Source organism: Micromonospora qiuiae, from assembly GCF_016863555.1.
Lineage (GTDB): Bacteria > Actinomycetota > Actinomycetes > Mycobacteriales > Micromonosporaceae > Micromonospora > Micromonospora qiuiae.
In genome coordinates this window covers 56,677-114,347 of the sequence record NZ_BOPC01000007.1, presented here as the reverse complement: position 1 = coordinate 114,347, position 57,671 = coordinate 56,677, and the positions used below count along the sequence as shown (strand labels likewise).

General features: G+C 72.9%; 48 protein-coding genes and 2 pseudogenes (2 of these 50 only partly in view). 35 read left to right on the top strand and 15 right to left on the bottom strand.

Features of this window, described 5'->3' with window-relative positions; genetic code table 11:
* The 7 genes from Vqi01_RS02565 to Vqi01_RS02535 all read right to left on the bottom strand — a co-directional run.
* A protein-coding gene (locus Vqi01_RS02565; RefSeq protein WP_204032592.1) for a glycosyltransferase family 2 protein crosses the window boundary here: on the bottom strand, positions 1 to 959 show its 5' portion. It extends 169 nt beyond the left edge of the window; the window shows 959 of its 1,128 coding nt (coding positions 1-959); it begins with the start codon at positions 957 to 959; its stop codon lies off the left edge, out of view.
* Positions 956 to 1,831, bottom strand: a complete 876-nt coding sequence (locus Vqi01_RS02560) for a carotenoid biosynthesis protein (protein WP_204032591.1) — start codon at positions 1,829 to 1,831, stop codon at positions 956 to 958. Before Vqi01_RS02560 ends, Vqi01_RS02565 begins: the two co-directional genes overlap by 4 nt.
* On the bottom strand, positions 1,828 to 2,400 hold the full coding sequence (locus Vqi01_RS02555; protein WP_204032589.1) for a GNAT family N-acetyltransferase: 573 nt from the start codon (positions 2,398 to 2,400) through the stop codon (positions 1,828 to 1,830). Before Vqi01_RS02555 ends, Vqi01_RS02560 begins: the two co-directional genes overlap by 4 nt.
* On the bottom strand, positions 2,397 to 3,137 hold the full coding sequence (locus Vqi01_RS02550; RefSeq protein WP_204032587.1) for a monooxygenase: 741 nt from the start codon (positions 3,135 to 3,137) through the stop codon (positions 2,397 to 2,399). Before Vqi01_RS02550 ends, Vqi01_RS02555 begins: the two co-directional genes overlap by 4 nt.
* On the bottom strand, positions 3,134 to 3,622 hold the full coding sequence (locus tag Vqi01_RS02545; protein WP_204032585.1) for a YbaK/EbsC family protein: 489 nt from the start codon (positions 3,620 to 3,622) through the stop codon (positions 3,134 to 3,136). The genes Vqi01_RS02550 and Vqi01_RS02545 overlap by 4 nt, the downstream gene beginning before the upstream one ends.
* A 110-nt stretch (positions 3,623 to 3,732) precedes the next feature.
* Positions 3,733 to 3,951, bottom strand: coding sequence for a DUF397 domain-containing protein (locus tag Vqi01_RS02540; protein WP_204032583.1), 219 nt, complete (start codon positions 3,949 to 3,951; stop codon positions 3,733 to 3,735).
* Complete coding sequence (locus Vqi01_RS02535; protein WP_204032582.1) at positions 3,944 to 4,828, bottom strand: helix-turn-helix domain-containing protein; 885 nt, start codon at positions 4,826 to 4,828, stop codon at positions 3,944 to 3,946. The genes Vqi01_RS02540 and Vqi01_RS02535 overlap by 8 nt, the downstream gene beginning before the upstream one ends.
* A 244-nt stretch (positions 4,829 to 5,072) precedes the next feature.
* Here Vqi01_RS02535 and Vqi01_RS02530 point away from each other — a divergent pair, with 244 nt between their 5' ends.
* The 13 genes from Vqi01_RS02530 to Vqi01_RS02470 all read left to right on the top strand — a co-directional run bounded on the left by Vqi01_RS02530 (position 5,073) and on the right by Vqi01_RS02470 (position 20,487).
* Positions 5,073 to 5,393 (top strand): hypothetical protein, encoded by a 321-nt coding sequence (locus Vqi01_RS02530; protein WP_239098127.1) that lies wholly within the window; start codon positions 5,073 to 5,075, stop codon positions 5,391 to 5,393.
* A complete protein-coding gene (locus Vqi01_RS02525; protein ID WP_372444294.1) occupies positions 5,390 to 5,653 on the top strand; it encodes a hypothetical protein in 264 nt (87 codons plus the stop codon). The genes Vqi01_RS02530 and Vqi01_RS02525 overlap by 4 nt, the downstream gene beginning before the upstream one ends.
* Before the next feature lie 760 nt (positions 5,654 to 6,413).
* Positions 6,414 to 6,863: an SAV_6107 family HEPN domain-containing protein gene (locus Vqi01_RS02520; protein ID WP_204032580.1), complete on the top strand. Its 450-nt coding sequence runs from the start codon at positions 6,414 to 6,416 to the stop codon at positions 6,861 to 6,863.
* A gap of 133 nt (positions 6,864 to 6,996) precedes the next feature.
* Positions 6,997 to 7,776: a DnaE2-dependent mutagenesis accessory factor ImuA' gene (gene imuA' / locus Vqi01_RS02515; protein WP_204032578.1), complete on the top strand. Its 780-nt coding sequence runs from the start codon at positions 6,997 to 6,999 to the stop codon at positions 7,774 to 7,776.
* 236 nt (positions 7,777 to 8,012) lie between these two features.
* Complete coding sequence (locus tag Vqi01_RS02510; RefSeq protein WP_204032576.1) at positions 8,013 to 9,656, top strand: DNA polymerase Y family protein; 1,644 nt, start codon at positions 8,013 to 8,015, stop codon at positions 9,654 to 9,656.
* A 345-nt stretch (positions 9,657 to 10,001) separates the two neighbouring features.
* Complete coding sequence (locus Vqi01_RS02505) at positions 10,002 to 13,274, top strand: error-prone DNA polymerase (RefSeq protein ID WP_307824999.1); 3,273 nt, start codon at positions 10,002 to 10,004, stop codon at positions 13,272 to 13,274.
* Positions 13,275 to 13,376: 102 nt separating this feature from the next.
* On the top strand, positions 13,377 to 14,723 hold the full coding sequence (locus Vqi01_RS02500) for an extracellular solute-binding protein (RefSeq protein WP_204032572.1): 1,347 nt from the start codon (positions 13,377 to 13,379) through the stop codon (positions 14,721 to 14,723).
* A gap of 10 nt (positions 14,724 to 14,733) precedes the next feature.
* Complete coding sequence (locus tag Vqi01_RS02495) at positions 14,734 to 15,684, top strand: carbohydrate ABC transporter permease (RefSeq protein WP_204032570.1); 951 nt, start codon at positions 14,734 to 14,736, stop codon at positions 15,682 to 15,684.
* Positions 15,681 to 16,589, top strand: coding sequence for a carbohydrate ABC transporter permease (locus tag Vqi01_RS02490; protein WP_204032569.1), 909 nt, complete (start codon positions 15,681 to 15,683; stop codon positions 16,587 to 16,589). The genes Vqi01_RS02495 and Vqi01_RS02490 overlap by 4 nt, the downstream gene beginning before the upstream one ends.
* Positions 16,586 to 17,404 carry a methyltransferase domain-containing protein gene (locus Vqi01_RS02485; RefSeq protein ID WP_204032567.1) on the top strand — a complete coding sequence of 273 codons (819 nt, stop codon included), beginning with the start codon at positions 16,586 to 16,588 and terminating at the stop codon, positions 17,402 to 17,404. The genes Vqi01_RS02490 and Vqi01_RS02485 overlap by 4 nt, the downstream gene beginning before the upstream one ends.
* A complete protein-coding gene (locus Vqi01_RS02480; protein ID WP_204032565.1) occupies positions 17,401 to 18,675 on the top strand; it encodes an alkaline phosphatase family protein in 1,275 nt (424 codons plus the stop codon). The genes Vqi01_RS02485 and Vqi01_RS02480 overlap by 4 nt, the downstream gene beginning before the upstream one ends.
* 38 nt (positions 18,676 to 18,713) lie before the next feature.
* Positions 18,714 to 19,973: a DNA polymerase IV gene (locus Vqi01_RS02475; RefSeq protein ID WP_204032563.1), complete on the top strand. Its 1,260-nt coding sequence runs from the start codon at positions 18,714 to 18,716 to the stop codon at positions 19,971 to 19,973.
* 115 nt (positions 19,974 to 20,088) lie between these two features.
* A complete protein-coding gene (locus Vqi01_RS02470) occupies positions 20,089 to 20,487 on the top strand; it encodes an SCO2097 family morphological protein (protein WP_204032562.1) in 399 nt (132 codons plus the stop codon).
* Between the two features lie 69 nt (positions 20,488 to 20,556).
* On the opposite strand, the gene Vqi01_RS02465 is transcribed toward Vqi01_RS02470, so the two are convergent.
* Genes Vqi01_RS02465 through Vqi01_RS02455 form a run of 3 tightly spaced genes read right to left on the bottom strand, consistent with a single transcriptional unit; the run spans position 20,557 to position 25,400 of the window.
* Entirely contained in the window at positions 20,557 to 23,031 is a 2,475-nt protein-coding gene (locus tag Vqi01_RS02465) for a transglutaminase TgpA family protein (RefSeq protein WP_204032560.1), read from the bottom strand.
* Between the two features lie 16 nt (positions 23,032 to 23,047).
* Complete coding sequence (locus Vqi01_RS02460) at positions 23,048 to 24,346, bottom strand: DUF58 domain-containing protein (protein ID WP_204032558.1); 1,299 nt, start codon at positions 24,344 to 24,346, stop codon at positions 23,048 to 23,050.
* 1 nt (position 24,347) lies between these two features.
* Positions 24,348 to 25,400, bottom strand: a complete 1,053-nt coding sequence (locus tag Vqi01_RS02455) for an AAA family ATPase (RefSeq protein ID WP_204032556.1) — start codon at positions 25,398 to 25,400, stop codon at positions 24,348 to 24,350.
* Between the two features lie 329 nt (positions 25,401 to 25,729).
* On the opposite strand from Vqi01_RS02455, the gene mbhE reads away from it, so the two are divergent.
* From mbhE to leuS, 7 genes and pseudogenes are all read left to right on the top strand, one after another.
* On the top strand, positions 25,730 to 28,462 hold the full coding sequence (gene mbhE / locus Vqi01_RS02450) for a hydrogen gas-evolving membrane-bound hydrogenase subunit E (protein WP_204032555.1): 2,733 nt from the start codon (positions 25,730 to 25,732) through the stop codon (positions 28,460 to 28,462).
* Positions 28,459 to 28,734 (top strand): annotated as a pseudogene (locus Vqi01_RS30510) (sodium:proton antiporter); the annotation flags it as partial. The gene mbhE and the pseudogene Vqi01_RS30510, both read left to right, overlap by 4 nt.
* 152 nt (positions 28,735 to 28,886) lie before the next feature.
* Complete coding sequence (locus Vqi01_RS02440; RefSeq protein WP_204032551.1) at positions 28,887 to 30,350, top strand: proton-conducting transporter transmembrane domain-containing protein; 1,464 nt, start codon at positions 28,887 to 28,889, stop codon at positions 30,348 to 30,350.
* 76 nt (positions 30,351 to 30,426) lie between these two features.
* On the top strand, positions 30,427 to 30,858 hold the full coding sequence (locus tag Vqi01_RS02435; RefSeq protein ID WP_204032549.1) for a Na+/H+ antiporter subunit E: 432 nt from the start codon (positions 30,427 to 30,429) through the stop codon (positions 30,856 to 30,858).
* Positions 30,855 to 31,112: an MrpF/PhaF family protein gene (locus Vqi01_RS02430; RefSeq protein ID WP_204032548.1), complete on the top strand. Its 258-nt coding sequence runs from the start codon at positions 30,855 to 30,857 to the stop codon at positions 31,110 to 31,112. Before Vqi01_RS02435 ends, Vqi01_RS02430 begins: the two co-directional genes overlap by 4 nt.
* On the top strand, positions 31,109 to 31,450 hold the full coding sequence (gene mnhG / locus Vqi01_RS02425; RefSeq protein WP_204032546.1) for a monovalent cation/H(+) antiporter subunit G: 342 nt from the start codon (positions 31,109 to 31,111) through the stop codon (positions 31,448 to 31,450). Before Vqi01_RS02430 ends, mnhG begins: the two co-directional genes overlap by 4 nt.
* A gap of 293 nt (positions 31,451 to 31,743) precedes the next feature.
* On the top strand, positions 31,744 to 34,578 hold the full coding sequence (gene leuS / locus Vqi01_RS02420) for a leucine--tRNA ligase (RefSeq protein WP_204032544.1): 2,835 nt from the start codon (positions 31,744 to 31,746) through the stop codon (positions 34,576 to 34,578).
* Between the two features lie 58 nt (positions 34,579 to 34,636).
* Here the strand turns inward: leuS and Vqi01_RS02415 are convergent, their stop codons facing one another.
* Both Vqi01_RS02415 and Vqi01_RS02410 read right to left on the bottom strand, forming a co-directional pair.
* On the bottom strand, positions 34,637 to 35,599 hold the full coding sequence (locus tag Vqi01_RS02415) for an ABC transporter permease subunit (protein WP_204032542.1): 963 nt from the start codon (positions 35,597 to 35,599) through the stop codon (positions 34,637 to 34,639).
* Positions 35,596 to 36,507, bottom strand: a complete 912-nt coding sequence (locus tag Vqi01_RS02410; RefSeq protein ID WP_204032540.1) for an ABC transporter ATP-binding protein — start codon at positions 36,505 to 36,507, stop codon at positions 35,596 to 35,598. Before Vqi01_RS02410 ends, Vqi01_RS02415 begins: the two co-directional genes overlap by 4 nt.
* Positions 36,508 to 36,638: 131 nt before the next feature.
* Between Vqi01_RS02410 and Vqi01_RS02405 the strand changes: the two genes are divergently transcribed.
* Together Vqi01_RS02405 and Vqi01_RS02400 are read left to right on the top strand one after the other, a co-directional pair.
* On the top strand, positions 36,639 to 37,964 hold the full coding sequence (locus Vqi01_RS02405) for a sensor histidine kinase (protein WP_204032538.1): 1,326 nt from the start codon (positions 36,639 to 36,641) through the stop codon (positions 37,962 to 37,964).
* Positions 37,961 to 38,617, top strand: coding sequence for a response regulator (locus Vqi01_RS02400; RefSeq protein WP_204032537.1), 657 nt, complete (start codon positions 37,961 to 37,963; stop codon positions 38,615 to 38,617). The genes Vqi01_RS02405 and Vqi01_RS02400 overlap by 4 nt, the downstream gene beginning before the upstream one ends.
* A gap of 96 nt (positions 38,618 to 38,713) precedes the next feature.
* Here the strand turns inward: Vqi01_RS02400 and Vqi01_RS02395 are convergent, their stop codons facing one another.
* From Vqi01_RS02395 to Vqi01_RS02385, 3 genes are read right to left on the bottom strand one after another with little or no spacing between them, the layout of a single operon-like run.
* The gene (locus tag Vqi01_RS02395; RefSeq protein WP_204032535.1) at positions 38,714 to 39,505 is read right to left on the bottom strand and encodes a TVP38/TMEM64 family protein; all 792 of its coding nucleotides are present in this window, start codon (positions 39,503 to 39,505) and stop codon (positions 38,714 to 38,716) included.
* On the bottom strand, positions 39,502 to 40,224 hold the full coding sequence (locus tag Vqi01_RS02390; protein ID WP_204032534.1) for a type 1 glutamine amidotransferase: 723 nt from the start codon (positions 40,222 to 40,224) through the stop codon (positions 39,502 to 39,504). The genes Vqi01_RS02395 and Vqi01_RS02390 overlap by 4 nt, the downstream gene beginning before the upstream one ends.
* The gene (locus tag Vqi01_RS02385; RefSeq protein ID WP_204032618.1) at positions 40,214 to 41,464 is read right to left on the bottom strand and encodes a MurT ligase domain-containing protein; all 1,251 of its coding nucleotides are present in this window, start codon (positions 41,462 to 41,464) and stop codon (positions 40,214 to 40,216) included. Before Vqi01_RS02385 ends, Vqi01_RS02390 begins: the two co-directional genes overlap by 11 nt.
* A gap of 355 nt (positions 41,465 to 41,819) precedes the next feature.
* Here Vqi01_RS02385 and mraZ point away from each other — a divergent pair, with 355 nt between their 5' ends.
* The 13 genes and pseudogenes from mraZ to Vqi01_RS02320 all read left to right on the top strand — a co-directional run.
* Positions 41,820 to 42,251 (top strand): division/cell wall cluster transcriptional repressor MraZ, encoded by a 432-nt coding sequence (gene mraZ, locus Vqi01_RS02380; protein ID WP_111246328.1) that lies wholly within the window; start codon positions 41,820 to 41,822, stop codon positions 42,249 to 42,251.
* Between the two features lie 207 nt (positions 42,252 to 42,458).
* Positions 42,459 to 43,565: a 16S rRNA (cytosine(1402)-N(4))-methyltransferase RsmH gene (gene rsmH / locus Vqi01_RS02375; RefSeq protein ID WP_204032532.1), complete on the top strand. Its 1,107-nt coding sequence runs from the start codon at positions 42,459 to 42,461 to the stop codon at positions 43,563 to 43,565.
* Positions 43,562 to 44,170, top strand: coding sequence for a cell division protein FtsL (gene ftsL / locus Vqi01_RS02370; protein WP_204032531.1), 609 nt, complete (start codon positions 43,562 to 43,564; stop codon positions 44,168 to 44,170). The genes rsmH and ftsL overlap by 4 nt, the downstream gene beginning before the upstream one ends.
* Positions 44,171 to 44,174: 4 nt before the next feature.
* On the top strand, positions 44,175 to 46,385 hold the full coding sequence (locus tag Vqi01_RS02365; RefSeq protein ID WP_204032529.1) for a peptidoglycan D,D-transpeptidase FtsI family protein: 2,211 nt from the start codon (positions 44,175 to 44,177) through the stop codon (positions 46,383 to 46,385).
* 102 nt (positions 46,386 to 46,487) lie between these two features.
* Positions 46,488 to 48,026: pseudogene (locus Vqi01_RS02360) on the top strand (UDP-N-acetylmuramoyl-L-alanyl-D-glutamate--2,6-diaminopimelate ligase); the annotation flags it as partial.
* Between the two features lie 119 nt (positions 48,027 to 48,145).
* Complete coding sequence (locus tag Vqi01_RS02355) at positions 48,146 to 49,570, top strand: UDP-N-acetylmuramoyl-tripeptide--D-alanyl-D-alanine ligase (RefSeq protein ID WP_204032525.1); 1,425 nt, start codon at positions 48,146 to 48,148, stop codon at positions 49,568 to 49,570.
* Positions 49,567 to 50,700 (top strand): phospho-N-acetylmuramoyl-pentapeptide-transferase, encoded by a 1,134-nt coding sequence (mraY, locus tag Vqi01_RS02350; protein ID WP_189043500.1) that lies wholly within the window; start codon positions 49,567 to 49,569, stop codon positions 50,698 to 50,700. Before Vqi01_RS02355 ends, mraY begins: the two co-directional genes overlap by 4 nt.
* A gap of 397 nt (positions 50,701 to 51,097) precedes the next feature.
* Complete coding sequence (locus Vqi01_RS02345; RefSeq protein WP_204032616.1) at positions 51,098 to 52,525, top strand: FtsW/RodA/SpoVE family cell cycle protein; 1,428 nt, start codon at positions 51,098 to 51,100, stop codon at positions 52,523 to 52,525.
* Entirely contained in the window at positions 52,525 to 53,631 is a 1,107-nt protein-coding gene (gene murG / locus Vqi01_RS02340) for an undecaprenyldiphospho-muramoylpentapeptide beta-N-acetylglucosaminyltransferase (RefSeq protein ID WP_204032523.1), read from the top strand. Before Vqi01_RS02345 ends, murG begins: the two co-directional genes overlap by 1 nt.
* A complete protein-coding gene (gene murC, locus Vqi01_RS02335; RefSeq protein WP_204032521.1) occupies positions 53,628 to 55,163 on the top strand; it encodes a UDP-N-acetylmuramate--L-alanine ligase in 1,536 nt (511 codons plus the stop codon). Before murG ends, murC begins: the two co-directional genes overlap by 4 nt.
* A complete protein-coding gene (locus tag Vqi01_RS02330; protein ID WP_204032520.1) occupies positions 55,160 to 55,975 on the top strand; it encodes a cell division protein FtsQ/DivIB in 816 nt (271 codons plus the stop codon). The genes murC and Vqi01_RS02330 overlap by 4 nt, the downstream gene beginning before the upstream one ends.
* A gap of 252 nt (positions 55,976 to 56,227) precedes the next feature.
* A complete protein-coding gene (ftsZ, locus tag Vqi01_RS02325; protein WP_119575606.1) occupies positions 56,228 to 57,343 on the top strand; it encodes a cell division protein FtsZ in 1,116 nt (371 codons plus the stop codon).
* A gap of 9 nt (positions 57,344 to 57,352) precedes the next feature.
* On the top strand, positions 57,353 to 57,671 hold the beginning of the coding sequence (locus Vqi01_RS02320; RefSeq protein WP_204032518.1) for a YggS family pyridoxal phosphate-dependent enzyme. It continues 428 nt past the right edge of the window; the window shows 319 of its 747 coding nt (coding positions 1-319); its start codon is at positions 57,353 to 57,355; the stop codon falls past the right edge of the window.

The window sequence follows — 57,671 nt, the reverse complement described above, 5'->3', positions numbered from 1 at the left end:
AGGTACGCCAGGAAGGCGACCCCGGCCACCGTCGGCGCGCCGGCCAGCAGCGCGGTCACGGCGACCAGCGGTGGCGCGGTGTAGAGCAGGAGCAGCAGGGCCACCACCAGCGCGGCGTTGCCAGGGTGCCCGAACGAGGCCCAGAGCGACTTGGTGTAGCCGTCGCGCAGCCGTGGCCAGTTCTCGTACATCCGGCAGGAGGCCAGCCGGGAACCATCCGCGAGGGCGATTCGGCCGCCGGCGCGCTTCACCGCCCGGGCCAGCTCGATGTCCTCCAGCACCCGGTCGGCGACCGCCGCGTGCCCGCCGGCCCGCAGGTAGCCGGCCCGGTCCACGACCAGGAACTGCCCGCCGGCCGCGGCCAGCGACGGCCGCGGTGAGCGTTCCATCGCGCGCAGCGGCAGGAAGGTCAACCACAACCACTGCAGCAGTGGCTGGACCAGCCGGTCCGCTGCCGTCCGCACCACGATCCGTGGGTACGGCGACAGCAGCGTCGCCCCGGCGACGCGCAGCTCGGTGACCGCCGCGGCGACGGCGTACGGGGCGAGCACCACGTCGGCGTCCACGAACACCAGCGCGGTGGCCGACTTCTCGGCGCGGGCGGCCAGCTGCCAGCAGGCGTGCGGCTTGCCCAGCCAGCCCGGCGGCGGGGCGACCCCGGTGAGCAGGGTGACCCGGGGATCACCGGCGGTCACCGCGCGGACCACCTCGGCGGTGCCGTCGGTCGAACCGTCGTCGAGCACCACGATCCGCAGTCCGGGCACGCCGCGCTGGGCGAGCAGGGCCCGCAGACACGGGGTGACCCGGGCGGCCTCGTCGCGCAGCGGCAGCAGCACCGCCACCGGTTCGGCGACCTCCCTCGGCTGACCGGTCGGCCGGCGCAGCCACCGGCCGGCGTTGACCACGGTGTGCCCGGCCAGCACGGCGACGCCGAACAACAGAACGAGCGCTGCGGTCATGCCGCGACATCGACCCGGGACCGGGGCGACCCGTCCCGGCCCGGGGTCCGGCGGGCTCGCCGCAGCGTGACCGCCAGCGGCACGGCGACCAGCGCCATGCCGGCCGCGCCCCAGAGCGCCGAGGCGGGCAGGTCGAGGAAGACCGCGTGGGCCAGCACGCTGGAGCCGTACGTCCACAGGTAGAGCGCGTACATCGGATGGTCGCGGGCGTCGGTGGCGCCCACGGCGCGCCCGGCGAGCGGGCGCAGCGCGGCCATCACCAGTACCGCGAACAGCAGCCAGCCGAGGTAGTTGCTGACCGGAACGCCGGGCAGGCCGGGCAGTGCCGGGACGGGATCCCGCCACACCCAGTGGCCCTCGGCCACCATCTGCGGGTCGAGGAAGAGGTCCCAGGTGGCGAGCCCGAGGGTGGCCAGCCCGATCCGTGCCGGCCACCGCCACCCCCGGCGGACCGGCGCCGGCCGGGTCGCCGTGCCGACGGTGGCCGGGTCGGTGCTGGTGAGTCGGATCGCCACCAGCCAGGCTGGCCAGGCCATCCAGGTCCAGGCCAGCGGGATGATCAACGGCACCCCGGCCAGCTTCGGGCCGAGCTGCCCGGAGTAGTCGTAGCTGCCGAACGGGAAGCCGGTGGCCACGCCGAGCGCCTCGATGGCGAACCCGCCACCGGTGGCCACGGCGACCAGAGCCACCGCCGTACGCGCACCCCGAGTCAGCAGCGCGTGACCGACCGAGAGCAGGTAACCGAGCACGACGGTGGCCACGGTCAGCCGGGCCCGGATCGTCCCGCCGGTCAGCGGATAGCAGATCTGGGCCAGCACCAGCAGGGCCAGCAGCGCCCAGGCGTAGCCGCGAACCGGTGGGCGTCCGTTCATGACCGGGTGGGCCGGGGCATCGACTCCGGCGCGGGCAGGGGCAGGTCCCGGCCGAGCACTCCGAACGGACGTTCGTCGCCCGGAAAGCGGAAGTCGCGCAGGAGGTCGACGAAGCCGAAGCGGCGGTACAACCGCCAGGCGCGTGAACTGGCCTCGTCGGCCTCCGGGGTGGAGAGCAGCGTGGTCGTCCCCTCGGCCATGGTGAGCAGGGCGCGCAGCTGCCCGGCGCCCAGGCCGTGGCCCTGCGCAGGCGGCCGTACGTGCAACTCGACCACCTCGAAGCAGTTGGTCAGCCAGCGCTGCCGGGTGGCCGGGTCGAGCGCCCGCCAGACCTGGTCGTGCCACCACTGACCGGGCCCGCCGACGTAGCCGTAGCCGAAGCCGGCCAGGTGGCCCTCGCTGGTCAGGCTGGCGACGGCGCGGAAACCGGGCCGGCGTACGTGGGTGGCGATGTAGCCGCGGCGGGCCTCCAGCAGGTCGACGCGGTAACCCATCGCCTCACCGTAGACAGCGACCACGTCGTTCAGCCGCCGGAGGAGATCGTCCGGTGTCCACCGCACCAACCTCATGCCTGTCCACCCTTCGCCGGGTCGGTGTCGTCGACCCACCCCAGTACCGTTCGGTCACCGATCACGTCACGCACCTCGAATCGCGCGAAGAGTTCCTCCGCGTACCACCGCTCGGTGGCGGTGCGGGTGATCGCGGCCCGGTGCTCCGGGTGACGGTACGCGAACGCCACCAGATCTGCCGGTGCACGCCACACGCTCACCGTGCCCTGCCAGCCCAGGGGCGCCTCGCCGACGCCGAACCGGGCCAGCAGGCCGGGCGCGGTGTGCAGGGCGGCGGCGACCGGCGGGACCGCCCGCCAGAAGGTGAGTGCCCGCGCCGGCCGCAGCCGGGCCCGCGTCAGGGCCAGCACCGGCCCGGTGACCGGACCTCCGGCGGGCTCGCCGAACGGTCGCCGCCCGGACCACTCGCCTCGGCTGCTCAGTGGCCGCAGGTCGAGCCGTACGTCCGCCCGGGCGATGCCGGACCAGGCCCGGCCCACCGGCGAGCCGGCGAACCGGGCGACTGCGGCGGGGGAATCCCACACCGTCAGTGCCGCCCAGCGGGTCGCGTCGGCGTCGCCCGGCCCGAAGCCGGTTCCGGTTCCGGTGCCGAGCAGCTTGCCGAAGCGTACGCCGGGCAGGGCGCGCAACCGGCGTGGATCGCGTGCCATCCGGACCAGCACCCGGGGCAGCGCGGCCCGGGGCACCCGCCACACGTGCAGGGTGACCAGATCCGGGACGCTCTCCGGCTCGTTCACGCCACGTCGGTCGGGGTTCCGCCGGTGATCCGTAGCAGTTCGGTGTACGTGGTGGGGAAGACCGCCTGCGGTACGCCACCGGCGGCCCAGATCTCGTCGTACTTCTCCAGGGCGGTGTCCACCAGCGTGCGCAGGGGCTGCGGGTGGCCCACCGGGGCGACCCCGCCGATCACCTGCCCGGTGTGCTCCTTGACGAACTGCGGGGTGGCCCGGCGCAGCCGGGTGATGCCGAGCCGGGTGGCCAGGGCGACGGTGTCCACCCGGTGTGCGCCGGAGGTGAGCACCAGCAACGGCGCCCCGTCGGCGTCGAAGATCAGCGAGTTGGCGATGGCGCCCACGTCGACGCCGAGCGCCTCGGCGGCGGCCGCGGCGGTGTGCACCGCGTCGGGCAACAGGCGGACGGTGGCGGGGGCGCCGGAGCCGTCCCGGGCGTGCGTGCTCTCGAGCGCGTCCTGCACCGCCCGTACGTTCGGGTGTGACTGCATCCCGCCATTCTTCCCGGTACGCGGGCGGCCGGCGCACCCGGCCACGTCGCGTCGGACGATTGCGGTCGCCGGGTGGGGGCACTCGCGGTCACCACGCCCGGCACCGTCGCTCAGGCGTTGAACGTGCCGCCCTTGATGCCCTGGACGAAGCCGGTCCACTGGTCGGCGGTGAAGGACAGGACCGGCCCCCGCCGATCCTTGCTGTCGCGGACAGCAATGGCGTTCGGCAGGTTGTCAGCCACCTCAACGCAGCTACCCGACGAGCCAGAGCGTGTGCTCTTGCGCCACACGGCGCGAGAAACCTCCACGCCACACCTCTTCCTACGCATCCAGTTCTTGGGCGATCCTACTCAGGGCATCGCGCGTAGCCGAAGGTGAAAGAGCCACGGCGCATAACTGCTCGAACGCCGTAGCGTATGCCGCAACCTCGGCGGGACGCTCCAGGTAGAGCGCTCCGGTCAAGGTGTCGACGTAGACCATGCGCTCCTCGGCTGCGTCTGGGTAGGGTTCGGGCATCGGCGGGAAGTCGAGAAGGGTAAAGCTGCCGTCGAAGCCGGTACCTGCGCCGAACGGCAAGAGTTGGATCTGCACGTGGTTGTTTGTGGAGTATCCGATGAGCCGATCGATCTGCTCGCGTAGCACCTTGGGTCCACCGACCATGCGCCTGGCCGCTCCCTCGTCGATGACCACACGCAGCATCGGCGGATCGTCACCTGTGAGGATGGCCTGTCGCTCCATCCGTAGAGCGACCTGTCGCTCCACCTCCTCGGCTCGCATCGGCACCGGAGCGCCCTGGAACGCGGCTCGTGCGTACTCCTCGGTCTGCAACAAGCCGTGCACCATCTGGCACTCGTAGGTGCGGACGACGGACGCTTCGGACTCCATCCCGACGTACGCGGCGAACCAGTCGGGCAGGACGTCGCTGTATCGCTGCCACCATCCGCGCTGCTTCGCTTGCCGGGCTACCGCGATCACGGCTTCGGCCTGCTCACCCTCCACTCCGTAAAGGGTGAGGAGTGCCCGCACGTCGTTCGGGTGGGGCCGGACCTCGGCTGTCTCGATGCGGCTGAGCCAGCTCGCGTCATGGTCAACGCGCCGGGCGGCTTCGACTGAGGTAAAGCCGGCCCGATCCCGCAGTTGCCGCAGGGTGAGCGCAAGGCGCCGACGCCTGGCGGTAGGGCTTTGACGTTGAGCCATGCCCGTCATCTTGCCATGCGAAGGCGCTGATCTCTTTCGGCATACAGGCGAGTTTCACTTACGCGATCCGCATATTGCGGATTCTGTTTGTGCGTGAGACGGTGTTGCTGGGTGTGGTGGTCGGATGACCGTGCGTGGCCCGGCTGCCGCTCCCCTCACGCGAGGAGAGGCAGATGATCCGGCGAGTCACCTACGACCACTACTTGGCCGTCGTTGCGCTGACGCTTCGGCGTAGGCACCGGCCGGTGTGGTCGTGGATCAGGTGGCGGATGGTCTGTCGCTGCGGGAACGAGTTACCGTGCCGGGTTCGGCATCGGGTGCCGATCAACCGGGGTCATTGGCCGGGGGAGTCCGCGTGACGGCGCACGGGCCGGTGCTGCCGATCTGGGTCTGCGCGGGGTGTGGATCGCCCTGGCCCTGCCGCACTCGCCGCCGAGAGTTGCTGATCGAGTACGAGGATGCTCCGGTCTCGTTGTCGATCTACATGGCGTCGTGTCTGGTGTCCGCGACGCAGGACATGGGCTGGGAGCCTGCCGGTGTTCTCCATCGTCGCTTCCTCGGGTGGCTGCCGTGATCAGCCTCCGGGCTGGTGACCTGCTTCTCGTGGGTCGGCAGGCTAGCGTGCAGTTCTCCAAGCCGATCCTGTTCCGCGTGATCCGGGTGCTGGACCGGCCCACGTACGACGGATGGATCTGGTTGGAGGGCTACCAGATCGACAAGAAGGGCGACGCGGTGGACCGGCGGTCCATCTTCGTGATGAAGGCCGGACTGCACGTCGCCCCGGCGTGTCGCGGAAACCGGGGCGACCATGCGCGACCGGCAAGAGGGCGATGACGACGGGAGGCGGGTCCAGGCACGTCAGGCGGCCGGACGACGAGACCACGTCGGCAACGGGCACTGGCTTACAAGACGCCGCAACTCGCGACCCCGCGCACAGGGCGCCGCAACTCGCGGTCTCAATCGGCCCGGAGACCCCAACATGCCGCAACCCGTGCCGCCAAAGGATGGGATGCACCGAGATGCCGCAACCCGCGCCCGCGCCGGGCACCCGAACACCCCGAGATGCCGCAACCCGCGCCCGTCCACATCACCAGGCGCAGTGGCCACCGCGCTTGGACCCGCCTCGCCGCCACCACCTGTTGCCGGTCTCTGCCCGAACGGTCGCGGGGATCGTCGGAGTTCGTCGGATGTACGGCGCGCCACGCGTTGCATTTTCGCCGGCGGAAGGGTGTACTGTCAGCAGTAGTTAGAACGGGTGTTCGATTGCCTCGAACGTTCGTTCCAACCCCTCGGGAGCGGGTGTTTCGCGGCACCGGCTTCCGACAGGTGCGGCACCCCGGGCCGCACCGGGCCCCGGGCAGTCGCGAGTCCGGGCCCGTCAGGCAGGACCGTCGTCCGCCGCCCACGACCCCCGGGCGGCGGACGACGGACCCGCCGGTACGCCGGCCGGGTGTGGTGTGGGGAAGCTCCACGCCCGGCCGGCCACCCCACCTGGTGCGTCTTCCTCCGCACCGCCCACCACGGGTGCCTCGCGTCGTCGGAGTCGCTTTCCGTCGCGCGATGCGCCCGCACCGGCCCATCTGGAGGGAGACCCATGCCGACCACTCCGGCCCAGGCGCTGGCGGTGCCCGCCCACGTGCTGCCGCACCGCACCCCCGCCCAGCTGCTCGCAGTGGCCCGGCAGGGTCTCGCCGAGGCCGCCCTGACCCGCCCCGACGGCCTCCGGTACGCCGCCGCCCACCTCGCGGCGCTGCGCGCCGCCGCCGGGGTGCTCGCCGCCCGCGCCCGTCCCGCGCCCACCCGACGCAACCGGGCCACCAGCGTCTGGGTCCTGCTCGCCGGCGTCGCCCCCGAGCTCGACGAATGGGCCAGCTACTTCGCCCTCGCGGCCGGCAAGCGGGCCGCCGCAGAGGCCGGCATACCCCGGGTGGTCACCGCCCGGGAAGCCGACGACCTGCTCCGCGCCGCCGAGGAGTTCGTGGCGGTGGTGGAGTCCGCACTCGGCCTGGCGCACCAGCCGGCGATCGACGGTCTCGTCGCCTGAGTCGCGGCGTCCGGCCACCACCGGCGGGACCCAGGGTGGCCGGACGTCGTCCGGCACGACATGTCTTTCTGATCCACGAACAGCACCATCCACCGGCGAACGTCCGGTGGCGACACGACGGGGGGTAGGTCCGATGGCGGGCCGCATGGTGGTCGGTTCCGCCGCGTTGGCCGAGTTGGTACGCCCGGCCAGCGCGCCCGACCCGGCGGGCGGGCATCGGGTGTTGCCCGTGCGGCCCGAGTTGACCGGGCTGCTGCCCGGCCGAGGGCTGCGGCGCGGCAGCACCATCGCGGTCGGCACTGGCTCGGCCGGCACCGGCTCGGTCGGCACTGGCTCGGTCGGCGTCGGGCAGTCCCGGCACAGCGGCGCCACGTCGTTGCTGATCGCTCTGCTCGCCGAGGCGTCCCGGGCCGGTTCCTGGTGTGCCGTGGTGGGGATGCCGACCTTCGGGGCGGGCGCGGCGGCCGAGGCCGGCATCGCCCTGGACCGGCTCGCCCTGGTGCCGCAGCCGGGGCCCGACTGGCCCACCGTCGTCGCCGCGCTCATCGACGGGGTCGACGTGGTGGTCACCACCGTTCCGGACACCGTCTCCGCCTCGGTGGCCAGCCGGCTGGCCGCGCGAGCCCGGCAGCGCGGCTGCGTGCTCGTGCCGTACGGCCGGTGGGACGGCGCGGACGTGATGCTCCGGGTGGTTCGCGGGGTGTGGGACGGACTCGGCACGGGCCGGGGCCGACTGCGCCGCCGGGAGGTGACCATCTCGGCCCGCGGCCGGGGCGCCGCCGCCCGCCCCAAGGAGGTCAGGATCTGGCTCCCCGGCGACGACCTGACCCGGGTCATCCCCCCAGCCGGCCGCCCCCGCAGCACGCCTTCTGGCGAGCGCGCGGCGATCATGCACTTGTGGTCGTCGAGATGAGTATTTCGCGGCTTATGCGGCGACCAAAAGTGCAAGATCGCGGTCTCTCCGAGCACGCGGCGCCCAGATCGCTCCCAGCAGACAATCTTGGACACTTTCTGCCCCCAGAGGGGCCTTCCGAGTCCAAGATCCATCGCAGTGGGGTGACTTTCGGGATAAATCGGAGCGAGGTGGTTCGGTCTGCCGGCCGGATCGGAGGGGATGGGCGAGGGGACGGGGCGGGTGTGGGGGCGGGGATGGGCGAGGGGACGGGCGTGAGTGAGGCTGTGCGGACGCTGGTGTTGTGGTGTCCGGACTGGCCGGTGCTGGCTGCCGAAATCGTCGACGGGGTGGCCGCCACCGGCCCGGTCGCGGTGCTGCACGCCAATCGGGTGGTTGCCTGCTCCGAGCGAGCTCGGGCCGAGGGAGTGCGCCGGGGGCTGCGCCGGCGGGAGGCGCAGGGGCGCTGCCCAGGGCTCACGGTCGTCGACCACGACCCCGGGCGGGACGCGCGGGCCTTCGAGCCGGTGGTGGCGGCGGTCGAGGAGATCGCGGTCGGGGTCGAGGTGATTCGCCCCGGGGCCTGCGCGTTGGCCGCTCGGGGGCCGAGCCGCTACCTCGGCGGCGAGGCGGCGGCGGCCGAGCGGATCGTCGAGCACGTCGCGCAGAGCTGTGCGGTGGAGAGTCAGGTCGGCATCGCCGACGGAACGTTCGCCGCTGGGCTGGCCGCTCGCCAGGGGCGAATCGTGCCGCCCGGCGGGACGCCCGAGTTCCTCGCCGCCCAGCCCGTCGAGGCGCTCGGCCGGCCCGCCCTGGTCGATCTGCTGCGCCGGCTCGGAGTGCGTACGCTCGGTGACTTCACCGCGCTGCCCGCCGGCGACGTGCTGGCCCGGTTCGGGTTCGACGGGGCGCTGGCCCACCGGCTGGCGGGCGGTCGGGCCGACCGACCGCTCGCGGTCCGGCGACCCCCCGCCGACCTGACGGTCACCGCCGATCTCGACGAGCCGATCGACCGCGTGGACGTCGCGGCGTTCGCGGCCCGGACGCTGGCCGCGCGGCTGCACGAACGCCTTGCCGGGCACGGGCTGGCCTGCACCCGGCTCGGCATCGAGGCGGTCACCGCGCACGGCCAGGAGCTGCACCGGGTCTGGCGACACGACGGCCTACTCAGCCCGGCGGCGATCGCCGACCGGGTCCGCTGGCAGTTGGACGGCTGGCTCTCCGGCGGCGCCCGCTCCAGCGGCGGGCCGGAGCGCCCCACCGCCGGGATCATCCGGCTGCGGCTGGTCCCGGACGGGGTGCTCGCCCAGGCCGGGCTGCAACCCGGGCTGTGGGGCGAGACCGGCGTGGAACGCGAGCGGGCGAGCCGGGCGCTGATCCGGGTGCAGGGCCTGCTCGGCCCCGAGGCGGTGGTCACCGCCGTGCTCGGCGGCGGACGGTCACCGGCTGACCAGGTGCGGCTGGTGCCCTGGGGCGACGAGCGGCTGCCCGCCCGCCCCGGTGCCACGCCACTGCCGGAGGGCGGCGTGGGTCCTGTCTCGATGCCATCCTGGCCCGGGCGGCTGCCGCCGCCGGCACCGGCGGTGGTGCTGCCCATCCCGCTCGCGGCGAGCGTGCTGGACTCCACCGGCGCACCGGTCGTGGTGAGCGCCCGGTTGGCGGTGAGTGCCCCGCTGGCCCGGCTGACCATCGACGCGCCGGCGGAGGTTGCCGGCGGAGTCGGTGTGGGCGGGTCGGCCGAGATCGTCGGTTGGGCCGGCCCGTGGCCGGTCGACGAGCGGTGGTGGTCACCCGCCGAGGCGCGTCGTCGGGCCCGGTTCCAGGTCCGCTTGGCCGACGGCGCCGCGCTGCTGCTCGCCGTGGAGCGCGGTCGATGGCTGATCGAGGCGATCTATGACTGAGACGAATCCAGATCTTGGTACGTCTCGACCCCCGGGAGGGCCGGAACGCTGGCCAGATCACTCGCAGCAGGCGATCTTGGACGCTTTCTGCCCCCATAGGGGCCTTCCGGGTCCAAGATTCACCAGCTCGGGGGAGAAACCGTGAGTTTCCACAATCCGCAGCTGTCGTGGCCGGAGTTGGAGCGGGTGCTCTCCGGGCGGACGGGAAGCGGAAAGGGCAGCGGGGGCGGGACGGGCAGCGGGGGTGGGACGGGCAGCGGGGGCGGAAAGGGCAGCGGGGGCGGAAAGGGCAGCGGGGGTGGGACGGGGAGCGGGGGCGGGAAGGGGAAGGGGAGCGGGCGGCACCTGCATGTGGTAGATCCGCTCGCGGTCGACGCCGACGGAGGTGACTCGCCGGCCGGGAGCCGGAGCCGGGAGCACTACCGGCCGCCGGAGCTGACCCGCCCCGATGGCGCGGTGCCGTACGCCGAGCTGCACGCGCACACCAACTTCAGCTTCCTCGACGGCGCGAGCCACCCCGAGGAGCTGGTCGAGGAGGCGGTCCGGCTGGGGCTCACCGCGCTCGCCGTCACCGACCACGACGGCTTCTACGGCGTGGTCCGCTTCGCCGAGGCGGCCCGCGCGCTGAACCTGCCGACGATCTTCGGAGCAGAGTTGACCCTCGACCTGCCCGGCCCGCAGCCCGGGGTGCCCGACCCGCACGGCCGCCACCTGCTGGTGCTGGCGCACGGCCACGAGGGGTACGCCCGGCTGGCCACGACCATCGCCCGCGCCCAACTGCGCGGCGGGGAGAAGGGCCGCCCGGACTACGGCGAGCTGGAGGAGGTCGCCGCCGACCTGCGCGACCACGTGCTGGTGCTCACCGGCTGCCGCAAGGGGCACGTGCCGGGCGCGCTGCTCACCGAGGGGGTCGACGCGGCGGCCCGCGAACTGGACCGGCTCACCGCCCTGTTCGGCGCGGAAACGGTGGCGGTGGAGCTGACCGACCACGGGCACCCGGTCGACGGCGACCGCAACGACGCCCTGGCCGAGCTGGCCGCCGCCGCCGGGCTGCCCACGGTGGCCACGAACAACGTGCACTACGCCACCCCGGGGCGGCGTCGGCTGGCCACCGCCCTCGCGGCGGTCCGGGCCCGGCGCAGCCTGGACGAGATCGACGGGTGGCTGCCCGCCGCCGGCACCGCCCACCTGCGCAGCGGCGCCGAGATGGCGGCCCGGTTCGCCGCGTACCCGGGCGCGGTGGCCCGGGCCGCCGAGTTCGGCGCGGAACTCGCCTTCGACCTCCAGCTCGTCGCGCCGCAGCTGCCGGCGTACCCGGTGCCGCCGGGGCACACCGAGATGAGCTGGTTGCGTCACCTCACCGAGCAGGGCGCGCGGGAGCGCTACGGCCCCCGCGAGGCACACCCGCAGGCGTACGCGCAGCTCGACCACGAACTGAACATGATCGAGGAGCTGGGCTTCCCCGGCTACTTCCTGGTGGTCTACGACATCGTCGAGTTCTGCCGCCGGGAGAACATCTACTGCCAGGGTCGGGGCTCGGCGGCGAACTCGGCGGTCTGCTACGCGCTGCGCATCACCAATGTGGACGCGGTCCGGCACCGGCTGCTGTTCGAGCGGTTCCTGGCCCCCGAGCGCGACGGTCCGCCCGACATCGACGTGGACATCGAGTCCGGCCGCCGGGAGGAGGTCATCCAGCACGTCTACGCCCGGTACGGCCGGGAGCACACCGCCCAGGTGGCCAACGTGATCTCGTACCGGCCCCGCTCGGCGGTGCGGGACGTCGCCAAGGCGTTCGGTTTCTCGCCCGGCCAGCAGGACGCCTGGAGCAAGCAGATCGACCGGTGGGGTGACGTGGCCAGGGTGGACGTGCCGGACATCCCCGAGCAGGTGATCGAGTACGCCAACGCTCTCCAGACGTTCCCCCGGCACCTGGGCATCCACTCCGGCGGCATGGTGATCTGCGACCGGCCGGTGATCGAGGTCTGCCCGGTGGAGTGGGGCCGGATGCCCGGCCGCAGCGTGCTCCAGTGGGACAAGGACGACTGCGCCGCCGTCGGCCTGGTCAAGTTCGACCTGCTCGGCCTCGGCATGCTTTCGGCGCTGCACCACGGCTACGACCTGATCGGGATGAGCCTGGATCTCGGCGACATGACGCTGGACGACCCCGAGGTGTACGAAATGCTCTGTCGGGCCGACTCGGTGGGGGTGTTCCAGGTGGAGAGCCGGGCCCAGATGGCCACCCTGCCCCGGCTCAAGCCCCGCGAGTTCTACGACCTGGTGGTGGAGGTGGCGCTGATCCGACCCGGCCCGATCCAGGGCGGCTCGGTGCACCCGTACATCCGGCGCCGCAACGGCCAGGAGCCGGTGACGTACCCGCACCCGCTGATGCGCAACGCGCTGGAGAAGACCCTCGGCGTGCCGCTGTTCCAGGAGCAGCTCATGCAGCTCGCCATCGACCTGGCCGGTTTCGACGCGGCCGAGGCTGACCAGCTGCGCCGGGCGATGGGCGCCAAACGGTCGGTGGAGCGGATGGCGCGCATCGCCGACCGGCTCTACGCCGGCATGGCGCAGCGCGGCATCACCGGCGAGCTGGCCGACGACGTCTACCGCAAGCTCACCGCGTTCGCTAGCTACGGCTTCCCGGAGAGCCACGCGATGAGTTTCGCCTACCTGGTCTACGCCAGCTCCTGGCTCAAGCGTTACCACCCGGGCCCCTTCCTGGCCGCGCTGCTCAGCGCCCAGCCGATGGGCTTCTATTCGCCGCAGACCCTGGTCGACGACGCCCGCCGGCACGGCGTGGAGGTACGCCGCCCCGACGTCAACGCCAGCGGCGCGAAGGCGGTGCTGGAGTCCACCCCGGAGACCCGGTGGGGCAGCCAGCCGGGGGAGCCGCCGCACGCCTGGGGGCTGGGCGGGCCGGCCGTGCGGCTCGGGCTGTCCAGCGTGCGTACGCTCGGCGACGAGGTGGCCGAGCGGATCGAGGCCGAACGGGTGGCGCACGGGCCGTACCGCGACATGCCGGATCTGGCCCGGCGGACCGGGCTGACCGCCGCGCAGCTGGAGGCGTTGGCCACCGCGGACGCCTTCGCTTGTTTCGGGCTGACCCGGCGCCAGGCGCTCTGGGCGGCCGGTGCGGCAGCGCAGGACCGGCCGGGCCGGCTGTCTGGCACGGTGACCGGCGCGGACGCGCCCACCCTGCCCGGCATGGCGGCGGTGGACCGGCTGGTCGCCGACGTGTGGGCCACCGGGCTGTCCCCGGAGAACCATCCGGCCCGGTTCGTGCGCCCGCAGCTGGACGCCCTGGGTGCGGTGCCGATCGACCGGTTGGGTCGGGTCGAGCCGGGTCGGCGGATCCGGGTCGGCGGGATCGTCACCCACCGGCAGCGCCCGGGGACGGCGGGTGGGGTCACCTTCCTCAACCTGGAGGACGAGACCGGCATGCTCAACGTCACCTGTTCCCCGGGGCTGTGGCAGCGGTACCGGCGGGTGGCCCGCACCAGCGCGGGGCTGGTGGTGCGCGGGCGGTTGCAGCGGCACGAGGGGGTGATCAACCTGGTCGCCGACCGGCTGGAGGCGATCGAGCCGCCGGTCAGCCCCGCCTCCCGCGACTTCCGGTGATCGTCGATCCGTCCACCGGATCGGTTTGAACCTTCGACAAACCGGAGAAGTGGTGATCCGCGCCGGCAATGCCGTCGGTGCGGAGGCGGAGGGTGGGTCACGTTGCGAACACACAGGATCTCCGTGGTTGCCGGGGTGCTCGCCCTGGCGGTCAGCGGATGCGGGGGAGTCGGCGCCGGTGGCGACGGCGGTGGCGGGAACGCCACCGAGGGCACGTTGAGCACGATGGGCTTCGGTCGTTCCGACGAGATCGCCAGCACCCGGGTGGACGCGTTCCAGCGGGAGCACCCGAAGGTCGATCTGCGGATCACCGAGGGCGCCTTCGACGAGCAGCAGTTCCTCTCCGCAGTCGCCTCGGGCAACCCGCCGGATCTGGTCTACCTGGATCGCAATCTGGTCGGCACGTACGCCACCCGGGGCTCCATCCTGCCGCTCACCGACTGCGTGCAGCAGCAGGGCATCGACCTGGCGCAGTACCGTCCGGCCGCCCGGGAACAGGTCAGCCTGGACGGCGTCCTCTACGGCGTCCCGGAGTTCTCCACGGTCCGGGTGTTCTACCTCAACGAGGCGGTGCTCCGCCAGGCCGGTGTCCGTCCCGAGCAGGTCGATCTCGCCGACTGGGCCGCGCTGTCCACGGTCAGCGCCGAGCTGGCCCGGGTCTCCGACGGCCGGCTGTCCCGCATCGGCGTCGACCCGAAGATCCCGGAGTTCCTGCCCATGTGGGCCAAGGCCAACGGCGCCGACATGATCTCGGCCGACGGCCGGACCGCCCAGCTCGACCACCCGAAGGTCGTCGAGGCGCTGACCGCCACCGTGGCGCTGATCCGGGATCAGGGCGGCTGGGGCAAATTCAAGTCCTTCCGGGACACCTTCGACTTCTTCGGCGCCCAGAACCCGCTGGCCAAGAACCAGATCGGGGCGTGGCCGATGGAGGAGTGGTTCCTCAACCAGGTCGCGGCGAACAGCCCGGACGTCGAGTTGCTCGTCAAACCCTTCGTCGACCGGCAGGGAAATCCGGTCACGATGTCCTCCGGGCAGGCCTGGGTGATCCCCAAGGGCGCGAAGAACCCGGACGCGGCCTGCGCCTTCGTCACCCAGATGACGGCGATCGACACCTGGCTGGCGGCGGCGCAGGCCCGCGCCGACGCGCGTCGGGCGGAGGGCCAGCCCTTCACCGGCGTCTGGACCGGCAACATCGAGGCCGACCGGCGGATCTTCGACGAGCTCTACCAGCCGACCGGCAACCGGCGCTTCGACGAGGCGGTGGACACCATCCGCTCGATGCAGGACGCCGCGTTCGCGCTGCCCGCCTCTCCGGCCGGGGCCGAGTTCGACAAGGCCTGGACCGACGCGGTCAACCGGGTGCTCTCCGGGCAGACGGAACCGGCCGAGGCTCTGGCCCGGGCGCAGCGGGAGGCCACCGCCGCGCTGGACCAGGCGTCGAAGTAGGCGTCGCCCGATGTCGGCGACCGCCACCACCCCACCTGCGGGTCGGCGGCACCGCACCCCGCTGGCCCGGCGGGAGGCCCGCTGGGCGTACGTCTTCCTGGCTCCCTGGATCGTCGGCTTCCTGGCGTTCCAGGCCGGCCCGATGGTCGCCAGCGCCTGGCTCAGCCTCACCGAGTACGACGTGATCAACCCACCCCGGTACGCCGGTCTGGACAACTATCGGCAGCTGATGACCGACCCGGCGGTGGCTCGCAGCCTGGGCAACACCGTGTACTACACCGTGTTGCACGTGCCGTTGGCGATGGTGCTCTCCCTCGGCCTGGCGCTGCTGCTGCACCGGGTGGGCCGCTGGCAGGGCTTTTTCCGTACCGTCTTCTACCTGCCGGTGATGACCCCGGCGGTGGCGGTCGGCATCCTGTTCCTGCTGCTGCTCAACACCCAGGACGGCCTGATCAACCGGGGGCTGGCCGGGTTGGGGATCGAGGGGCTCAGCTGGACCACCGACCCGGCCTGGGTGATGCCGGGGATCATTTTGATGAGTCTGTGGAGCCTCGGCTCGACGGTGATCATCTATCTCGCCGCGCTGCAGAACGTGCCGCGCGACCTGTACGAGGCGGCGGCGATCGACGGAGCCGGCGCGTGGGCCCGGTTCCGGCACGTGACGCTGCCGATGATCTCCGGGGCGATCTTCTTCACCCTCGTCGTCAACACCATCGCTTCGCTGCAGATGTTCACCGAGGTCTACACCATGTACTTCGGGAACCGGCAGACCCAGGGCAGCTTCAGCAGCGAGGCGGCCACCTTCTACGTCATCCACCTGTTCCAGGAGGCGTTCCAGTTCCTGCACATGGGATTCGCCTCCGCGATGGCCTGGCTGCTCTTCGTGATCATCCTGTTGATCACGTTGGTCCAGGTCAGACTCGGCAACCGGTTCGTCCACTACGAGGGAGATGAGACGTGACCGCCGCGGCCGAGCGCGTCGCCGCGCCCGTACCGGCTGCCGACCCGGCCGTGCCGGCACGGCGAGTCGGAGAGGCACGCCTGTGGTGGCAGCGGATGATCTTCGGGGCCGTGCTGCTGGCCGCGGCGGTGGTCTTCACGCTGCCGTTCGTCTGGCTGATCAGCGCCTCGCTGCGCCCCCGCGAGCACGTCTTCGCCCCCGGGCTGGCACCGATGCCGTTCACGCCGGGCAACTACGCCGAGGCGTGGTCGGCCGTGCCGCTGCTGACCTGGCTAGGCAACAGCCTGGTGGTGGGGATCGCCGCCGCGGCGGCGGTGACCATCTCCAGCGCGTGGGTGGCGTTCGGGTTCGCCTACTTCCGGTTCCCCGGCCGGGACCTGCTCTTCGGGTTGGTGCTCGCGACCATGATGCTGCCGTTCGCGGTGACAATGATCCCGACCTATCTGATCTGGTCCGAACTGCGGTTGACCGACACCCAGGTGCCACTCTGGGCGGGCAACCTCTTCGGCTCGGCGTTCTACATCTTCCTGCTGCGCCAGTTCCTGCTGTCGCTGCCCCGGGAGTACTTCGAGGCGGCCCGGGTCGACGGCGCCAGCTATCCACAACTGTTCTGGAAACTGGCCTTCCCACTGATCCGCCCGGCGCTGCTGGTCGCGTTCGTCTTCGAGTTCAAGGCCAGCTGGACCGATCTGCTGAAGCCCCTCATCTACCTGCGCGACGAGCGGCTCTACACCCTGCCGCGTGGGCTGAAGGTGGTGCTGGACCGGTTCGGTTACGGCGGCGAGCAGCAGTGGGAGGTCATCCTGGCGGGCAGCGTGATCGCCACGGTGCCGATGCTGGTCCTCTTCTTCCTCGCTCAGCGGCACTTCGTCGAGGGCATCGCCACCACGGGCCGCAAGGGATGACCGAAACGGCGGGGCGGCGCCGCCGAGGGATCTCGGCCAGGGGCCTGCGCGTGACTACTCTCGATCGGGTGGAACACATCCTGAACCCGTCCGGGCCGCCGTTGACCCCCCGAACCGCCGTGGTCTGGTCGGTGCTCCGCGCCGAGCTGGACCGCCGGCCCGCCGGCGAGCTGACCGTGCTCGATGTGGGCGGCGGCACGGGCGGCTTCGCCGTGCCGTTGGCCCGCGCCGGGCACCGGGTCACCGTCGTCGACGCCAGTCCGGACGCGCTCGCCGCGCTCAGCCGCCGCGCCGCCGAGGCCGGGGTGGCCGGACGGGTACGCGCGCTCCAGGGCGACGGCGATGCGCTCGCCGGGCTGGTCGAGCCGGCCAGCGTCGACCTGGCGCTCTGCCACGCGGTACTGGAGGTCGTCGACGACCCGTCGCCGGTGGCGTCCGCGTTGGCCGGCGCCCTGCGTCCGGGCGGCGCGGCGAGCGTGCTGGTCGCCGGGCGGGCCGCGGCGGTGCTGGGCCGGGCGATGAACGGCCATCTCGACCTGGCTGCGGCGCTGGCCACCGACCCCGCGGGCAGCACCGGCCCGCGGGACACGCTGCGCCGGCGCTTCGACGCCGAGGGGGCCGCCGCGTTGCTCACCGCCGCCGGGCTCACGGTCGAGGAGATCCACGGCGTACGCGTCCTCGCCGGTCTGCTCCCGGCGGCCGTGGCGGACGGCCAGCCGGCGGCCCTGGTCGAGTTGGAGCGTACGCTCGCCGCCCGGCCACCCTGGCGTGACATCGCCGCCCAACTGCACCTGTTCGCCCGACGCCCGGCATGACCACCTCACCCGGCGCTCACTCCCTGCCCGGTGCCCACTCCCTGCCCGGTGCCCACTCCCTGCCCGGTGCTCGGCAGGTGTTAAAAGGGGGCCCCTCCTCTACACCAGGCGTTAATAAGGGGCCCTTCCTTACCCCGGTGCCGGTGGTGCAGGGTGGGGGTGGGCTGGCCGACGTGCTGCCGAGCGCTCTGGCCGTGCTCGGGGTTCCCGGCGCTGCCGACCTGCTCGGGCTTCAGGCCGAGTTGGCCGGGGTACGCCGGATCGCGGTGCTGCTCATCGACGGTCTCGGCTGGTATCAGATACCGGTCGCGGCGCCGTACGCGCCGGTCCTGGCCGGGCTGGCCGCCACGGTCGGCCGGCCGCTGCACTGCGGTTTCCCCTCCACCACCCCGACCAGCCTGGTGACCCTGGGCACCGGCGTGGCGCCCGGCGCGCACGGTGTGCTCGGCTTCACCCTGCGGGTGCCCGGCACCGACCGGGTGCTCACCCACATCGAGTGGGCCGGCGATCCGGAACCGCTGCGCTGGCAGCCGGTCACCACCCTGTTGGAGCGGGCCCGCGCCGCCGGGGTGGCGGTGACCGTGGTGAGCCGCCCGGAGTTCGGCGGCAGCGGGTTGACGCTGGCCGCGAACCGGGGCGGCGACTACCGGGGCGCGGCCGGCGTCGACGCGCTGGCCGCCACGATGCTGACCGCTCTGGCCGCCGGAGACGGGCCGACACTGGTCTCCGGCTACCACCCGGACGTCGACAGGTACGGCCACCTCAGCGGCGTCGACTCGGAGCCCTGGCGCAACGCGGTCGCCGAGGTGGACGCCCTGCTGGCCCGGCTGATGGACGGGTTGCCGCCGGACGCGGCGCTGCTGGTCACCGCCGACCACGGGCAGCTCGACGTCCCGCTGGAGGACCGGTTCGACCTGGACACCGACCCGCGGTTGCGCGTCGGGGTGGACGTGGTCGCCGGCGAGCCCCGGGTCCGCTACCTGCATGTGCGCCCCGGCGCCCGGGATGACGTGATCGCCGCCTGGTCGGCGGTGCTCGGCGACGCGGCGCGGGTCACCACCCGCGAGGAGATGGTGGCCGCCGGCTGGTTCGGCCCGGTGTCGGAGGAGCACCTGGCCCGGATCGGGGACGTGGTGGTGATCTGCAACGCCACGTACGCCGTGGTGGCCACCCGGTCCGAGCCGCCGATGGCGAGCCGGCTGGTCGCGTACCACGGGGCGGACACCGCAGCCGAGATGACCATCCCGCTGCTGGTGGTGGGGCGGCGCTGACCGCGCCGGTTGTCACCGCCGGGCGCTAGCCTGCGACCATGGGCCGCAGCCAGTCGTTGCCCCGGGGCGGTGATCCCCGCTTCGGGCCGGACGCCGACGACACCGGCTGCCCGATCCTGCACGTGGACATGGACGCCTTCTACGCCTCCGTGGAGGTGCGCCACCGGCCGGAGCTGCGGGGCAGGGCCGTCGTGGTCGGCGGGGTCGGCCCGCGCGGCGTGGTCAGCTCGGCCAGCTACCAGGCCCGGCGGTACGGCGTACGCAGTGCGATGCCGACCATGCGGGCCCGTGCCCTCTGCCCGCACGCGGTCTTCCTTCCGCCGGACTTCACCCGCTACCGGGCCGCCTCGCGGGCCGTCATGCAGATCTTCCGCGACGTCACGCCGCTGGTCGAGCCGCTCTCGTTGGACGAGGCGTTCCTCGACGTGGCCGGCGCTCGGCGACTGTTCGGCTCGCCTGCGGCGATCGCCCGCCGCATCCGCGAGCGGGTCGCGGCGGAGCAGGGGCTGACCTGCTCGGTGGGGGTCGCGCCGAACAAGTTCCTGGCCAAACTCGGGTCGACCCGGGCGAAGCCCGACGGTCTGCTCGTCGTACCGGCCGCACGGGTGCTCGACTTCCTTCACCCGCTGCCGGTCTCCGCCCTGTGGGGGGTGGGGGAACGCTCCGAGCAGGCGTTGCTGCGGCTCGGTCTGCGTACGGTCGGTGACCTCGCGGCGGCGCCGATCGGCATGCTGCGTACCGCGCTGGGCGAGGCGGCCGCGGCGCACCTGCACGAGCTGGCCGCCGGACGGGACCCGCGCCGGGTCAGCCCGGAACAGGTGGAGAAGTCGATCGGCGCGGAGGTCACCTTCGACGTCGACGTCGACGACCCGGACGAGATCCGGCGCGCATTGCTCGCGCTGGCCGAGAAGGTCGGTGCCCGGCTGCGCGCCGCCGGGCAGGTGGGGCGGACGGTCTCGGTCAAGGTGCGGCTCTCCGATTTCCGGACCGTCACCCGGTCACGCACCCTGGACGTGCCCACCGATGTCGCTCGTGAGATGTTCGACACGGCGTGGTCCCTCTTCACCGCCCTGCCTGCCGGTGAGCTGATCCGCCTGGTCGGCGTACGCGCCGAAGGGCTCACGGCGGCGCAGACGACGCCCCGTCAGCTCGCCCTCGGCGCGCCGGAGCGGGGTTGGCGGGAGGCGGAGGCTGCCGCCGACGCCGCGGCTGCCCGTTTCGGGCGGTCCGTCATAGGACCGGCTAGTCTGCTTACCGGGCACAATACGCGACAAAACGAAAATCCGACCCGGCCATAGGTCGTCCCGCTTTCCGACGCGCGAGGCCCCTCGTAGACTTGCGGGTAAGCAGCCGGTTGGCTGCCACGGTCTGTCGGTCCGACCGGGCCGACCAACGTGACCGGGGAGGAGTGCCGTGCCGCTCTCGGAGCACGAGCAGCGGCTGTTCGAGCAGATCGAGCGGTCGCTTGCCGAGGACCCCAAGTTCGCCTCGGCCGTGCGCGCCAGCGACCCGCGTTTCCACGCGCGGCGTCGCCTGCTCGTCGCTGCCGGCGTGATCATCGCTGGCCTGGCGTTGTTGGTCTATGGCGCGGTGATCAAGACTCCGCCGCTGGCAGTGGCGGGATTCGTTGTCATGCTGGCCTCGGCCGCCTTCGCGGTGCAGTCGCATCGCCGGGCGCAGTCACCCGACCTGCACGTCGTCGGGGGCACGGCGAGTCGTCGCCGGTCCCGAGGGCGCTCCGGTGGGCGGCGGCCGGGCCTCATCGACCGGCTGGAGGACCGGTGGCGGCAGCGCCCGGAGGGCCACCGCTGACGTGAACCGAGCCGGTGGTGGGGTGACCCCACCCGCCGGCCCGGTCGTCGTTCGCGGTTGCGGTCCGCCTCAGCGCCCCGCGCGGTTGGCGATCAGCCGGCGCGGGCTGAACCGCAGCAGCCGGTACCGCAGCCGCCCACCGGAGGTCACCAGCCGCGCCGAGGTGTCCGCGACGGCGGTCCGCCACCGGTGCAGCACCGACGGCGGCAGCACGGTTGCCATCAGCCGGGTGCGCCGATCGGCCTGATCGGCCAGCGCGTCGCGTACCGTGCGCAGGGCCGCCGGCAGGGGTTCCCCGGTCAACGGGTCCCGCGCGTAGCGGGCCCGCTCCTCCGCCCGACCGAGCAGGCGGACCGCCGTGCCGGCGGCGGAGTCGGCCCGCAACGGCTCGCCAGCCAGCCGCTCGGCGGTCGCCCGTGGTGTCTCCGTCCGCTCCACCCGGACCCGGTAGTCGACCAGCGTGTCGATCAGCTCGTCCCAGGCCGCGTGCGCATCCGCCCGCGCCCGGTCCGGATCGGCGCCGACCACCATGACCGGCTGATCCGTGCCGGCGGAGTCCGCAGCCGACGCGTCAACCGTGCGGACCGTGGGCGCCGGCCGGCTTCGCCGACGGCGCAGGGCGAGCCGGCGTAGCGCGGGAACGGCGAGCAGGGCGAGCGCCGCCAGTACGCCGAGGGCCGCGAACCAGGGCCAGACCGGCGCCGACCGGAGCGGCGTGCCGTCGCCGCCGATCGCGGCCGGATCGTCGCCCTCCTCGAACTGGTTCGGCCCGCGGTCCGGGCGGGCCGACGGGTCGGACTCGTCGGGCGTGTCCGCCGCGCCGGGCTGCGGTGTCGACTCCTCCGGGGCATCGGTGTTCGGTGCCCAGGCCGAGCGGGCCGCACCGGGCACGCCGTAGGTCGGGGTGGCGTCGAACGGCACCCAGCCGATCTGGTCGAAGTAGACCTCCGTCCAGGCGTGCAGGTTCCGGTTGGTCAGGGTGAAGGTGTCACCGATGCGCCGGTTGCCGTTGGTGAAGCCGAACGCGACCCGGGCCGGGATGCCCGCGTCCCGGACCATCCACGCCAGCGCGGCCGCGTACTGCTGGCAGAAGCCGGCCTTGTTCTCCAGGAAGTCGAGGATCTGCTCCCCGCTGGTGCCCTGCTCGGTGTTGAGCTGGTAGGTGAAGCCGTTGTCCTCGGAGAAGTAGTCGTAGATGGCCCGCACCTTGTCGTACTCGGTGCGCTTGCCCCGGATCAGCTCCGCCACCAGCTTGCGCACCTCGGGCACGTCGGGCGTGACGGTCTGCTGTGCCCGCAGCGGCAGGTCGGCCGGCAGCGGCTGCGCCGCGCGCAGCGCCTGCGGAGTGTACGTCGATCGCACATAGTCGAACGAGTACGTCCGGCCCCGGGAGTTCTCCCGGTTCGAGAAGACGATCTGGAGGTTCGGGTCGTAGTACCAGCCGCTGCCGAGCTCGGCGAAGCTGACCGGCTCGGCGTAGACCGGCAGCAGCCGCATGTCCAGGTCGCGGCTCACCTCCACGGTGGCCCGGTGCCGGGTCCGCTCGACACCGGGCAGCGTCCGCCTCGCCGGGTCGGGCAGGTCGCCGGTGACCCGCTGGCCGTTCGGGCCGCGCACTCGGAACCCGTCCGCGCGCAGGTCGTCGGCGACCCCGAAGCGTAGGTAGAACGGTTTCTCCTCGGTGGTGGTGACCTTCACCAGGTCGGTCACGTCGGACTGGTTGAGCCGTCCGCTGAGCGCGGCGAAGAGGTCGACCCGTCCGGGCGAGCCGCCCAGACCCGGGCCGCCGAAGCCGGCACCCGCACCGGAGTTCAGGGTGCTCATCAGGCCCGCGGTCATTCCGGGCACGGCCAGCGGCACCAGCATGGCCAGCGCGAGACCGACCACGGCCAACCGGCGTCCGGCGGCGGCCAGCGGCGACGCCTCCCAGACGTCGACGTCGCGGCCGTCGCCGGTGAACCGCCGGCCGAACCGGCGCACACGGTCCACGTTGTCGGTGACCAGCAGCCAGAGGAAGCCGGCGGCGCCGATCGCGAACGGCACCGGGGGGACGCTGTCCACGTAGACCGCCACCGGCACCGAGTAGATGGCCAGCATCGGCAGGCCGGCCAGGGCGGGCCGGCGGAGCCCGACGCTGAGCACGTCCACCAGCACCGCCACCCCGCCCACGCCGAGCACCGTGACGAACAGCAGCGGATCGGTGTCCGGGACCTTCACACTGTGCGAGCGCATGTCCTCGCCCGAGCTGGCGATCAGCTCGGCGAAGTGTCCGAAGGTGGCCGGGGTGGGCAGCACGGCCAGCAGTTCGTCACCGCTGGGGAACAGCCAGGTCAGGGCGAGCATGAGGCCACCGACCATGGCCAGGACCTGGACCCAGGTCGGGGTCCGGCCGAGCCGGGCCAGCGCCGCCGCGGCGGCCACCGCGGCCACCGCGATGATGGCCTGGACCAGCCATGTCCAGCGTTCGAAGATGGCCGACAGCGGCGCGGCGGCGAGCACCGTCGCGGCGGCGGCCACCAGGCCCAGGTTCCGATGGGCGATCATGAGGGGGACCTTCCGTTCATCGCACCGTGCTCGCCACCGTCTCGGCCATCGCCGCGCGGAGGGCGAAGCCCTGGGAGCCCCGCCCCGCCTGCGGCCAGAGCGCCGGCAGCCGGTCGTCGTGGCCGACGCCGATCACCCGCCAGCCGGACTGCAACAGGGCGAGCGCGGCGGTGTCGTGTGCCTGGTCGGCCTCGGCCCGGGCCTGCGCCGGCAGGTTGAGCCAGGCGGAGCTGTCCAGCAGGAAACACACGCAGGTGGCGCCGTTGGCCCGCAACCCGGCGAGCAGTTCCGCCTCGGCGGTGCTCAACGACCCGAACAGGCCGATGATCAGACCGCCGTCGGTCCGCTGCCGGACGTGTTGGATCAGCGCGGTGATCTCGACCCGCTGGTCCAGCCGGACCTCGGCGAGGTGATCGAGCAGCAGCCCGTCACCGGCGCCCTCGCCCGCGTCGACGTCCCCGGCGGAGCCGGTGACCAGGCGCAGCTTGTAGCCGGCCTGACGCAGGTGGACGGTGATGCTCGCGGCCGCCGACACCGCCCACTCGAAGCTGGCTGTCGGGCCGTCGCCCCGGTGGCCGTACGCCCGGGTGTCCAGCAGGACCGTGGCTCGGCTCTCCCAGGGCTGCTCCTCGCGCCGCACCATCAGCTCGCCGGTGCGCGCGGTGGACTTCCAGTGCACCCGGCGCAGGTCGTCGCCGCGTCGGTACTCACGGGTCGCCGCGTCGTCCTCGCCGTGCACCGCCACCGAGCGGGCCCGGCTCTCGCCGCTGCCGGTGTACGCGCCGGCCAGCCGTACCGACGGCAACGGCACCACCTGCGGGACCACCGTGAGCCGGTCGGTGCCGGGAAACGCGCGACGGAGTTCGCACAGCCCGAACGGGTCGGTCATCCGGACCACCAGCGGGCCGACCTCGTACCGGCCGCGCACGTCGGCCCGCACCGTGTACGCCACCGAGCTGGCCTGGTGCGCGCCGAGCCGCTCGAGCACCACCCGGGGCCGGCTGCCCAGCGCGTACGGGAGCCGGTCCTCCAGCAGCAGGGTGCCGGTGGGCAGCCGGGACATGTTCTGCAACCGCAGCACCACCCGGGCGCTGGCGCCGACCGGTACCCGGTGCGGTTCCAGCGACCGGTGGCAGGCCAGCTTGTACCGGCTACGGCCGACGTAGAGCGCGGCGAGCAGCGGCAGGACGGCCAGCAGCACGGCCACCCGCAGCAGGTCCTTCTCGCCGAGGATGCCGGCGGAGATGGCCGCCGCGAGCGCGGCGGCCAGAAAGGAGCGGCCGCGAGTGGTCAGTCCGCGCAGCCCGGCACGCACGTCACGGCCTCCGCGGTTCGAACGAGGCCCGGCCGTTGCCGCTCGACGAGCGGGTGTCGTACGGCGAGTGCTTGCGGTCGTGCGGCAGCGGCAACCGATGCACCAGGTCGGCGATGATCGCGTCGGTGGTACGCCGGGCGAGTTGGGCGTCGGCGGTGGGGATGAGCCGGTGCGCCAGCACCGGGACGGCGAGCACCTGGAGATCGTCGGGGAGCACGTAGTCGCGCCCGTCGAGGGCGGCCACCGCGCGCGCGGTGCGCAGCAGTTGCAGCGTGCATCGGGGGGACGCGCCCAGCCGCAGGTCCGGCGACTCGCGGGTGGCGGTGACCAGGTCGACGGCGTACTCCTTGACCGCGTCGGCGACGTGCACCTGCCGGACGTGACCGATCAGCCGGCGGACGGTCTCGGCGTCGGAGACCGGCTGCAGCGCCGGCAGCGGGTCCACCGCGCCGTGGCCGTCGAGCATGGCCAGTTCGGCGGTCGGGTCCGGGTACCCCATCGCGATCCGGGCGGTGAACCGGTCGCGCTGCGCCTCCGGCAGCGGGTACGTCCCCTCCATCTCGATCGGGTTCTGCGTCGCGATCACCATGAACGGGGTCTGTAGCTGGTAGGTCACCCCGTCGACGGTGACCTGCCGCTCCTCCATGCACTCCAGCAGCGCGGACTGGGTCTTCGGCGAGGCTCGGTTGATCTCGTCACCGACCACGAGGTTGGCGAAGACGGCACCCGGACGGAATTCGAAGTCGTGCGTCTCCTGGTTGTAGACACTGACCCCGGTGACGTCGCTGGGCAGCAGGTCGGGAGTGAACTGGATGCGACGTACCGAACAGTCGATCGACCGCGCGAGGGCTTTGGCCAGCTTGGTCTTGCCGACCCCCGGTACGTCCTCGATGAGCAGATGACCCTCGGCGAGCAGGACGGCCAAGGCCAGCCGCACGGTGGCGGTCTTGCCCTCGATGACCCGTTCGATGTTGGCCACGATTGCGTCACTGGCGGCGCGGAACTCGTCGTGCGGCAGCAGTCCGCCAACTTCGTCCCAGGTCTGTTGTGTCACGGGCCTCCTCCTCGTCGCCGTCACGGCAGCTCTGTTAAGAGCACCTGGACCCGCCGTTGGGTTCGCGACGTGCGAGCCTCGTCTGCCGCAGCAATCTCACTGGCCTCTCAGGCTAACCATGTTTGTCGCCTGCGCCGACCGGCGCAGGTCTTTGACCGGTTACGCAGTGATTTGTCATTCACGGAACGCATGTCGGCGACTGTGCCGGGTAATGCGGGTCGCCAGCCCCGGCAAGCGTGAGCCCGCTCCGGCAACAGGAGGAACATGACGGGAAACGAGCTGCCGATCAACCGTGCTGCCTGCCTGCTGGCGATCACTTTGATCCTCCCGTGATCCTCGCGGTCGTCCTCGCCTGGCAGGTCGCCCTCGCCGCCGGCACCCCGCTGCTGACCCGACGGTTCGGACGCGACGCCGGCTACCCGCTGGCCGCCGGCTATCTGGTCGGCGCCGGCCTGCTGCTCAGCCGGCTGCCGGTGATCCTCGACGACCGGGAGGTCGCCGTGGCCTGGCGGTGGCTGCCCGCAGTGGAGATCGACGCCGCGCTGCGGATGGACGCGCTCGGCCTGGTCTTCGCCCTGCTGGCCCTCGGCGTCGGTGCGCTCATCATGGCCTACTGCCCCCGGTATCTCAGCTCCGACCCGAGCAGGCACGAGCGGATGTACGCCACGATGACCCTCTTCGCCGCCGCGATGCTGGGTCTGGTGCTCTCCGACGACCTGCTGGTGCTCTTCGTCTTCTGGGAGTTGACCTCCATCCTGTCGTTCGTCCTGATCGGGCAGGGTGGTCGGCCGGCCGCCACCGGGCCGGCGGTGCAGGCCCTGCTGGTCACCGTCACCGGCGGCCTGGCCCTGCTGACCGCGATCGTGCTGCTGGCGGTGCACGCCGGGACCACCAGCCTGAACACGATCATCGCCGAACCGCAGCGGCTCACCGGCGGACCGGCCTGGGTGGCGGGCGGGCTGATCCTGGTCGCCGCGTTCACCAAGTCCGCGCAGCTGCCGTTCCACTTCTGGCTGCCCGGCGCGATGGTGGCGACCACGCCGGTGAGCGCCTACCTGCACGCGGCGACGATGGTGAAGGCCGGCATCTATCTGCTGATGCGGTTCTCGGCGGTGTTCGGCGGCACCGTGGCGTGGGACGTGGTGCTGATGGTCGGTGGACTGCTCACCGCGATCCTCGGCGCGGCGTTGGCGCTGCGGCAGTACGACCTCAAGGCGCTGCTGGCGTACTCCACGGTCAGTCAGCTCGGCCTGCTGGTCGGGGTGATCGGCGCGGGCACCTCGGCCGGCGACGCGGCGGCGATCCTCTACACCGTCGCCCACGCGCTGTTCAAGGCCACGCTGTTCATGCTGGTCGGCATCATCGACCACCAGGCGGGCAGCCGGGACGTGCGGGAGCTGTCCGGGCTGCACCGGGTGATGCCGGTGACGGTCTGGCTCACCGTGCTGGCCGCCATGTCCCTGGCCGGTCTGCCGCCCACCATCGGCTTCGTCGGCAAGGAGGCGATCTTCGGGTCGCTCGGCGAGGCGCGCGGGGTGTGGTGGCTGGGCTGGTTCGCCGCCGGGCTCGCGGTGCTCGCCTCGGTGCTCACCTTCGCGTACGCGGCCCGGCTCGTGCACGGGATGATCGAGGGGCCGACCCGGCAGCGCTGGTTGCGCGAGCCGTCCTGGTCGTTCCTCGCCCCGGCGGCGGTGGCCGCGGTGGTGGCCACCGCGCTCGGGCCGGCGGTGGCCGTACTGAGTCCACTGGTGGAACGGGCCGCCGCCGACGCTCGCCCGGACGGGACTCCTCCCTACCTGGCCTTCTGGCACGGGTTCACCCCGGCGCTGGGGCTGAGCGCCGGCACCGTGCTGCTGGGTACCGTGCTCTTCCTCGGCCGGGTGCGGGTGGACCGGTGGCTGCGCGCCGTACCGACCACGCCATCCTTCGCCGAGCTGCTGGAGCGCGGCCGGCATGGCCTGCTGCGGGTCGGCGCGCTCGTCGCCCGGCCGGCACACGCTGCGGGGCCGGCCCCCTACCTGGTCCGGCCGCTGCTGGCCGTGGTGCTCCTTGCGGCGGTCGCCGCAATGCCGCCCGGTGTCCCGGCCATCGTCGGCGGTGGTCTCGCCGGGCCCGCCGACCTGCTGCTGCTGATCCTGCTGGGCGCGACCCTCGCCGGCCTGCTGGTGGTGCGTTCGGCGCTGGCCGCGATCGCGTTGACCGGTGTGGTGGGGCTGCTGCTGACAGCCTGGTTCCTGGCCGTCGGCGCCCCCGACGTGGCGTTGACACTGATGCTGGTGGAGGTGCTCACCGCGGTGGTGGTCATGCTGGCCCTGCGGCAGCAGCCGGGCCGGCTCGCCCCGGTCGGCCGCGGTCGGCCGGTGGCCGGCGCGGCGCTGGTCGCACTGGTGACGGGGATCGCGGCAGCGGCCGGCACCGCCGGGCTGACCGGCCGATCCGAGCTGTCCGGGCCCGGCCGGTGGTACCTCGACCACGCCGCGGAGCTGACCGGCGGCGCGAACGTGGTCAACACCGTCCTGGTGGACTTCCGCGCGCTGGACACGCTCGGCGAGGCGGTGGTGCTCGCGGTGGTGGCGCTCGGGCTGGTCCAGCTCGGTGACCGGGCCCCCGCCGGCGAGCAGGCCCCGGCCGGTGACCTCGTGCTCCGGTTCGCCTACCGGGTGCTCGCACCGCTGATGCTGGTCGCCTCGGCCCTGCTGTTCCTGCTCGGCCACGAGCGGACCGGCGGCGGCTTCATCGGGGCGCTGCTCGCGGGCACCGCCGTCGGGCTGGGACAGTTGGCCCATCCCGGTGGCGCTCCGCTGCTGGGTCGCTTGCGGGCGCTGCCGCTGCTGGCGGCCGGGCTGTTGGTGGCCGTCGGTGTCGGGCTGGCGCCGCTCGCCGCCGGTCGGCCCTTCCTCACCCCGCTCAGTGTCAGCCCACCTGGCCCGGTGGCGTCCCTGAGCACGTCGCTCCTGTTCGACCTGGGCGTCTACCTGATGGTCCTGGCCCTGGTGGTGGCCGCCGTCCGCCGCCTCGGCGTGCCGCCCACTGTCCGTGCCGCCCAGGAAACCCTGTCATGATCGCGGCGTTGATCGTCGGCACGCTGGTCGCGGCCGGGGTGTTTCTGCTGCTGCGCCCCGGCCAGCTGCGGCTGGTGCTCGGCTTCGTCCTGCTCGGGCACGCCGTCAACGTGATGCTGCTCGCCGCCGGCGGGCTCCAGCGCCGCGCGGCGCCGCTGGCCGAGATGGGCCCGGAGGCGGCCGACCCGCTGCCGCAGGCGTTCGTGCTGACGGCGATCGTCATCACCTTCGGCATCACCGTCCACCTGCTCGGGTTGCTGCGCCGGGGCGCGGCGGACCCGGACTCCGGCAACGACCCCGACCACGACCCCGATCCGGCCCAGGGCGGGCGACCCGGCGGACGAGGGGCCGGGCCGGCCGAGGGCGACCGACCTGGCGACCCAGGGGCCGGGGAGTCCGACGGCGGCGGCCCGGAGGCGCGGCGGTGAACGGCCTACTGCTGCTGCCGATCGCCGGGCCGCTGCTGGTGGCCGGAGGGCTCCTCGCCCTGCCGGGGCGTCCGCCGATCCACCGAACCGCCGCGCTGGTCACGACGGCGGCGGTGCTGGTGGGCGCCGGGGCGCTGCTGGTCGCCACCGCCGACGGCGCGGTGCTGGTGCTGCGGATCGGTGGCTGGCCGGCGTCGGTGGCCATCGGGCTGGCGGCCGACGCGTTCAGTGCCCTGCTGGTGACGGTGGCGACGCTGGTGGTGTTCTGCTGCCTGGTCTCCGCCGCCGGGTCCGGCGACGACCGGCGGCCGTACTTCCTGCCGCTGGTGCTGGTGCTCTCGGCCGGGGCGAACGGCGCGTTCCTCACCACCGACCTGTTCAACCTCTTCGTGCTGATCGAGGTCATGCTGGTGCCCTCGTACGTCCTGCTGAGCCTGAACGGCGGGGCCGGGCGTGGCGGCGCGGGACGGGTTTACGTGGCGACGAACCTGCTCGGCTCCACTCTGCTGCTGGCCGGGGTGGCCCTGGTCTACGGCACCACCGGCACGGTGGGGCTGGGGGAGTTGGCCGGCACGGCGCACAACGACCCGGCGGTGGCGGTCGCCGGCGGCCTGGTGCTGCTCGCGCTGGCGGTCAAGAGCGCGCTGGTCCCGGTGCATGACTGGCTGCCGCGTACCTATTCGGTGGCCTCACCGGTGCTGGTGGCGCTCTTCTCCGGGCTGCTCACCAAAGTCGGCCTGTACGCCGTCATCCGGATCTACGCCATGCTGTACGGCGGGGACCCGGCCTACCACTGGCTGCTCGGCGCGGTGGCGCTGCTGTCGATGGTGGTCGGGGTGCTCGGCGCGCTCGGCGAGAATTCGATGCGCCGGATCCTGACCTTCCACATGGTCAGCCAGATCGGCTACCTGCTGCTCGGCCTGGCGCTGTTCACCGCCGCGAGCCTGGCCGCGACCGTGTACTACCTGGCCCAGTACGTCCTGGTGAAGGCGGCGCTGTTCCTGTGCGCCGCGGCGGTCCGCGCCGATCGGGGCAGCGACCGGCTCGACGGTGTGGGTGGCCTCGCCACCCGGCGCCCGGCGCTCGCCCTGGCCTTCGCCGCGGCGGCGTTGTCGCTGGCCGGCCTGCCCCCGTTCTCCGGCTTCCTGGCGAAGTTCCTGCTGCTGCGGGCCGCCGCGGCGGCCGGCGCCTGGCTGGCGATGGCGGTGGCGGTCCTGGTCAGCCTGCTCACCCTGCTGTCCATGGTGAAGATCTGGAGCGCTCTGTTCACCAGCGGCGGGCCGCCTCCGGAGGCGGCGGCCGGGCGCATGCGCCGATCGCTGGTGGCGCCGCCGTTGGCTCTGGCCGGACTCTCCCTGGCGGCGGGGCTGGCGGCTCAGCCGCTGCTGATGCTGGCCGACACGGCAGCCGCCGGGCTACGCGACCCGGCCAGCTACGTCCGCGCGGTGATCGCCCCATGAGCGAGCGTCAGCGCGCGAATCATCAGCTCGGTGCGGTGGTGCCTCAGGTCGGCACGGAGCGCGGCGGAGTGCCGGCATGAGCGAACGGCGGTGGGGCCTCGCCCGGCGCACGGTGGTACGCACCGGGCGTGTCCTGCGCTTCGTCGGCTACTTCGCGGTCCGGCTGCTCCAGGCGAACCTGGTCGTCGCCTGGGAGATCCTGACCCCCGGTTGCAGGCTGTGCCCCGCCGTGGTGCGGGTGCCGTTGCGGGCGGTCACCGAGGGCGAGATCGCGGCCGTGACGCTGGCGGTGAGTCTCACCCCGGGCACCCTCGCCCTGGCGGTCCACCGCGATCCGGTGGCGCTGTCGGTGCACGGCATGTACGCCGCCGACCCGGTGGCCTTCCGCCGGAAGGTCGCCGAGTTGGAGCGGTGGGTGCTGGCCGCCGTGCGCCCGGTCGACCATCCGCCGCAAAGCCGACGACGGCCTCGCCGTCGATGTCCGGACCCGACACGGAGGTGGAGATGACTGTGCTCGACGTGCTGCTCGTGGTCCTCGCGGGGGCGATGGCGGCGGCGGTCTTCCGGCTGGTGGTCGGCCCGACCGACGCCGACCGGGCCGCCGCGCTGGACCTCGGCTTCTTCGTCTTCCTGGCGGCCGTCGCCCTGCTCGCCGCCCGGCTGCCCGCGCCGGACCTGCTCGACCTGGTGCTCGCCGGGACGCTGGTCAGTTTTCTGGCCACGGTGGCGATGGCCCGGCTGGTGCATCGGGACGAGCGATGATCCGCACTGCGGCGGCCTCGGTGTTGCTGCTGCTCGGCACCGCGCTGATCGCGATCGGCGCGGTCGGACTGATCCGGCTGCCGGACGTCTACAACCGGATGAACGCCGTGGCCAAGGCGGCCGGCCTCGGGTTGAGCCTGGTCCTGCTCGGCGTGCTGGTGCTGCTCCCCGGTGTGCGTACCGCCGTGGTGGTGCTGGTGGCGGTCGGTCTGCAACTGTTCACCGCGCCGGTCGGTGGCTACGCCCTGGCGCGGGCCGCGTACCGGGCCGAAGCGCCGTTGGCGCCGGTCACCCGCTACGACGAACTCGGCGGCCGGGTCGACGGCGAGCCGGAGTGAGCCGCGCTTCATCGCGACGGACGATTCCGGCGGTGAGGCGGGATGGGGGCGGCGGCCACGCCGTCGGTGGCGGTACACTGCCGACATGGCCGGAGTCTTCCTGCTTCTTACCGAGCCGTGCTGACGCGCTGAACGCGCCACAGCACGGCGGCCCCTCCTGCGTGAGGGGCTTTTTCGTGCCCGCTGCCGGCCGTGCCCGCTGCCGGTGAGTGGCGGGCCATCCGAACGAAGCACGAGACACGGGACCACAGCCAGCACGGACAGACTCCGCCGAGCGACGCGAGGAGAAGGCCATGACCGAGGCAGCCACGAGCGACACCCCGCCGTTCCGGTACACCGCGGCGCTGGCCGACGAGATCGAACGCCGCTGGCAGGACTACTGGGAGCGGGAGGGCAGCTTCCACGCGCCGAATCCGAGCGGCCCGCTGGCCGACCCGACCCACCCGCGCTTCGGGGCGGAGAAGCTGTACGTGCTGGACATGTTCCCGTACCCGTCGGGCGCGGGGCTGCACGTGGGGCACCCGCTGGGCTACATCGGCACCGACTGCTTCGCCCGCTACCAGCGGATGGCCGGGCGCAACGTGCTGCACGCGATGGGCTTCGACGCGTTCGGGCTGCCCGCCGAGCAGTACGCGGTGCAGACCGGCACCCACCCGAGGACCACCACCGAGGCGAACATCGAGCGGTACCGGGCGCAGCTGCGCCGGCTGGGGCTGGCCCACGACCGGCGGCGTTCGGTGGCCACCATCGACACCGACTTCTACCGCTGGACGCAGTGGATCTTCCTGCAGATCTTCAACTCCTGGTACGACCGCGACGCCGGCCGGGCCCGGCCGATCAGTGAGCTGATCGCCGAGTTCGCCGCCGGCACCCGGCCTACCCCGGACGGCCGCCCGTGGGCCGAGCTGTCGCCCGCCGAGCGCCGCGGGATCGTCGACGACCACCGCCTGGCGTACGTCTCGCAGGCGCCGGTGAACTGGTGCCCGGGGCTGGGCACGGTGCTGGCCAACGAGGAGGTCACCGCCGACGGCCGCTCGGAGCGGGGCAACTTCCCGGTCTTCAAGCGCAACCTGAAGCAGTGGATGATGCGGATCACCGCGTACGGCGACCGGCTGCTGGACGACCTGGACAAGCTGGACTGGCCGGAGCCGATCAAGCTGATGCAGCGCAACTGGATCGGCCGCTCCACCGGCGCGCACATCGACTTCCCGACCACCGTGGCGCCGATCCGGGTGTTCACGACCCGACCGGACACCATCTTCGGCGCCACCTACATGGTCCTGGCACCCGAGCACGAGCTGGTCGACGAGCTGGTGCCGGCGGCCTGGCCGGAAGGCACCCGCCCGGCGTGGACCGGCGGGCACGCCAACCCGCGCGAGGCCGTGGAGGCGTACCGCAAGGCGGCGGCGGCCAAGACCGACGTGGAGCGGCAGGCCGAGACCAAGGAGAAGACCGGCGTCTTCATCGGCGCGTACGCCACCAACCCGGTCACCGAGGCGCGGATCCCGATCTTCATCGCCGACTACGTGCTGGCCGGCTACGGCACCGGCGCGATCATGGCGGTGCCCGCCCAGGACGAGCGGGACTGGGACTTCGCCGAGGTCTTCGAGCTGCCGATCGTGCGTACCGTGCAGCCGCCGGAAGGCTTCGACGGCAAGGCGTACACCGGGGAGGGCCCGGCGATCAACAGCGCCGCACCCGAGCGCGGCCTGGACCTGGACGGCCTGGGGGTGGCCGACGCCAAGGCCCGGATCATCGACTGGCTGGAAACCAACGGCGCCGGCCAGGGCGCGACGACCTACCGGCTGCGGGACTGGCTGTTCAGCCGGCAGCGCTACTGGGGCGAGCCGTTCCCGATCGTGTACGACGCCGACGGCGCGGCCATCGCGCTGCCGGAGGAGATGCTGCCGGTCGAGCTGCCCGAGGTGGACGACTTCTCCCCGCGCACCTTCGACCCGGAGGATGCCGACAGCGACCCGGAGACGCCGCTGTCGCGCCGCCGGGACTGGGTCGAGGTGGAGCTGGATCTGGGTGACGGGCCGAAGCGCTACACCCGGGAGACCAACGTGATGCCGCAGTGGGCCGGCTCCTGCTGGTACGAGCTGCGCTACCTGGACCCGGCCAACGGTGAGCGGTTCGTCGACCCGGACAACGAGCGGTACTGGATGGGCCCGCGCGACGAGGGCGACTGCGGCGGCGTGGACCTGTACGTCGGCGGTGCCGAGCACGCCGTGCTGCACCTGCTGTACGCCCGGTTCTGGCACAAGGTGCTGTACGACCTGGGCCACGTTTCCAGCTTCGAGCCGTTCCGCAAGCTGTTCAACCAGGGCTACATCCAGGCGTACGCGTACACCGACGCGCGGGGCGCGTACGTGCCGGCCGAGGAGGTCGCCGAGCGGGACGGCGGTTATTTCCTGGGTGACGTCCAGGTCAACCGCGAGTACGGCAAGATGGGCAAGTCCCTGAAGAACGTGGTCACCCCGGACGAGATGTGCGCCGCGTACGGCGCTGACACGTTCCGGGTGTACGAGATGTCGATGGGCCCGCTGGAGGTGTCCCGCCCGTGGGAGACCCGAGCGGTGGTCGGCTCGTACCGGTTCCTGCAGCGGGTCTGGCGGGCGGTCGTCGACGAGCAGACCGGCGAGCTGCGCGTCACCGACGACCCGGCCGACGAGGCGACCCGGCGGCTGCTGCACCGCGTGATCGACGGCGTCCGGGGCGACATGGCGGGGATCCGGTTCAACACCGCGATCGCCAAGCTGATCGAGCTGACCAACGGGCTGACCCGACTGTCGCAGACGCCGCGCGAGGTGGCCGAGCCGCTGGTGCTGATGCTGGCGCCGTTCGCCCCGCACATCGCCGAGGAGCTGTGGCGGCGGCTGGGTCACGACACCTCGCTGACGTACGCCGATTTCCCGGTCGCCGACCCGGCCCTGCTGGTCGCCGAGAAGGTCACCTACCCGGTGCAGGTCAACGGCAAGGTCCGCGGCCGCATCGAGGTCCCCGCCGACGCAGGCGAGGACGACGTCCGCGCGCAGGCGCTGACCGCGGTCGCCGCCGCGCTGGCCGGCAAGGAGCCGCGCAAGGTCATCGTCATCCCCGCCCGCATGGTCTCCGTGGTGCTGTGAAAGGAGGGGCCCCCTCTTAACGCCTCGTGTAGAGAAGGGGCCCCTTCTTAACACCTGATCACGGCTCGCGGCGGTGGACGACGATCACGGCGATCAGCACCGCACCGAGCGACCAGGCGGCGTAGACCAGCCACGAACCGGCGATGGTGAGCGGGAAGGGATCCGGGGGCACACCGGCGGCTGTGCCGTCGTACACCTCGATCAGGCGCAGCCAGGCCGTGGTCGGCAGCGCATTGTGCACCTGGGCCACCCATCGGATCCGGTCGCTGTCCACCACCAAGGGCAGCAGGACCAGCACGGCCAGGGCCGCGCCGACGCTGGCCGGAGTGTGTCGGAGCAGGGCGCCCAGCCCCATGCCGATCAGCGCGCAGACGGGCGCGAGCAGGGCGGTCGCGGCCAGGGCCCGGGGCACCCCGGGATCGCCGAGCGTCCAGTGGGCGTCCCGATCGGCCAGGATCGCCTGGGACACCCCGAACGAGCTCGCCGCGGTGAGCGTACCGAGGGCGAGCATCACCCCGGCGAGTACGGCGGCCTTCGCCGCCACCACCGACCGGCGCGCCGGCACGGCGGCGAAGGTGGCACGGATCAGGCCGCTGCCGTACTCCCCGACGATCGTCATCGCCCCGATCGTGGTGGTCACCAGGATCAGGAACAGGTACCCCGCCTCGGGGAAGGCGTCGCGGAGCGGACCGTAGAGCGCGAACATCTCCCGCCGATCCGCCGAGTACGTCGGCCAGTTGCGGTGATCGGCCAGGGCGGCGTTGGCGCTGATCCCCACCACGAGCAGCAGGATCAGGGGAAACGACCAGCGGGTGGAGCGCAGCGAAACCAGCTTGAGCCATTCCGCAGCGAGCAGATCGCGGAAGCGCGCCGGCACGGCGGCGGCGTCGTCCGGGCGCGTGCCGGTGCCCCGCCGGCCCAATCGGGCATCGGTGCTGCGCCGGCCCGGTCGGGCGTCGGTGCTGGGCCGGCCCGGTCGGGCGTCGGTGCTGGGCCGGCCCGGTCGGGCGGCGGCGGTCACCGGAGCACCTCCCCGGCGGCGTACTCGACCCGGTCGGCGGTCAGCCGCATGAACGCCTCCTCCAGCGAGGCGGTCCGGGTGGTCACCTCGTGCAGCAGGATCCCGTGCCCGAGGGCGAGCTCCCCGATCCGCTCCGCCGCCAGGCCGGTCACGGTGAGAACCTGCTCCCGGACGGTCACCGTGGCGTCCTCGGCGGCGAGCACCCGGGCGAGTGCGGCGACATCGGGCGTACGCACCGTCACGGCCTCCTCGCCGAACCGGGCGGAGAAGGCGGCCAGGCTCTCGTCGGCGACCAGCTCGCCCCGACCGATGACGACGAGGTGGTCCACGGTGTGCTCCAACTCGCTCATCAGATGGCTGGAGACGAAGACCGTACGTCCCTGCCCGGCCAGTCGCCGGAACAGTTCCCGTACCCACCGCACCCCCGCCGGGTCCAACCCGTTGAAGGGTTCGTCGAACAACAGCACGGGCGGGTCGCCGAGCAGCGCGGCGGCGATGCCGAGCCGCTGTCGCATGCCCAGCGAGAACGCCCCGACGCGTCGGCGGGCAGCGTCGGCGAGACCCACCTCGCGCAGCACCTGGGCCACCCTCGTTCGAGGTATGCGGTTGCTGCGGGCCAGCGCGCCGAGGTGGGCCGCAGCGGTGTACCCGCCGTGCACGTCGCCGGCATCGAGCAGGGCACCGACGTGTCGCAGGCCCCGACTCAGGCGGCGGAACTCGATCCCGTCGATCGTCGCCGAACCGGCGGTGGGGGTGGTCAGACCGAGGATCATTCGCAGGGTGGTGGACTTCCCGGCACCGTTGGGGCCGAGGAAACCGGTCACCCTGCCGGACCGCACGGTGCAGGTCAGGCCACGGACGGCGGTGCGTTTGCCGTACCGCTTGGTGAGGTTGTCGATGACTATCACCGGTCCGAGTCTGCCGGTGAGCTTGCCGCGCGGCGTCGGCCCCGCGACCACACCTGCGCGCGGCCCGGTGGCCCCCGGGCGTACGCCTGTGGGCCGACGCCCCGGACGGCCCCGCCGCCTACCATCGCCTGGTGGAGTCCACCTCCGTCGCGCCGTCCGGGCGAGCGTTGCCGCTGACGCGGTCGGTGCTGGCCTGGGCCGGTGCCGTCGCGTACCCGGTGGTGCTGCACGTGGTGGTGCTCAACGTGCCGCAGGCAGGTCCGGTCGGGCCCGCTGCGGTGCGGCCCGCCGACCCCGTCCTGCCGATCCTGCTGCCGCTGCTCGTCACCGGCCTGCTCACCGGGCTGCTGCGCCGTCGGCCGCTGCTGGCGCTGGCGCTGCTGCTGGTCGGCACGTTCCACGTGGTGGTGTCCCTGCCCTCGGCGTGGGGCCATTACCTGCTGTTCCTCGTGGCGGACCTGATCGTGGTCCACCTGGTGGTGACCCGCCCACCGTGGGTCGCGTCGGTCGGCGGGGTCATGGCGCTGCTCGGCCAGGTCGCGGCCGCGACATACCACCCCGGCGACGTGATGGCGTACGGCTTCATCGTGCTGGCGCTCGGCGTGGCCGGGCTGGTCGGCCACCTGCTGCGGGAACGCCGCGTCCACGCGGAGGCGCTGCGGGCGCACGCCGCAGCCGAGGCGATCACCGCCGAGCGGCTGCGCATCGCCCGAGAGTTGCATGACATGGTCGCGCACAGCATCGGCGTCATCGCCATCCAGGCCGGTGTGGGCGCTCGGGTGATCGACAGCCAGCCGGCGCAGGCCCGCGCCGCGCTCGCCACCATCGAGGCGGCCAGCCGGGACACCCTGGCCGGGCTGCGGCGTACCCTCGGCGCACTGCGCCGCGGTGCCGGCGAGGCGGCGTCGCTGGACCCGACGCCCGGCCTGGCGGACCTGGACCGGCTGGTCGCGGCGGCGGCCGACGCCGGGGTCCGGGTCGAGTTGCGTCAGTACGGCGAGAGCCCCGTTCCGCCGGAGGTCGACCTCGCCGCGTTCCGCATCGTGCAGGAGGCGCTCACCAACGTGGTACGCCACGCGGGCGTCGACGTGTGCCGGGTCGGCGTCGAGCGCGACGCCGACGCGATCACCGTGGAGGTCGTCGACGACGGCCGGGGCGGTTCGGTCGGCGCCGAGGGGCACGGGCTTATCGGCATGCGGGAACGCGTCGTGGCCCTCGGCGGCCGGTTCCGGGCCGGGCCGCGCCCCGAGGGCGGTTTCCGGGTGGCCGCCCGGCTGCCGCTGCCCGCGCCGACGAACGGCGACCAGCCGGCCGACAGCGACCAACCGTCCGGTGGCGATCAGTTGTCCGGCGGCGCGCGGTCGTCTGGCGGCGATCAGTTGTCCGGTGGCGCGCGGTCGTCTGGCGGCGCGGGATCGACGGGCGGCGACCAGCTTGGCGTGGCGGTGCGGCCGTGAGCGTGCGCGTGCTGCTCGTCGATGATCAACCGCTGGTCCGGGCCGGACTGCGGGTGCTGCTCGCCGAGGTGCCGGACATCGAGGTGGTCGGGGAGGCGGGAACCGGCGCCGAGGCGGTGCGCCTGGCTCACGAGGTCGTACCGGACGTGGTGTTGATGGATCTGCGGATGCCGGGCACGGACGGCATCCAGGCCACCCGGGCGATCGTCGCGGCGGGCGGTCCGACCCGGGTGCTGGTCCTCACCACGTTCGACGACGACGAGCACGTGCACGCCGCGTTGCGCGCTGGGGCGGGCGGGTTCCTGGTCAAGGACATGGCGTTGGAGGAGATCGTCGGCGCGATCCGGGTGGTCGCCGCCGGAGACGCACTGATCGCGCCCGCCGTCACCCGGCGGCTCATCGCCGAGTTCGTCCGTCGGCCGGCACCGGCGCCCCGGTCGCGGTCGCTGGCCGGGGTCACCGACCGGGAGCGGCAGGTGCTCACTCTCGTCGGCCGTGGCCTGTCCAACGCCGAGATCGCCGAGCAGCTCGTGATCAGCGTGGCGACCGCGAAGGCACACGTGGCGAGGCTGTTCACCAAGCTCAACGCCCGTGACCGCGTCCACCTGGTCATCGCCGCCTACGAGGCCGGCCTGGTCGGCCCACCCCATTGATCGATCACAGGCAACAACTTCTGGGAAAGTGCTGCCTCGACCTGCCGGGAGGCCGCACTTTCCCAGAAGTTGCGCTGATTTCGGCGTGGGTGGGGGTCAGGTGGGGTCGGGGCGACGGCGACGCTCGGCGTGCCACCAGCGGGCGATCAGGATTGCGCTGGCGATGAAGCCCAGGGCAGCGGGGGCGGCGGCGAACCAGTTGACGTTGCCGGGGGAGGTGACGGCAGCGCCGATCGCCGCGTAGCCGAACGCGGTGGGCGCCGAGGCGAGCACGCTGCCGGTGAGGAACGGCAGTATCCGGGCGCCGGTGGTGCCGTAGCCGTAGCTGACCAGGCCGAAGCCGGAGATCGGCAGCAGCCGTACGGTGATCACGCCGAGCACGCTCTGCCGGGTGAACCAGCGGTCCAGCCGGGCCAGCCGACCCCGGACGCGCTCGGCGACGAAGTCCCGCCCGAGCAGCCGGCCCACGGCGAAGCCGATCGCTGCTGCCAGCAGGGCCGCGCCCAGCGCGTATCCGGCGCCCGCCAGCGGACCGAAGATCGCCCCGGCGGCGAGCGTGACGAAGGTGCGGGGGACCAGCGCCACCAGCAGCAGCGCCCCGCCGATGACGGCCGCGACCGGGGCGAACCGACCCAACCCGTCGGCCAGTTGCGGCAGGGCGGCCGGGTCGGGGCGCGGGCCCACCAGTAGCAGCAGCCCGAACCCGGCCAGCAGGAGCAGCAGCAGCCCGAACCGGACTGCCGACGGCGTCGCCGCAGCCCCGAGGCCGCGCCATCGGGGCTGCCGGCTCAATTGCCGGGTGCCGCTGGGCGCGGGCGTGCCGTCGGGCGGGGCTGTGCCGGGATCTCGCGACCATCGGCCCAGCAGCCGCCCGGCGGCGGGGATCATGGCCGGGCGGCGGCGGCCACCGCGGCTCTGCGCTCGGCGCGCAGCCGGTCGAACCAGGTGTCGTTCAGCGGCGCGAGCTGGTGCGCGCCGGTGGCCCAGCGCAGCAGCAGGTCGGCCAGCGCCGGATTGCGGGCGAGCGCCGGCCCGTGCGAGTACGTGCCGAGCAGTTTGCCCCGCCACGCCCCCTCGGTGGTGCCGTCGTTGCCGACTCCGGCGGTGACCCGGGCCAGCGGGGCCGCCCCGGGACCGAGGCGGGTACGGCCGCCGTGATTCTCGAAGCCGGTCAGCGGCGGCAGGCCCAGCCGTGCGTCTATGTCGCCGGCCAGCTCGCCGACCGCCCGGCTGGGGCCCCGGTCCGAGCTGATGTCGAGCAGTTCCAGCCCGCGGTACTGGGTGCCCTTGGCAAAGAACGAGGTGCCGAGCATCTGATAGCCGGCGCAGACGCCGAACACCACCGAGCCCTGGGCCACCGCCCGGTGCAGCCCGCCGTCGGCGAGCAGTCGTTGCGCACCGAGCGCCTGCGGTCCGTCCTCGCCGCCGCCGAGGAGGTAGATGTCGGCGGTGGTGGGCAGCTGCTGGTCGGAGCGGACCTCCAGCACCTCGACCCGGAAGCCGCGCTGACGGGCCCGCCGGGCCAGGATCAGCACGTTGCCCCGGTCGCCGTAGGTGGAGAGCAGGTCGGGGTAGATCCAGACGATGCGCAGGGTCTCAGTTGACACGGTCCAACTCCGCTCGGATGTCCTGGAACGCGGTGTAGTTCGCGATGACCTCCAGGCGGCCCGGCGGCACCGCCCGGACGGCCTCGTCGAACGTGCGTATGTGCTGGAACGGCACGTCGTTGACGTCCAACCGGACCGCCAGGTCGTACGCGCGGTCGCCGGTGATGAGCACCTGACGCCCGCGTAGCGGAGCGAAGTCGACGTCGAACAGCCAGGAGGTGTCCAGCCCGTCGGGGTCGCGTGCGTTGATGGAGAGCAGGGTGGGCGCCTCGTCGGCCATGTCGAACGCCTCCAGCCAGCTGGCCGGGTTCTTTGCCAGCAGCAGCCGGATGGTGCGTCCGTCTCGCACCACCTGGGCGTACCGGCCGGCGACCGAGGTGACGTCGGCGAGGCGGGGGACCGCGTCGAACGGGCGTACGCCGAACTCTGCGGCAACCGCCAGGGCGGTGGCCGCGTTACCGATGTTGACCTTGCCGGGAAGCTGAAGCTTGACCTTGTACCAGGCGCCAGTGGGGTCGACGACACCCTCGTCGTCGTCCACGGTCCACTGTGGATCGGGTCGGCGCAGCGGGCAGCCGGTGCACCACCACTGCTGGCCGGAGCGCTGGATGGTCGCCCCGCACTCGGGGCAGACCCACGAGTCGTCGTGCCACCGCTGGCCGGCGGAGAACCAGGTGACGTGCGGCGGGGCGATCCGTTGGTCGTGCGCGGCCGGTGGGGTGGCCGCCCAGACCACCATCGGGTCGTCGGCGTTGGCGACGATGCGAACGTCCGGGTGGCGGGCCAGCGCCGCGCGCCAGAGCTGCGCCATCATGGCGACCTCCTTGGCCCGGTCCAGCTGGTCGCGGGAGAGGTTGAGCAGAGCCACGACGTGCGGCTCGGTCGCCTCGATCACCTGCGCGAGATAGTGCTCGTCGACCTCCAGCACCGCGTACGGGGTGCTGCCCGCCTTGGCCAGGGCGGAGGTGTGCCCGGTGGGCATGTTGGCGCCGAACGAGTTGGTGGCGACCTTGCCGAGGGCGCTGACCGCCGCGGCAGCCAGCCGGGTGGTGGTCGTCTTGCCGTTGGTGCCGGAGATCAGCGCGATGGCCCGTCCGGCGGAGAGGTGGGCGAGCAGGTCTGGATCGATCTTGAGACCGAGCCAGCCGCCGATCACCGAGCCGTCGCCACGGCCCGCGGCTCGCGACAGCGCCGCGGCGGTCCGTGACACGGAGCTGGCCACCTTCGCCCGCAGGGGCATCTTCGCGTCCGTCACGCGAGCGAGGTTACCGGACCACCGGAGGTGTCAGATCGCCACCGACGGTGATCCGCCCGGACCGGCTGCCTGCGGCATTCGGTTCGGGGACGTCGGCCGACCGGAGTCGATCTATGTCGGATAGCGGACGCGCCCCGGTGGCCGGCGCAGCCCTCCACTCCGCTCCACCCGCTCTGACGTGCGGTTTTGTCGGCGGAGACGGCGCGAAACGCGGTCGATTCTGGTTGCAGGTGGAGGGAAGTGGAGTAGAGTGGGGCGCATTGGTGAGGCCGGGAGGGCCCACCGGCCCGGGGGGTCAGCGGCGCGCGAACGCCGCTAGAAGGGCGAGGGGGTTGGGCCGATGTTCCTCGGCACCCACACTCCGCGCCTGGACGACAAGGGCCGGTTGATCCTGCCGGCCAAGTTCCGGGATGAGCTGGCGGGGGGTGTCGTGATCACCAAAGGGCAGGAGCGCTGCCTCTACGTCTTTCCGACGCCTGAGTTCCAGCGCATCGCGGAGCAGTTGCGCGCGCAGCCGATGACGCACAAGGCCGCCCGGGCCTACAGCCGGGTGTTCTTCGCCAGCGCGCACGACGAAGTCCCCGACAAGCAGGGCCGGGTGACCATCCCGGCGCACCTGCGCTCGTACGCGGGGCTCGACCGGGACCTGGTGGTCATCGGTGCGAGCACCCGGGTGGAGATCTGGGACAAGGTCGCCTGGGAGACCTACCTCGCCGAGAGCGAAGACGACTTCGCCGACATCGAGGAAGGGGTGCTGCCAGGCGGTCTGTAGGGCGTGGCGACGCCCGACGTACTGCGAGATCTCCAGCCGCTTTCGAGTTCCTGGCATCCCTTCCCCGGTGCCAGGCGCACGATCCGACACGGAGGGCCGTGGCCTGACGAGCGGGCGGGGAGCGGATGGGGATCTGGCGGTACGGCGGCACGGCGTCGCCCGACGAGCAGGACGCGGAACGGGAACGGGTCAACAGTGGGGGTCGACATGGGGGAGCTACGCGGCACGCACGTGCCGGTGCTGCTCGAGCGGTGTCTCGAGTTGCTGGCCCCCGCACTGGGCCGGGGCGGGCGCACCGTCCACGTCGACGCCACGCTCGGGCTGGCCGGCCACGCCGAGGCGGTGTTGATGGCCCATCCGGAGACGATCCTGGTGGGGCTGGACCGGGACACCGAGGCACTGGCCCACGCGCGGGTGCGGCTGGCCCGGTTCGCCGATCGGGTCCACCTGGAGCACGCCGTCTACGACGAACTGCCCGAGGTGCTCGACCGGCTGGGCTACCCGACCGTGGACGGGGTGCTGTTCGACCTGGGCGTCTCCTCGTTGCAGCTCGACGCGCCCGACCGCGGGTTCGCTTACGCGCAGGACGCGCCGCTGGACATGCGGATGGACCAGACCCGGGGGGTGACCGCCGAGGAGGTGGTCAACACGTACGCCCACCCCGATCTGGCCCGCGTGCTGCGGGTGTACGGCGAGGAGAAGTTCGCCGGGCGGATCGCCTCGGCGATCATCCGGGAACGGGAGCGGGCCCCGATCACCTCCTCGGCGCGGTTGGCCGAGCTGGTGCGGGAGGCCATCCCGGCACCGGCCCGACGAACCGGCGGACACCCGGCAAAGAGAACGTTTCAGGCTTTACGGATCGAGGTAAACAGGGAACTGGCAGCGCTGGAGACCGCGCTGCCGGCCGCTCTGGACCGGCTTTCGGTCGGTGGTCGCCTGGTGGTGCTCTCCTACCACTCGCTGGAGGACCGGCTCACCAAGCAGGCGCTCGCCGATCGGGTCCGCAGCACGGGCCCGATCGACCTTCCGGTCGAACTGCCCGGGTCAGAGCCGGCGTTCCGGCTGCTCAGCCGGGGCGCGGAGCTGCCCGGGGAGGAGGAGGTCGCCGCGAATCCGCGGGCCGCTTCGGTGCGGCTGCGGGCCGCGGAACGGATCGACCCGCAGGCCCGGCGACAGGGGCGTACCGACCGCGAACGGTACCGCCGCCGGGTCAAGGCGATGCACCAACCGGGGACGGGAACGGCCACCGGCTCGGGATCGGATCCGCAGCTGGGGCCGGGGGAGACGACGGACGAAGAGGGGGAGGGAACATGAGCGGAATCAAGCGTCGGGACGTCGCCGGCGTCGGGCAGCGCGTACCGCGGTCGGGGGGCCGGATCGCGGCGGAGCGGGCCGGGGAGACCGGGCACGGGGCCCGCGCCGAGCGGGTGAGCCGGCTGGCGGAGACTCGCGCCCGGGGGGCGCGCGAGTTTCCCACCGAGGGCAGCGCCGCGCTGCGGCCGGTCGAGCGGGTCGCTGCCGCCGACGCGCAGCAGCGGGTCGAGTCGCCGCGGCTGCGGGTCGCCCCGCCGCCGCCGGTGCGGGTGCCCCGGGCGCCCTTCGCGGCGCTCGTGGTGCTGCTGGTCGTCGGCGGGGTGCTCGGCATCCTGGCGGTCAACACGAAGATCAACGAGAACGCCTTCCGGCTGTTGGAGCTGCAGGAGCAGCAGGCCAAGCTCGACCTGGAGCAGCAGCAGCTGAAGAAGCAGATCGCCGACGCCGAGGCGCCGGGCAACCTGGCGGCCCAGGCCCGCAAGCTGGGGCTGGTCGAGTCCGGCGAGCCGGCGTACATCCGGCTGCCGGACGGCAAGCTGATCGGTGTGCCGCAGCCGGCCGGCGGAGAGCCGTCCCTGGCGAGCCAGTCGGGCGCGGAGGGGTAGCACCGTGCCACCGAGGTCGGAGGACCCGCGCCGGGACGCCACAGGCTCCCGGCGCGGTTCGTCCCGGGGGGCGTCCGGGGAGCGGGGCGACGAACCGAGCCTGGGCGGCATCTCCGACGCCCGCGCGTACACCCCCCGGGGTCGCACGCTGCGGGAGGACGGCCCGGCTGCCGCAGGCCGGGCCGAACAGCGGCGCACCCCACGCGGTGGCCGGTCGCAGGATCCGTTCCGACCGGCGTTGCAGGTACTCGACGGCGGCCGGTCCGGCGTCGCCCGCGGTGGCAACCGGCAGGCCGGCACGACCCGGCGGGACGCCGGAGCCGGCCGCACCACGGTCGTCCGTACCGTCACCGATCGCGCGCGCCGCGACGAGCCGGCGGGCGCCGCTCGGCGCGGCAGCGGTGCCCGCGAGCCACGCTCCGGTGGTGCCCGCGAGCCACGGCGCGGCGACCGGCCGCCCGTGCGCCGGCCCGCCCGCAGGCGTCCCGCGCCGCCGAAGCTCGCCGATCCGGGCCGCCGGCTGCGGCTGGCGACCGCGCTGGCGATGGCCCTGTTCGTCGCGGTCGGCGTCCGGCTCGTCGTGCTCCAGGCGGTCGACACTCCGGCGTACGCCGATGGCGGCGTGGCCGACCGGCTGCGGACCGTGCAGCTGCCCGCGCCGCGGGGGGCCATTTTCGACCGGGACGGGGTGGCCCTGGCGCACAGCGTCGAGGCACGCTACGTCTCCGCCGACCCCACCGAGGTGGAGGACATCGAGACGACCGCGCGAACCCTCTCCCCGCTGCTGGGCATCCCGGCCTCGAAACTCGCCGAGAAGATGCGCCCCCGCAAACGCAACGGCGTCGACTCGCGGTTCGAGTACCTGGCCCGAGGGGTGGACATCGACCGGGCCCGCGAGATCAACGCATTGAAGCTGTCCGGCATCTACACGCAGCGCGACGAGCGGCGCGAGGTGCCCGGCGGCGACCTGGCCGCCAACCTCATCGGCTTCACCAGCCCCGACATGATCGGGCTGGAAGGGCTGGAGGCGCGCTACGACGACCTGCTGCACGGCGAGGACGGCGAGCGGGTGTTCGAGATCGGCCTGGGTGCGCCCATCCCCGGCGGCTACAGCCGCACCACCCGAGCCAAGCCGGGCAGCTCCATCGTGCTCACCACCGACCGTGACCTGCAGTTCATGACCCAGCGGATCCTCGGCAAACACGCCAGGACGGCGCAGGCCAGCACCGCCGCGGCGATAGTGCTCGAGGTGGGCACCGGCGAGGTGCTGGCCCAGGCCAGTCACCCCACCTACAACGCGGCGAAGCCGCAGGCCAGCGACCCGACCGACCGGGAGGACGCGGCCACCAGCTTCGTGGTCGAACCGGGCTCGGTGCACAAGGCGATCACGTTCGGGGCCGCGCTGCAGGAGGGAATCATCACCCTGGACACCTCGTTCCCGGTGGCCAACTCCGTCATGAGGGGCGACACCCCGTTCTCGGACACCCGTTCCGCGAACGGCCGGCGGATGAGCGTGGCCGGGATGATGGCGTACTCCTCCAACGTCGGCACCATCGAGATCGCCGAGAAGCTCGGCCAGGAACGCCTGATCGACTACCAGCGGCGGTTCGGGCTGGGCGAGCCGACCGGGGTCGGCATGCCCGGCGAGGCGAGCGGGCGGCTGCTGCCGCCGGAGGAGTGGAGCGGCTCGTCGTACGGGTCGGTGCCGATCGGGCACAGCGTGGACGCCACCCCGTTGCAGATGGCCGCCGCGTACGCCGCCATCGCCAACGACGGCACGTACATCCAGCCGCACCTGGTCAAGGAGACCATCGACCCGAAGGGCAACCGCACCCGGGCCGAGCCGCCGGCGACCCGTCCGGTGCTCAGCCCGGAGAACGCCGCGGCGCTGCGAACCATGCTGGAGGCGGTCACCACCGTGGAGCACGGCACCGGGCGGGCCGCGGCGGTCCCCGGCTACCGGGTCGCCGGCAAGACCGGCACCGGCTGGCGGCTGGTCGACGGCAAGAAGCAGCCCGGACAGGTCGCCTCGTTCATCGGGATGGCGCCGGCGGAGAACCCGCGCTACGTGATCGCGGTCTTCGTGCACAGCCCCGGTGGTGGCGGCGGCGATGTGGCGGCACCGGCGTTCCGGGAGATGATGACCTTCACCCTGCGCCACTTCAAGGTGCCGCCGTCGAGCGAGCCGGCACCGAAGTTCACCGTGTTCCCGTAACGACGTGGCGCGACCGGAAGCTCCCGTTCGGTAACCGAGCCGGATCACCGGTGCGGCCGGTACCTGCGGTTCGATTCCCTGGGGCGGAGTTTCAGGCGCGCCGTGCGGCCGGGACCGGGCGACCGGGTAGGGTCTGACGCCGTGCGCGGCAATCCTCGTCCCCGTACCGTGACCGGAATCCGGCTCGGTGACCTGGCCGCCCGGCTCGCCGTGGCGCCTCCTGGCAGCGGCGACCCGATGGTGACCGGGGTGACACATGCCAGCGGCGAGGTCCGCCCCGGCGACCTGTACGCCGCCCTGCCCGGTGCCCGCCGGCACGGCGCGGAGTTCGTCGCCGGTGCGGCCACGGCCGGAGCCGTCGCCGTCCTGACCGATCCGGCCGGCGTGGACCTGGCCGCTGAGGCGGGGCTGCCCGTCCTGGTGGTGCCCGATCCGCGCGCGGTGCTCGGCTCGCTCGCCTCGGCCGTCTACGGCGACCCGACCGCGGAGCTGATCGTGATCGGGCTGACCGGCACCGCGGGCAAGACCTCCACCGCCTACCTGGTCGAGTCGGGGCTGCGGGCCGCGGGGCACACCACCGGCCTGATCGGCACCGTGGAGACCCGCCTCGGTGACCTGGTGGTGGAGAGCGTGCGGACCACGCCCGAGGCCACCGACCTGCACGCGATGCTGGCCGCCGCCCGCGAACGCGGGGTCACCGCGGTGGTCATGGAGGTCTCCAGCCACGCCCTGGCGATGGGCCGGGTCGGCGGAGTGCGGTTCGCCGCCGGCGGCTGGACCAACTTCGGCTCCGACCACCTCGACTTCCACGCCGACGCGGCGGACTACTTCGCGGCCAAGGCGCGGCTGTTCGACGGCCGCTGCGCCGTCGAGGTGCTCAACCAGGACGACCCGGCGTTGAAGTCGCTGTTCAAGCCGGGCACGGTCAGCTTCTCGGCGGCCGGTGACCCGACCGCCACCTGGTGGGCGGAGGGCATCGACGGCGAGGGGTACGCCCAGCGGTTCACCGCGCACGGTCCGGACGGCCTGGCGCTGCCCGCCCAGGTGGCGCTGCCCGGCCGGCACAACGTGTCGAACGCCCTGCTCGCCGTCGCCGTCCTGGTCGCCGCCGGAGTCGACCCGGCGGTCGCGGTTCGGGGCGTGGGCGCCTGCGGCGGGGTGCCCGGCCGGTTGGAGTCGGTGGGTGTGGCCGGCGGGGTGCGCGGGGTGGTCGACTACGCGCACAAGACGGACGCTGTCGTGGCCGCACTGGCCGCGCTGCGCGAACTCAGCGCCGGCCGGCTGATCTGTGTGATCGGCGCGGGCGGCGACCGGGACCGGGGCAAGCGGCCGTTGATGGGCGCCGCAGCCGCGAAGGGAGCCGACGTGGTGGTGGTGACCGACGACAACCCGCGCAACGAGGAACCTGCGGCGATCCGCGCCGAGGTGCTCGCCGGGGCGTACGCCGCCGACGCGCCGGCCCGGATCGTGGAGGTGGCCGGGCGCCGGGCGGCGATCGACGAGGCGGTCCGGCTGGCCGCCCCCGGCGACGTGGTGGCGGTGCTCGGCAAGGGGCACGAACGCGGCCAGGAGATCGGCGGCGAGGTGCACCCGTTCGACGACGTGACCGAACTCGCGCAGGCGCTGCGGGCCCGTTTCGGGAACCTCAGCCAGCGCGACGAGGCGGAGGAGATCCAGCGCGACGAGGCCGAGGAGAACCGGCGCGACGAGGCGGAGGAGAGCTGGCGCGACGACGCCGACGGCGGTCTGGCAGGCCAGCGATGATCGCGCTGAGCCTGGCCGAGGTCGCGTCGGCCGTGGACGGCCGGCTGGTGGCCGCAGATCCCGCCGTGCGGATCACCGGCAGCGTCGAGTTCGACTCCCGCAAGGTCACCTCCGGCGGGCTCTTCGTCGCCTTCGCCGGCGAGAAGGCGGACGGGCACGACTTCGCCGCCGGGGCGGTCGAGGCGGGCGCGGTGGCGGTGCTGGGCACCCGCGAGGTGCCCGGGGTGCCGATGGTCCTGGTCGCCGACGCGCTGACCGCGATGGCCCGGCTGGCCCGTGCCGTGGTGGACCGGCTGCCCGAGCTGACCGTGATCGGGCTGACCGGCTCCTCCGGCAAGACCACCACCAAGGACCTGATCGCCCAGCTCGCCGCGCGGCTCGGGGAGACGGTGGCGCCGCCCGGGTCGTTCAACAACGAGCTGGGCCACCCGTACACCGCGTTGCAGGCCGGTCCGTCGACGCGCTACCTGGTGCTGGAGAAGGGCGCCCGGGGCATCGGTCACGTGCGGTACCTGTGCGAGGTGGCGCCGCCGCGGATCTCCGTGGTGCTCAACGTCGGGGTGTCCCACCTCGGTGAGTTCGGCTCCCAGGAGAACATCGCGTTGGCCAAGGGCGAGCTGGTGGAGGCGCTGCCGGCCGACGGGCTGGCCGTGCTGAACGCCGACGACCCCCGGGTGGACGCCATGGCCGCACGTACGTCGGCCCGGGTGATCCGTTACGGCGAGGCGGCCCACGCCGACGTGCGGGCCGAGAACGTGACGCTGGACGAGCGCGGGCGGCCCGCGTACACCCTGGTGACGCCGGAGGGCAGCGCGCCGGTGCGGCTCGGGCTGACCGGCCGGCACCAGGTCTGGAACACGCTCGCCGCCGCGGCGGTGGCCCGGGAGCTGGGCATGCCCCTGACCGAGTTGGCCATCGCGCTGGGCGGGCTCGGGCTGGTCTCCACCCGTCGGATGGACGTCTTCGAACGCACCGACGGGGTGACCGTGATCGACGACTCGTACAACGCCAACCCGGCGTCGATGGCGGTGGCGCTGCGGGCGCTGGCCGGTGTCGGTGCCGGACGGCGTACCGTCGCGGTGCTCGGCTACATGGCCGAGCTGGGTGAGTTCGAGGCGCAGGGGCACGCCGAGGTGGGCCGGCTCGCGGCCGAGCTGGGCGTCGACCGGCTGCTCGTGGTCGGCGAGGCGGCGGCGCCGATCCACCACGGGGCGACATCGGTAGGTGAATGGGGAGGAGGATCGGTGCTGCTCACCGATCAGGCGGCGGCCGTCGAGGTGCTGCGCAGCGAGCTACGGCCGGGCGATGTCGTCCTGGTGAAGGGCTCCCGGTACCGGACCTGGGAGGTGGCCGACGCGTTGCGCGCCGACGCCGCCGCCGATGGCCCGGCTGACCCGGCGGCCGGGGGTGGCGTGGCGTGAGAGCGGTCATCGTGGCCATCGGGGTGGCCTTCCTCGTCTCGCTGTTCTGCACCCCGATCGCGATCAAGGTCTTCACCCGGCTGAAGGCCGGTCAGCCGATCCGGGCCGAGGGCCCGCAGATGCACCAGGGCAAGAAGGGCACCCCGACCATGGGCGGGGTGGTGTTCATCCTCGCCACCGTCATCGCGTACGTCGCCGGTCACCTGGCGCTGACCACGCTGCCGGACAAGCAGATCGCCCAGGTCGAGCCGACCATCACCGCGCTGGTGCTGCTCGGGCTGATGGTCTTCTCCGGCGCCGTCGGGTTCATCGACGATTTCCTCAAGGTGCGTAAGCGGCACAGCGGCGGCCTCAGCGCGCGCGGCAAGCTGCTCGGGCAGATCCTGGTCGGCGCGGCGTTCGGCGCGGTCGCGCTCTACTTTCCGTCCACCATGACCGACGCCTCCGGCGCGGTGACCAACACCGAGACGGTCGGCAGCACGACGTTGAGCTTCATCCGGGACATCCCGGCCCTGGACGTCACCAAGATCGGTGCTGTGATCATCTTCATCTTCGTGGTGATGGCGGCGACGAACGGTGTCAACCTCACCGACGGGCTCGACGGCCTGGCCACCGGGGCTTCGGTGATGGTGCTCGGCGCGTACGCGGTGATCGCCTTCTGGCAGTACCGGCACTGGTGCGCCGACCCGGCGTACACGGCCAACCCGAACAACTACTGCTACACCGTCCGGGACCCGTTGGAGATCGCGCTGATCGCCGGGGCGGCGGCCGGAGCCTGCGTGGGCTTCCTGTGGTGGAACACCTCACCGGCCCGGATCTTCATGGGCGACACCGGGGCACTCGGTCTCGGTGGGCTGATCGCCGGCATGGCGATGTCCACCCGCACCATCCTGCTGTTGCCGATCATCGGTGGGCTTTTCGTGATCATCACGATGTCTGTGGTCATCCAGATCATCTCCTTCAAGACCACCGGCAAGCGGGTGTTCCGCATGTCCCCCCTCCAGCACCACTTCGAGCTGGCGGGCTGGAGCGAGGTCAACATCGTGGTCCGCTTCTGGATCATCGCCGGCATCGGCGTAGCCATCGCCCTGGGCCTCTTCTACAGCGACTTCCTGGCCAACATGGGCTGACCCCGCCCCTCCCCGGGGCACTCCCGCGTTGATCATGAAGTTGTTGTCGTCCCGCCCGGCGTGTCGCGGTAACAACTTCATGGTCAACGATGCGGGGTCGGGGGGAGTGCAAGTGCGACACGCCGAGAGTGCGGTACCGGCAGTGCCGGGTGGCGGTAGCGGCGATGATGGCGTGGTGGGGGAGGCGCGCGAGGAGAAGGGCGTGGAGCCGGGTAGCCGCCGGTCGACTGGCGGGGCGGCGAAGGCTGGTGGTGGGTCGAGCGGCGCGGTGGGGACCGAGGAGGCCTCGCGACCCGCGCGCTCGGGCGCGGCCGGTGCCGCGCGTTCGGCCGGTACGGGGCGCTCGGCGGAACCGGGCGGGGGTGGCGCGGAACCGGGCGACGGCCCGTGGCGCGGGCTGGATGCGATCGGCGGGCTCGCCGCGCTGCGGGGCCTGCTGGCCCGGCCGCTGGCCTCCTACCACCTGCTGCTGGCCAGCGCCGGGCTGCTGCTGCTGATCGGCCTGACCATGGTCTTCTCGGCCACCAGCGTGCGCGACTACGCCGAGGGCCGCAACGCCTCGGCCTCCCTGACCAGGCAGGGCATCTTCGCCTTCATCGGCATCGTGGCGTTCTGGGCCTGTCAGCGGCTGCCGGCCCGCACCTACCGGGCGCTGGGCCGGCCGGTGTTGGCCGTCGCGGTGGGGCTGCTGGTGCTGCTGAACCTGTTGGTGGCGTACGGGCGGTTGACCGGCGCTCCGGCGAGGATCGGGCCGCTGGAGGCCGAGCTGCTCGGGCTGTACGTCGGCGGCATCGGTCTGCAACCCTCCGAGCTGGCGAAGTTCGCGCTCGTGCTGTGGGGGGCGTACGTGCTGGCCCGCAAGGGCGCGGCGCTGGGCTGGTGGCGGGAGTTGGCCACTCCGCTGTTTCCGGTGGTCGGCCTGCTGTTCGTCCTGGTCGGCTACAACGACCTGGGCAGCATGCTCTGCCTGCTGGCCCTGGTGGTCGGCCTGCTCTGGGCGGCGGGGGTACGGCTGCGGATCTTCGCCGCGCTCAGCGCGATCGGGCTGGTCGGCATCGGTCTGCTGGTCGCGGTCGCCTCGCTCGGCGCCGGCTCCGGTGTCCGGGGCGAGGAGAACTACCGGCTGGCCCGGCTGACCGTCTTCTTCAATCCACCGCCGCTGGAGCAGTGCAGGAACGATCTCTGCTACCAGATGGTGCAGGCCCGGTACGCCATCGCCAACGGCGGGTGGTTCGGCACCGGCCTGGGCCAGGGGCGGACCAAGTGGGCCTGGCTGCCCGAGGCGGACAACGACTTCATCTTCGCGGTGATCGCCGAGGAGTTGGGTGTGGTCGGCTGCACGGTGGTGGTCAGCCTCTTCGCAGTGCTGGCCTACACCGGGCTGCGCATCGCCCGGCGGGTCGACGACCCGTTCCGTCGGCTTGCCGCCGCCGGGGCCGTGGCGTGGCTCGTCGGGCAGGCGTTCATCAACATCGGCGGCGTGATCGGCCTGCTGCCGCTGACCGGCGTGCCGCTGCCGTTCATCTCGGTCGGCGGAAGTGCCCTGGTCGTCACCCTGGCGGCGGTCGGAATGCTGGCCTCGTTCGCGCGCGCGGAACCCGATGCGGCCCGAGCGCTGCATGCCCGTCCGCCGGCCCGGTGGGTCCGACTAGTGTGGGCACCGTTGCCGCCGCTTCCCGGCCGGCGTCGCCGTGCGGCGCCGCCGTCGGCCGCCCGGGGAACCGTGCCCCAGGCGCGCAAGCGGCGTAGGGACGACCAGGCCGCACCGCGTGGCGCCCGGGACGGCCGGGGTCGCGGCGGGTCGGCGGACGAGAGGAGACGGTGATGGGTCCGCTGCGTTCGGTGGTGCTCGCGGGAGGTGGCACCGGGGGGCACATCTACCCGTTGCTCGCCTTCGCCGACTGCCTGCGCCGACACGACCCCGGCGTCCGGATCACCTGCCTCGGCACGCCGAAGGGCCTGGAGAACGAGTTGATTCCGCCAGCCGGCTACGAACTGCGGAACATCCCGGCCTACCAGCTGCCCCGGTCGATCAACATGAACCTGGTCCGCACGCCCGGTCGGATGTGGACCGCGGCCCGCGCCGCCGGCAAGATCATCGAGGAGGTACGCGCCGACGTGGTGGTGGGCTTCGGCGGGTACGTCTCGGTGCCGGCCTACCTGGCTGCCTGGCGGCGCGAGCTGCCCATCGTCATCCACGAGGTCAACGTGCCGCCGGGGGTGGCCAACCGGCTGGGCATGAAGTTCACCAAGCACGTGGCGGTCGGCTTCCCGCACCAGCCGTCCCAGGCCGAGTCGCTGCGCGATGCGCGAGTGGTGGGCGTGCCGCTGCGGCGCAGCATCGCCGGGCTGAACCGGGCTGCCATGCAGGGCGCGGCCCGCGCCCACTTCGGACTCCGTCCCGACCTGCCGGTGCTCTTCGTCGCCGGTGGCTCGCAGGGCGCCCGGTCGATCAACCTCGCCGTCGCAGGTGCGGCCAAGGAGTTGGCCCGCAACGGCATCCAGGTGTTGCACGTGATCGGCGCCCGCAACGAGCCGGTGCCGATCCCCACCGACCTTCCGGTGCCGTACGTGACCCTGCCGTACCTGTCCGACATGGACGCCGGGTACGCCGCGGCGGACCTGATGCTCGGCCGGGGCGGGGCGATGACCTGCGCCGAGGTGGCCGCGATCGGCCTGCCGACCATCTACGTGCCGTACCCGCACAGCAATCAGGAGCAGAAGCGCAACGCGCTGCCGGTGGTCGAGGCCGGTGGCGGGCTGCTGGTCGACGACACCGAGCTGACCCCGGACTGGCTCGAGCGTACGGTGATCCCGCTGATCCGCGACCCGCAGCGGCTGCACGCGATGGGCGCCGCCGCGGCGGCCTACGGGCGGCGCGACGGCGACGAGGCGCTGCTCAACTTCGTCCACGAGGCGGTGGCCAGATGAAGGGTACGTTCAGTCCGGCGGGCACCCTGACCGCCGAGGATCTGGGCCACATCCACCTGATCGGGGTGGGCGGGATCGGGATGAGCGGCCTGGCCCGACTCTTCCTCACCCGTGGCCTGCCGGTCTCCGGCAGCGAACTGCGCGAGTGGCCCTCTCTGGCGGGCCTGCGGGCGCTCGGCGGCACCATCCACATGACCCATGAGCCGGCCAACCTCGACGGGGTCGACACGGTGGTCTACTCCTCGGCCATCCCGGCCGACCATCTGGAGATGGTCGAGGCGCGTCGGCGCGGCCTGCGGGTGCTGCACCGCGCGGAGGCTCTCGCGGCCGCGATGACCGGTCGGCGCACGGTGGCCGTGACCGGTACGCACGGTAAGACCACCACCACCTCCATGGTCACCAAGGTGCTTCAGCAGGCCGGGATGGATCCCTCCTTCGTGATCGGCGGGGAGATCTCCGAGGTCGGCTCGGGGGGGCACCACGGCACCGGCGAGTTTTTCGTGGTCGAGGCGGACGAGAGTGACCGTTCCTTCCTGATCTACCGCCCGTTCGTGTCGATCATCACCAACATCGAGGCGGACCACCTGAACACCTACGGCGACCTGGCCAACCTGGAGGCCGCCTTCGCCGAGTTCGCCCGGCTCACCGACCCGGCGGGCTTCATCATCACCTGCGCCGACGACGCCGGCGGGCGGTGGCTGGCCGCCACGCTGCGCGCCGAGGGGCGCCGGGTGTACACCTACGGCGAGGCCGCCGACGCCGACCTGCGGTGCAGTGAGATGGCCTCCTCGGTCCGGGGGGTGCGCTACCTCGCCCACATGGACGGCCGGTTGCTGGGCGAGTTCCGGTTGCCGGTGCCGGGGCGGCACATGGGGCTCAACAGTGCCTCGGCGGTGCTGGCCGCGCACCTGCTGGAGCTGCCGGGCGAGGCGGCGGAGGCCGCGTTGGCGGCGTTCCCCGGCGTGCGCCGCCGGTTCGAGCGCAAGGGGGTCGCCGACGATGTGCTGGTCTACGACGAGTACGCCTACCACCCGACCGCGATGGCCCTGGCTCTGCGGACGCTGCGGGAGGTGGCCGGGGATGGCCGGCTGATCGTCGTCTTCCAGCCCTACCGGCTCTACCGCACCCGGGATCTGCTGGCGGAGATGGCCGAGGCGCTCGCCCTCGCCGACGAGCTGGTGCTGCTGGAGGTCTTCGGGCCGGGGGAGCAGCGGGGGCCGGGCGAGGGGTCCGCGGAAGTGATCGAGGCGGTGCGGCTGCCGGCGGAGCGCAAGGTCTTCGTCGACTCGTGGGAGGACGTCCCGGTCGAGGTGGCCCGGCGGGCCCGCCCCGGCGACGTGGTGGTGACGATGGGCGCACCGCCGATCTCGCTGATGGGTGACGAGCTGCTGGCCGCGCTGACCGCGCGTACCGCCGACCCGCAGGCGCCGGTCGGCACCGTCTCGAATGGTCTGGCCGGCGGGTCGGTCAGCATCGGCGACACCGTTTCCGGCGGTGTCGGGGTGGACGGCGCGGCGCCCGTGGCGGAATGAGTCCGGGCCCGGCTCGCGGGCGCGGCACCGGAGTCGACGGTGGCGGGGGGCGGCGCTCACCCCGCCGGTGGCAGCTGGTTCGTGCCGGTCGCGACGCGGTGCCCGCCTCCACCCGACGGTTCATGGCGCGGGCCCGGCGCCGCCGGATGCGCGCGGCGTTGCCCTGGGCGGTGGCCGGCGGGGTGCTCGCCCTGGCCGGTCTGGTGGCCTGGGCGCTGCTCGGCACCGGCCTGTTCGGGGTGCGTGAGGTGCGGGTGGAGGGCGCCGAGCTGGTGACCGCGGTGCAGGTGCGCAACGCGGCGGGGGTGCCGGACGACGCTCCGCTGGCCCGGATCGACCTGGCCGAGCTGGCCGACCGGATCGGTGCCCTGCCCGAGGTGGAGCGGGTGACGGTGACCCGGGACTGGCCGGACACGTTGGTCGTCCGGCTGACCGAACGGACCGGTGTGGCGGTCGTGCCCCGTGGCGAGCGGTTCGTCGTGCTCGACGCCGCCGGGGTGGCGTTTCGGACGCTGCCGCAGCGTCCCGATGGTCTGCCGCTGATCCGGCTGGCCGAGCCCGGCCCCGATGATCCGGCCACCCGGGCCGGGCTGGAGGTGCTCGCCGCGCTCACCCCGCAGCTGCGCGCGGAACTGGTGGAGCTCAACGTCGAGAGCCTGGCCCGGATCAGCGTCGTGCTGCGCGGTGACCGTACGGTGTTCTGGGGCGACGCGACCCGTGGCTCGGACAAGGCTCGGGTGGCCACCGCGCTGCTCGACCAGGAGGCTGCCCGGATCGACGTCAGCGCGCCGGACGTGGTCACCTTCCGGTGAGTGGCGGGTCAGCGAGAGCGCCGGCTGTGAGGCGTGGCGCTCGACCGGCGACACGCCGGGCAGGTCCTTGGCTCGGCGCGTTGGTGCGCTTACGTTGCCCGGAAGAGGATCAGTGGTTGACATAACTCTAACCCTCTAGTAGAGGGTTAGGGTTTGCCTCTGGACCCTGCTGGTGACAGCTGCGTCGACCGCCGGTCCGGCCAGGCCGGAGCCGGTCGGGGAGTAGCCAATCTCGAAGGGAAAGGACCGGAGATGACACCTCCGCACAACTACCTGGCGGTCATCAAGGTCGTCGGCATCGGGGGCGGCGGCGTCAACGCCGTCAACCGGATGATCGAGGTTGGGCTCAAGGGCGTCGAGTTCATCGCGATCAACACGGACGCGCAGGCCCTGCTGATGAGCGACGCCGACGTCAAGTTGGACGTCGGCCGCGAGTTGACCCGAGGGCTGGGCGCCGGCGCCAATCCGGACGTCGGCAAGAACGCCGCCGAGGACCACCGCGACGAGATCGAGGAAGTGCTCAAGGGCGCGGACATGGTCTTCGTGACCTGCGGCGAGGGCGGCGGCACCGGCACCGGCGGCGCGCCCGTGGTGGCGAACATCGCCCGCAAGCTGGGTGCGCTGACCATCGGCGTGGTGACCCGGCCGTTCTCCTTCGAGGGCAAGCGCCGCCAGGTGCAGGCCGAAGCGGGCATCGACGAGCTGCGCAACCAGTGCGACACGCTGATCGTCATCCCCAACGACCGGCTGCTGGCGCTCGGGGATCGCAACATCAGCATGATGGACGCCTTCCGTACGGCCGACCAGGTGCTTCTCTCCGGTGTGCAGGGCATCACCGACCTGATCACCACGCCGGGTCTGATCAACCTGGACTTCGCCGACGTCAAGAGCGTGATGAGTGGCGCGGGCAGCGCGCTGATGGGCATCGGCAGCGCGCGCGGCGAGAACCGCGCGGTGGAGGCGGCCGAGGCGGCCATCTCCAGCCCTCTGCTGGAGCAGAGCATGGACGGTGCCCGGGGCGTGCTGCTCTCCATCGCCGGCGGCTCCGACCTGGGCCTGTTCGAGATCAACGACGCGGCGCAGCTGGTCACCGACGCGGCCCACCCGGACGCCAACATCATCTTCGGTGCGGTCATCGACGACGCCCTCGGCGACGAGGTGCGGGTGACCGTGATCGCGGCCGGCTTCGACGGCGGCACACCGGCTTACAAGGCGGCCGAACCGGCTCGCAAGACCAACCAGAACCAGCCCGCCCAGCCGAGCACGCCGGTCGTGCCGTCGCCCGCCCCGCCGGTGGCTCCGCAGTCGCCGCGCCGGGTGCTCTTCGACGACGTCGACGTGCCCGATTTCCTCAAGAACGGGTCCTGAGCGGCTGCCATGACCGACAGTTTCGCCCTGGTGCGCCCCGATCGTCGTGCCGAACTCGCCGTCGGGCTGGCGCGCGTACGCTCCCGCATCGCCGATGCCTGCGCCGCCGCCGGCCGTGCCCGGACCGAGGTGACCATGATCGCGGTGACCAAGACCTATCCGGCGGCCGACGTGGTCGCGTTGATGAGTCTGGGCGTGACCGACGTGGGGGAGAACCGCGACCAGGAGGCGGCGCCCAAGGCCAGGGAGGTCGCCGCGGTCGGGGTCACGCCGCGCTGGCACTTCATCGGCCGACTGCAACGCAACAAGGTGAAGTCGGTTGTCCGGT

Excerpts from the sequence above, each read along its gene's own strand:
- Vqi01_RS02560 (WP_204032591.1), bottom strand. The coding sequence starts at position 1,831 with ATGAACGGACGCCCACCGGTTCGCGGCTACGCCTGGGCGCTGCTGGCC.
- Vqi01_RS02555 (WP_204032589.1), bottom strand. The coding sequence starts at position 2,400 with ATGAGGTTGGTGCGGTGGACACCGGACGATCTCCTCCGGCGGCTGAAC.
- Vqi01_RS02545 (WP_204032585.1), bottom strand. The coding sequence starts at position 3,622 with ATGCAGTCACACCCGAACGTACGGGCGGTGCAGGACGCGCTCGAGAGC.
- Vqi01_RS02540 (WP_204032583.1), bottom strand. The coding sequence starts at position 3,951 with ATGCGTAGGAAGAGGTGTGGCGTGGAGGTTTCTCGCGCCGTGTGGCGC.
- Vqi01_RS02535 (WP_204032582.1), bottom strand. The coding sequence starts at position 4,828 with ATGACGGGCATGGCTCAACGTCAAAGCCCTACCGCCAGGCGTCGGCGC.
- Vqi01_RS02520 (WP_204032580.1), top strand. The coding sequence starts at position 6,414 with ATGCCGACCACTCCGGCCCAGGCGCTGGCGGTGCCCGCCCACGTGCTG.
- imuA' (WP_204032578.1), top strand. The coding sequence starts at position 6,997 with ATGGCGGGCCGCATGGTGGTCGGTTCCGCCGCGTTGGCCGAGTTGGTA.
- Vqi01_RS02510 (WP_204032576.1), top strand. The coding sequence starts at position 8,013 with ATGGGCGAGGGGACGGGCGTGAGTGAGGCTGTGCGGACGCTGGTGTTG.
- Vqi01_RS02495 (WP_204032570.1), top strand. The coding sequence starts at position 14,734 with ATGTCGGCGACCGCCACCACCCCACCTGCGGGTCGGCGGCACCGCACC.
- Vqi01_RS02485 (WP_204032567.1), top strand. The coding sequence starts at position 16,586 with ATGACCGAAACGGCGGGGCGGCGCCGCCGAGGGATCTCGGCCAGGGGC.
- Vqi01_RS02480 (WP_204032565.1), top strand. The coding sequence starts at position 17,401 with ATGACCACCTCACCCGGCGCTCACTCCCTGCCCGGTGCCCACTCCCTG.
- Vqi01_RS02475 (WP_204032563.1), top strand. The coding sequence starts at position 18,714 with ATGGGCCGCAGCCAGTCGTTGCCCCGGGGCGGTGATCCCCGCTTCGGG.
- Vqi01_RS02465 (WP_204032560.1), bottom strand. The coding sequence starts at position 23,031 with ATGATCGCCCATCGGAACCTGGGCCTGGTGGCCGCCGCCGCGACGGTG.
- Vqi01_RS02435 (WP_204032549.1), top strand. The coding sequence starts at position 30,427 with ATGAGCGAACGGCGGTGGGGCCTCGCCCGGCGCACGGTGGTACGCACC.
- Vqi01_RS02430 (WP_204032548.1), top strand. The coding sequence starts at position 30,855 with ATGACTGTGCTCGACGTGCTGCTCGTGGTCCTCGCGGGGGCGATGGCG.
- mnhG (WP_204032546.1), top strand. The coding sequence starts at position 31,109 with ATGATCCGCACTGCGGCGGCCTCGGTGTTGCTGCTGCTCGGCACCGCG.
- leuS (WP_204032544.1), top strand. The coding sequence starts at position 31,744 with ATGACCGAGGCAGCCACGAGCGACACCCCGCCGTTCCGGTACACCGCG.
- Vqi01_RS02395 (WP_204032535.1), bottom strand. The coding sequence starts at position 39,505 with ATGATCCCCGCCGCCGGGCGGCTGCTGGGCCGATGGTCGCGAGATCCC.
- Vqi01_RS02385 (WP_204032618.1), bottom strand. The coding sequence starts at position 41,464 with ATGCCCCTGCGGGCGAAGGTGGCCAGCTCCGTGTCACGGACCGCCGCG.
- mraZ (WP_111246328.1), top strand. The coding sequence starts at position 41,820 with ATGTTCCTCGGCACCCACACTCCGCGCCTGGACGACAAGGGCCGGTTG.
- rsmH (WP_204032532.1), top strand. The coding sequence starts at position 42,459 with ATGGGGGAGCTACGCGGCACGCACGTGCCGGTGCTGCTCGAGCGGTGT.
- ftsL (WP_204032531.1), top strand. The coding sequence starts at position 43,562 with ATGAGCGGAATCAAGCGTCGGGACGTCGCCGGCGTCGGGCAGCGCGTA.
- Vqi01_RS02355 (WP_204032525.1), top strand. The coding sequence starts at position 48,146 with ATGATCGCGCTGAGCCTGGCCGAGGTCGCGTCGGCCGTGGACGGCCGG.
- murG (WP_204032523.1), top strand. The coding sequence starts at position 52,525 with ATGGGTCCGCTGCGTTCGGTGGTGCTCGCGGGAGGTGGCACCGGGGGG.
- murC (WP_204032521.1), top strand. The coding sequence starts at position 53,628 with ATGAAGGGTACGTTCAGTCCGGCGGGCACCCTGACCGCCGAGGATCTG.
- Vqi01_RS02330 (WP_204032520.1), top strand. The coding sequence starts at position 55,160 with ATGAGTCCGGGCCCGGCTCGCGGGCGCGGCACCGGAGTCGACGGTGGC.
- ftsZ (WP_119575606.1), top strand. The coding sequence starts at position 56,228 with ATGACACCTCCGCACAACTACCTGGCGGTCATCAAGGTCGTCGGCATC.